51 protein-coding genes and 3 tRNA genes are annotated in these 55987 nt (G+C 61.6%); 26 read left to right on the top strand and 28 right to left on the bottom strand.

What is annotated here, in order from left to right:
• Positions 1–90 precede the first annotated feature (90 nt).
• Both ACF07D_RS13865 and ACF07D_RS13860 read right to left on the bottom strand, forming a co-directional pair.
• Positions 91–2511, bottom strand: coding sequence for an HAD-IC family P-type ATPase (locus ACF07D_RS13865; RefSeq protein WP_391505291.1), 2421 nt, complete (start codon positions 2509–2511; stop codon positions 91–93).
• Positions 2512–2710: 199 nt separating this feature from the next.
• Positions 2711–2794 (bottom strand) — tRNA-Leu (locus ACF07D_RS13860).
• 168 nt (positions 2795–2962) lie between these two features.
• On the opposite strand from ACF07D_RS13860, the gene ACF07D_RS13855 reads away from it, so the two are divergent.
• The 7 genes from ACF07D_RS13855 to pknB are packed head-to-tail and all read left to right on the top strand — an operon-like array spanning position 2963 to position 12044.
• The gene (locus ACF07D_RS13855; RefSeq protein ID WP_119285379.1) at positions 2963–3712 is read left to right on the top strand and encodes a DUF3662 and FHA domain-containing protein; all 750 of its coding nucleotides are present in this window, start codon (positions 2963–2965) and stop codon (positions 3710–3712) included.
• The gene (locus tag ACF07D_RS13850) at positions 3709–4275 is read left to right on the top strand and encodes an FHA domain-containing protein (RefSeq protein WP_119285380.1); all 567 of its coding nucleotides are present in this window, start codon (positions 3709–3711) and stop codon (positions 4273–4275) included. The genes ACF07D_RS13855 and ACF07D_RS13850 overlap by 4 nt, the downstream gene beginning before the upstream one ends.
• A 44-nt stretch (positions 4276–4319) precedes the next feature.
• Positions 4320–5651, top strand: a complete 1332-nt coding sequence (locus ACF07D_RS13845) for a PP2C family protein-serine/threonine phosphatase (RefSeq protein WP_391505290.1) — start codon at positions 4320–4322, stop codon at positions 5649–5651.
• Positions 5644–7050, top strand: a complete 1407-nt coding sequence (locus ACF07D_RS13840) for an FtsW/RodA/SpoVE family cell cycle protein (RefSeq protein ID WP_255808675.1) — start codon at positions 5644–5646, stop codon at positions 7048–7050. Before ACF07D_RS13845 ends, ACF07D_RS13840 begins: the two co-directional genes overlap by 8 nt.
• On the top strand, positions 7047–8534 hold the full coding sequence (locus tag ACF07D_RS13835) for a penicillin-binding protein 2 (protein WP_119285383.1): 1488 nt from the start codon (positions 7047–7049) through the stop codon (positions 8532–8534). Before ACF07D_RS13840 ends, ACF07D_RS13835 begins: the two co-directional genes overlap by 4 nt.
• A complete protein-coding gene (locus ACF07D_RS13830) occupies positions 8531–10261 on the top strand; it encodes a serine/threonine protein kinase (RefSeq protein WP_391505289.1) in 1731 nt (576 codons plus the stop codon). Before ACF07D_RS13835 ends, ACF07D_RS13830 begins: the two co-directional genes overlap by 4 nt.
• 49 nt (positions 10262–10310) lie before the next feature.
• The gene (gene pknB, locus ACF07D_RS13825) at positions 10311–12044 is read left to right on the top strand and encodes a Stk1 family PASTA domain-containing Ser/Thr kinase (RefSeq protein WP_391505288.1); all 1734 of its coding nucleotides are present in this window, start codon (positions 10311–10313) and stop codon (positions 12042–12044) included.
• A 44-nt stretch (positions 12045–12088) separates the two neighbouring features.
• Here pknB and ACF07D_RS13820 read toward each other — a convergent pair whose 3' ends face one another.
• The 3 genes from ACF07D_RS13820 to ACF07D_RS13810 are packed head-to-tail and all read right to left on the bottom strand — an operon-like array spanning position 12089 to position 13646.
• The gene (locus ACF07D_RS13820; RefSeq protein WP_119285385.1) at positions 12089–12727 is read right to left on the bottom strand and encodes an aminodeoxychorismate/anthranilate synthase component II; all 639 of its coding nucleotides are present in this window, start codon (positions 12725–12727) and stop codon (positions 12089–12091) included.
• Positions 12724–12882 carry a hypothetical protein gene (locus ACF07D_RS13815; protein ID WP_162921436.1) on the bottom strand — a complete coding sequence of 53 codons (159 nt, stop codon included), beginning with the start codon at positions 12880–12882 and terminating at the stop codon, positions 12724–12726. The genes ACF07D_RS13820 and ACF07D_RS13815 overlap by 4 nt, the downstream gene beginning before the upstream one ends.
• Positions 12882–13646 carry a class E sortase gene (locus ACF07D_RS13810; RefSeq protein WP_391505287.1) on the bottom strand — a complete coding sequence of 255 codons (765 nt, stop codon included), beginning with the start codon at positions 13644–13646 and terminating at the stop codon, positions 12882–12884. The genes ACF07D_RS13815 and ACF07D_RS13810 overlap by 1 nt, the downstream gene beginning before the upstream one ends.
• Positions 13647–13706: 60 nt before the next feature.
• On the opposite strand from ACF07D_RS13810, the gene ACF07D_RS13805 reads away from it, so the two are divergent.
• A complete protein-coding gene (locus tag ACF07D_RS13805; RefSeq protein ID WP_119285387.1) occupies positions 13707–13982 on the top strand; it encodes a cell division protein CrgA in 276 nt (91 codons plus the stop codon).
• 225 nt (positions 13983–14207) lie between these two features.
• Here the strand turns inward: ACF07D_RS13805 and ACF07D_RS13800 are convergent, their stop codons facing one another.
• Together ACF07D_RS13800 and ACF07D_RS13795 are read right to left on the bottom strand one after the other, a co-directional pair.
• On the bottom strand, positions 14208–15017 hold the full coding sequence (locus ACF07D_RS13800; RefSeq protein WP_391505286.1) for a rhomboid family intramembrane serine protease: 810 nt from the start codon (positions 15015–15017) through the stop codon (positions 14208–14210).
• A gap of 172 nt (positions 15018–15189) precedes the next feature.
• Positions 15190–15699 (bottom strand): peptidylprolyl isomerase, encoded by a 510-nt coding sequence (locus ACF07D_RS13795; RefSeq protein WP_119285389.1) that lies wholly within the window; start codon positions 15697–15699, stop codon positions 15190–15192.
• 70 nt (positions 15700–15769) lie between these two features.
• Between ACF07D_RS13795 and ACF07D_RS13790 the strand changes: the two genes are divergently transcribed.
• Positions 15770–16270 (top strand): DUF5324 family protein, encoded by a 501-nt coding sequence (locus tag ACF07D_RS13790; protein ID WP_119285390.1) that lies wholly within the window; start codon positions 15770–15772, stop codon positions 16268–16270.
• Between the two features lie 27 nt (positions 16271–16297).
• Here ACF07D_RS13790 and ACF07D_RS13785 read toward each other — a convergent pair whose 3' ends face one another.
• Genes ACF07D_RS13785 through ACF07D_RS13775 form a run of 3 tightly spaced genes read right to left on the bottom strand, consistent with a single transcriptional unit; the run spans position 16298 to position 19001 of the window.
• Positions 16298–16972 (bottom strand): NUDIX hydrolase, encoded by a 675-nt coding sequence (locus ACF07D_RS13785; protein WP_391505285.1) that lies wholly within the window; start codon positions 16970–16972, stop codon positions 16298–16300.
• Positions 16973–16993: 21 nt separating this feature from the next.
• Entirely contained in the window at positions 16994–18064 is a 1071-nt protein-coding gene (locus ACF07D_RS13780) for an alpha/beta hydrolase (RefSeq protein ID WP_391505284.1), read from the bottom strand.
• A 40-nt stretch (positions 18065–18104) separates the two neighbouring features.
• Complete coding sequence (locus tag ACF07D_RS13775; protein WP_391505283.1) at positions 18105–19001, bottom strand: DMT family transporter; 897 nt, start codon at positions 18999–19001, stop codon at positions 18105–18107.
• 179 nt (positions 19002–19180) lie between these two features.
• On the opposite strand from ACF07D_RS13775, the gene ACF07D_RS13770 reads away from it, so the two are divergent.
• Positions 19181–19930 carry a LysR family transcriptional regulator gene (locus ACF07D_RS13770; RefSeq protein ID WP_391505346.1) on the top strand — a complete coding sequence of 250 codons (750 nt, stop codon included), beginning with the start codon at positions 19181–19183 and terminating at the stop codon, positions 19928–19930.
• A gap of 13 nt (positions 19931–19943) precedes the next feature.
• Here ACF07D_RS13770 and mmsB read toward each other — a convergent pair whose 3' ends face one another.
• From mmsB to ACF07D_RS13750, 4 genes are all read right to left on the bottom strand, one after another.
• Complete coding sequence (mmsB, locus tag ACF07D_RS13765; protein ID WP_119285394.1) at positions 19944–20846, bottom strand: 3-hydroxyisobutyrate dehydrogenase; 903 nt, start codon at positions 20844–20846, stop codon at positions 19944–19946.
• 36 nt (positions 20847–20882) lie between these two features.
• Complete coding sequence (locus ACF07D_RS13760; protein WP_391505282.1) at positions 20883–22028, bottom strand: acyl-CoA dehydrogenase family protein; 1146 nt, start codon at positions 22026–22028, stop codon at positions 20883–20885.
• Between the two features lie 8 nt (positions 22029–22036).
• Positions 22037–23569, bottom strand: a complete 1533-nt coding sequence (locus ACF07D_RS13755; RefSeq protein WP_255808665.1) for a CoA-acylating methylmalonate-semialdehyde dehydrogenase — start codon at positions 23567–23569, stop codon at positions 22037–22039.
• 206 nt (positions 23570–23775) lie between these two features.
• On the bottom strand, positions 23776–24420 hold the full coding sequence (locus tag ACF07D_RS13750) for a TetR/AcrR family transcriptional regulator (protein ID WP_391505281.1): 645 nt from the start codon (positions 24418–24420) through the stop codon (positions 23776–23778).
• Positions 24421–24524: 104 nt separating this feature from the next.
• On the opposite strand from ACF07D_RS13750, the gene ACF07D_RS13745 reads away from it, so the two are divergent.
• Positions 24525–25082: a VanZ family protein gene (locus tag ACF07D_RS13745; protein WP_391505280.1), complete on the top strand. Its 558-nt coding sequence runs from the start codon at positions 24525–24527 to the stop codon at positions 25080–25082.
• Here the strand turns inward: ACF07D_RS13745 and ACF07D_RS13740 are convergent.
• Together ACF07D_RS13740 and ACF07D_RS13735 are read right to left on the bottom strand one after the other, a co-directional pair.
• Entirely contained in the window at positions 25050–26186 is a 1137-nt protein-coding gene (locus ACF07D_RS13740) for a sensor histidine kinase (protein WP_391505279.1), read from the bottom strand. The two genes, ACF07D_RS13745 and ACF07D_RS13740, sit on opposite strands and share 33 nt — an antisense overlap.
• A complete protein-coding gene (locus ACF07D_RS13735; RefSeq protein ID WP_119285399.1) occupies positions 26167–26856 on the bottom strand; it encodes a response regulator transcription factor in 690 nt (229 codons plus the stop codon). Before ACF07D_RS13735 ends, ACF07D_RS13740 begins: the two co-directional genes overlap by 20 nt.
• A gap of 87 nt (positions 26857–26943) precedes the next feature.
• Between ACF07D_RS13735 and ACF07D_RS13730 the strand changes: the two genes are divergently transcribed.
• The 3 genes from ACF07D_RS13730 (at position 26944) to ACF07D_RS13720 (ending at position 32713) form a co-directional block, all read left to right on the top strand.
• Positions 26944–27627: a M15 family metallopeptidase gene (locus ACF07D_RS13730; protein ID WP_391505278.1), complete on the top strand. Its 684-nt coding sequence runs from the start codon at positions 26944–26946 to the stop codon at positions 27625–27627.
• A 149-nt stretch (positions 27628–27776) separates the two neighbouring features.
• On the top strand, positions 27777–29531 hold the full coding sequence (locus ACF07D_RS13725; RefSeq protein WP_391505277.1) for an AMP-binding protein: 1755 nt from the start codon (positions 27777–27779) through the stop codon (positions 29529–29531).
• Positions 29528–32713 carry a carboxyl transferase domain-containing protein gene (locus ACF07D_RS13720; protein ID WP_391505276.1) on the top strand — a complete coding sequence of 1062 codons (3186 nt, stop codon included), beginning with the start codon at positions 29528–29530 and terminating at the stop codon, positions 32711–32713. Before ACF07D_RS13725 ends, ACF07D_RS13720 begins: the two co-directional genes overlap by 4 nt.
• A 263-nt stretch (positions 32714–32976) precedes the next feature.
• Here the strand turns inward: ACF07D_RS13720 and ACF07D_RS13715 are convergent.
• The 9 genes from ACF07D_RS13715 to dnaA all read right to left on the bottom strand — a co-directional run bounded on the left by ACF07D_RS13715 (position 32977) and on the right by dnaA (position 42934).
• A tRNA-Ala gene (locus ACF07D_RS13715) sits at positions 32977–33049 on the bottom strand.
• A gap of 45 nt (positions 33050–33094) precedes the next feature.
• Positions 33095–33168: transfer RNA gene (locus ACF07D_RS13710), tRNA-Ile, on the bottom strand.
• 63 nt (positions 33169–33231) lie between these two features.
• The gene (locus tag ACF07D_RS13705; protein ID WP_119285402.1) at positions 33232–33639 is read right to left on the bottom strand and encodes a DUF3566 domain-containing protein; all 408 of its coding nucleotides are present in this window, start codon (positions 33637–33639) and stop codon (positions 33232–33234) included.
• Positions 33632–36220: a DNA gyrase subunit A gene (gene gyrA, locus ACF07D_RS13700; RefSeq protein WP_119285403.1), complete on the bottom strand. Its 2589-nt coding sequence runs from the start codon at positions 36218–36220 to the stop codon at positions 33632–33634. The genes ACF07D_RS13705 and gyrA overlap by 8 nt, the downstream gene beginning before the upstream one ends.
• The gene (gene gyrB, locus ACF07D_RS13695; RefSeq protein WP_391505275.1) at positions 36198–38189 is read right to left on the bottom strand and encodes a DNA topoisomerase (ATP-hydrolyzing) subunit B; all 1992 of its coding nucleotides are present in this window, start codon (positions 38187–38189) and stop codon (positions 36198–36200) included. The genes gyrA and gyrB overlap by 23 nt, the downstream gene beginning before the upstream one ends.
• Before the next feature lie 176 nt (positions 38190–38365).
• On the bottom strand, positions 38366–38857 hold the full coding sequence (locus ACF07D_RS13690) for a DUF721 domain-containing protein (RefSeq protein ID WP_391505274.1): 492 nt from the start codon (positions 38855–38857) through the stop codon (positions 38366–38368).
• Complete coding sequence (gene recF, locus ACF07D_RS13685) at positions 38844–40019, bottom strand: DNA replication/repair protein RecF (RefSeq protein WP_391505273.1); 1176 nt, start codon at positions 40017–40019, stop codon at positions 38844–38846. Before recF ends, ACF07D_RS13690 begins: the two co-directional genes overlap by 14 nt.
• 3 nt (positions 40020–40022) lie before the next feature.
• Entirely contained in the window at positions 40023–41165 is a 1143-nt protein-coding gene (gene dnaN / locus ACF07D_RS13680) for a DNA polymerase III subunit beta (RefSeq protein WP_119285407.1), read from the bottom strand.
• Positions 41166–41512: 347 nt separating this feature from the next.
• Positions 41513–42934 (bottom strand): chromosomal replication initiator protein DnaA, encoded by a 1422-nt coding sequence (dnaA, locus tag ACF07D_RS13675; RefSeq protein WP_119285408.1) that lies wholly within the window; start codon positions 42932–42934, stop codon positions 41513–41515.
• A 279-nt stretch (positions 42935–43213) separates the two neighbouring features.
• Between dnaA and rpmH the strand changes: the two genes are divergently transcribed.
• From rpmH to ACF07D_RS13630, 9 genes are all read left to right on the top strand, one after another.
• Positions 43214–43351: a 50S ribosomal protein L34 gene (gene rpmH, locus ACF07D_RS13670; protein ID WP_119285409.1), complete on the top strand. Its 138-nt coding sequence runs from the start codon at positions 43214–43216 to the stop codon at positions 43349–43351.
• A gap of 20 nt (positions 43352–43371) precedes the next feature.
• Positions 43372–43725, top strand: coding sequence for a ribonuclease P protein component (gene rnpA, locus ACF07D_RS13665; protein ID WP_391505272.1), 354 nt, complete (start codon positions 43372–43374; stop codon positions 43723–43725).
• Positions 43722–44033 (top strand): membrane protein insertion efficiency factor YidD, encoded by a 312-nt coding sequence (gene yidD, locus ACF07D_RS13660; protein WP_391505271.1) that lies wholly within the window; start codon positions 43722–43724, stop codon positions 44031–44033. The genes rnpA and yidD overlap by 4 nt, the downstream gene beginning before the upstream one ends.
• 4 nt (positions 44034–44037) lie before the next feature.
• Complete coding sequence (gene yidC / locus ACF07D_RS13655; protein WP_119285412.1) at positions 44038–44979, top strand: membrane protein insertase YidC; 942 nt, start codon at positions 44038–44040, stop codon at positions 44977–44979.
• Between the two features lie 8 nt (positions 44980–44987).
• Positions 44988–45485 (top strand): R3H domain-containing nucleic acid-binding protein, encoded by a 498-nt coding sequence (locus ACF07D_RS13650; RefSeq protein ID WP_119285413.1) that lies wholly within the window; start codon positions 44988–44990, stop codon positions 45483–45485.
• A 74-nt stretch (positions 45486–45559) separates the two neighbouring features.
• Positions 45560–46159 (top strand): 16S rRNA (guanine(527)-N(7))-methyltransferase RsmG, encoded by a 600-nt coding sequence (rsmG, locus tag ACF07D_RS13645; RefSeq protein WP_119285414.1) that lies wholly within the window; start codon positions 45560–45562, stop codon positions 46157–46159.
• Complete coding sequence (locus tag ACF07D_RS13640) at positions 46152–47054, top strand: ParA family protein (protein WP_391505270.1); 903 nt, start codon at positions 46152–46154, stop codon at positions 47052–47054. The genes rsmG and ACF07D_RS13640 overlap by 8 nt, the downstream gene beginning before the upstream one ends.
• Complete coding sequence (locus ACF07D_RS13635) at positions 47051–48034, top strand: ParB/RepB/Spo0J family partition protein (RefSeq protein WP_119285416.1); 984 nt, start codon at positions 47051–47053, stop codon at positions 48032–48034. Before ACF07D_RS13640 ends, ACF07D_RS13635 begins: the two co-directional genes overlap by 4 nt.
• A 62-nt stretch (positions 48035–48096) precedes the next feature.
• Entirely contained in the window at positions 48097–48558 is a 462-nt protein-coding gene (locus ACF07D_RS13630) for an SRPBCC family protein (protein WP_391505269.1), read from the top strand.
• Positions 48559–48642: 84 nt separating this feature from the next.
• Here the strand turns inward: ACF07D_RS13630 and trxA are convergent, their stop codons facing one another.
• The 3 genes from trxA to ACF07D_RS13615 are packed head-to-tail and all read right to left on the bottom strand — an operon-like array spanning position 48643 to position 52265.
• Positions 48643–48966 carry a thioredoxin gene (trxA, locus tag ACF07D_RS13625; RefSeq protein WP_119285418.1) on the bottom strand — a complete coding sequence of 108 codons (324 nt, stop codon included), beginning with the start codon at positions 48964–48966 and terminating at the stop codon, positions 48643–48645.
• Positions 48967–48995: 29 nt separating this feature from the next.
• Positions 48996–49949: a thioredoxin-disulfide reductase gene (gene trxB / locus ACF07D_RS13620; RefSeq protein ID WP_391505268.1), complete on the bottom strand. Its 954-nt coding sequence runs from the start codon at positions 49947–49949 to the stop codon at positions 48996–48998.
• A gap of 48 nt (positions 49950–49997) precedes the next feature.
• Positions 49998–52265 (bottom strand): DUF6049 family protein, encoded by a 2268-nt coding sequence (locus tag ACF07D_RS13615; RefSeq protein WP_391505267.1) that lies wholly within the window; start codon positions 52263–52265, stop codon positions 49998–50000.
• Between the two features lie 64 nt (positions 52266–52329).
• On the opposite strand from ACF07D_RS13615, the gene ACF07D_RS13610 reads away from it, so the two are divergent.
• From ACF07D_RS13610 to ACF07D_RS13600, 3 genes are all read left to right on the top strand, one after another.
• The gene (locus ACF07D_RS13610) at positions 52330–53763 is read left to right on the top strand and encodes a CCA tRNA nucleotidyltransferase (RefSeq protein ID WP_391505345.1); all 1434 of its coding nucleotides are present in this window, start codon (positions 52330–52332) and stop codon (positions 53761–53763) included.
• Between the two features lie 7 nt (positions 53764–53770).
• Entirely contained in the window at positions 53771–54559 is a 789-nt protein-coding gene (locus tag ACF07D_RS13605) for a PIG-L family deacetylase (protein ID WP_391505266.1), read from the top strand.
• Between the two features lie 100 nt (positions 54560–54659).
• On the top strand, positions 54660–55727 hold the full coding sequence (locus ACF07D_RS13600) for an inositol-3-phosphate synthase (RefSeq protein ID WP_391505265.1): 1068 nt from the start codon (positions 54660–54662) through the stop codon (positions 55725–55727).
• Positions 55728–55987: the final 260 nt, after the last annotated feature.

Here is a 55987-nt window from a genome sequence, read left to right as displayed (position 1 = left end):
GCCTGCTCGTGGCAAGGCAGCGTATTTTGTACATACACTATGCGATGGAGACTGCCTGCGTATACCTCAACTACGCATTATTTACATTCTTTATGTGAATGAAACATCACGTATTTCGATGCGCCGTTTATGCCAGAACCGGAGAGCCTCCACGAGGACCACGCCGATCCCGACGATGGCGAGCACGACGAGCCCCAACTGGGCTGGAAGCCACGTGACCGCGAAGAATTCGCGCACAATCGGCACGGCCCAAACGAGCCCAAGGCCCGCATACATCGAGAGGACGATGAGCACGCGGAACGGATGAACTGGGCGGGCGAGGACAGCGAGCACCCACAGCGCGATTCCGGCAAGCGTGAGCGTCGCAGCAGACTGCATTTCGGTGACAGTGAAATCGCCGACTCGTGGAGCGACGAGGTGAAGCGCAAGTATGCCGACAGTGACGATGATCCCGGCAGGCACCGCAAATGTCAGCGATCGCTTCATGAAACCGGGCCGGTACCGTGACGCGTTCGGCATGAGTGCCAGGAAAAACGCGGGAATACCGATCGTCAGCCCGTCGGTGATCGAGAGTTGCCGTGGCAGGAATGGAAATGCCCACGCCAGAAGTCCGAAAATCACGCCTATCGCCAGGGCGTATGTGGTCTTCGTCAAGAAGAGCTTCGACACGCGCTCAATGTTTGCGATCACGCGGCGACCCTCCGCCACGACGCCCGGCATCCTGTCGAACCTGCCGTCGAGGAGCACAAGCCGCGCGACTGCCTTGGTGGCGGGAGTTGCCGTGTCCATCGCAATCCCGAGGTCTGCATCTTTGATTGCGAGCGCGTCGTTCACGCCGTCACCAGTCATGGCGACAACATGGCCGCGGCTCTGCAACGCGTGGACCATCGCCCGCTTTTGCTGGGGGGTGACACGACCGAACACGCGCTCACGCTCGAGGATCTCAGCGAGCTCGTCAGGGTCTTCAGGGAGCGTTCGGGCGTCGACGCCACCAGCATGCTCGATTCCGACTTCTCGGGCGACGGCCGAGACGGTACGTGGATCGTCGCCGGAAATAATGCGCACAACCACGCCCTGCTTGGCAAAGAACGCCATCGTCTCGAGGGCATCTGTGCGCACCTCCTCGCGAAAGCTCAGGATCGCGACAGGCACGAGGCCACCGGGCAGCTCTGGTTGCTCCCCGCCACCGACGGGCTCGTACGAATGGGCGAGGAGGAGCGTGCGAAGGCCAGACTCTGCAATCGCACCTGCCTGCGTCAGCGCGTCCCGCGATTCCTCGGTATCTGTTGTCGCGAGCACGAACTCGGGAGCGCCGAAGATCCAACTGCCGGGCTCGCACCCGTCGGCCTCGTCTGTGAGGAGCGCGCTCCACTTTCGCGCAGAATCGAACGGGATCTCACCACACACACGCGGCGTGCGGAAGTCACCGAATGGATCCGCTAGGCACTGTGCAGTGCCGTTTGCATCGGGCGCAGTGCCAAGCGCGCCAAGCACGGACTCCCATCCGGCTCGCTCGGCGAGCTGTGCGACGTGGTTGAAGACGATCTCGCCTGTCGTGACGGTGCCAGTCTTGTCGAGGCAGAGGGCATCGACTCGCGCCAGTCCTTCCACGGCGGGAAGCTCCTGGATGAGCACGTTGTCTTTCGCGAGTTTCAGGCCACTCACGGCGAAAGCGATGCTCGTGATCAATACGAGCCCAAGGGGAACCATCGCGATTACCGCAGCAACGGCGCCGACGACTGCTTCACGCCACGCGCCCGAAGCGATCGCGGCACCCCAGCCACCGAATGCCTGCATTTGGCCGTTCACCACGATCAGGATCAGTGGGATCAGCGCCCACGAAATCCAGCGCAGGAGCGTATCGATACTCCCGCGAAGCTCGGATCGAACGAGGGAGAAGCGTCGGGCTTCAACCGTGAGTTTCGCTGCGTAGGAGTCTGCCCCGACCTGTACAACCTCGGCGAGCGCGCTTCCGCCCACGACGTTCGAGCCAGACAGCACTTCGTCTCCAGGTGCTTTCCGAATCGGGTCTGATTCTCCAGTGAGCATCGACTCGTCGACTTCAAGGCCGCGTGGACCGCCGTGATCTGTGTGTACGACGTGTGCGTCGGCAGTCACTTGGTCGCCAGGCCTGAGAACGAGGAGGTCTCCGAGGACTACGAGTTCAGGAGATATCTCGCGTGCGACACCGTCGCGGAGCACCCGGGCCGACGGCGCGTTCATCACAGCGAGCCTGTCGAGGGTGCGCTTTGCGTTGAATTCCTGCACAACCCCGATGACAGTGTTAAAGAGTGCTGGGAGCCCGAACAGTGCGTCCTGCCAACGCCCGAGCACCAGCAAGATTCCAAAGCCGGCAAACACGATCCCGTTGAAGACTGTGAAGACGTTCGCTGCAAGGATTTCACCGAGGGACCTGCTCGAACCGTCGGGCGACGCGTTCCCCTGGCCCGCACGCATTCGTGCGTCTGCCTCCGCCTCGGTCAACCCGCGTTTCACGTCAACAGCTGTCATTCGTCGTTCTTTCGGTTCAAGCCTTGGTCATGACCCGCCGTCAGCGCAGCCGTCTCGTCCGACAAATCTATCCTGCGGCCACTGGAGAGAAGCGGGGAATCCTTTGCTTGCCGATAGGCCCTACGCAAGCCATTCACAGGCCAAAACGAACAATGACCGAGAACCCAAAGGATTCTCGGTCATCATGCTTCGATACTCGTGCGCAAGGGGGGACTTGAACCCCCACGCCCTTGCGGGCACTGGCACCTGAAGCCAGCGCGTCTACCAATTCCGCCACTTGCGCGAGTCTGCCGCCCCCGCATGAGCTGCGTGGACAACTCGTACAGCTTAGCAGCACACGGCAATCCAAGACAAAGTGAGTACACTATTGCAGAATTACCCGCGTGGCGGATCATCTCTGCTGCGCGAATTCGCAAGGCTCGTAGTGCGGTTGAATTGAAAGGAGCGGGACATGGGATTTCTCGACAGCGTCGAACGCTCTCTCGAACGCGCCGTGAATGGCGCTTTCGCCCGCACATTCCGTTCGGGCGTGCAGCCCGTTGAGATTGGCTCCGCGCTCAAACGCGAGCTTGATATCGGAGCTGTCGTTGTCGACCGCGATCGCGTACTCGCCCCGAACCGCTTCGTCGTCCGCGTATCTCCGCAGGACGCCGACAGGCTGATCCGTCTCGGCAACACCCTTGAGAACGAGCTCCGCGAGATTGTGCGCAAGCACGCGGCTCGACAGAACTACCAGTTTCTTGGAGATCCAGACGTCGAGATCGTGTCTGACGGATCACTGACTGGTGGCGTGCTGCAGGTCGATGCGACCCAGGTTGAGGGCAGCGTCGACTGGGTCGCGGCAATCGATGTCGATGGCCAGCGCCACGAGCTCCGCCGCGGCACGACAGTCGTTGGCCGTGGTTCCGACTGCGACATTCGCATCACTGACAGCGCAGCTTCTCGCAAGCACCTCGAGATCATTTGGGATGGCGCCAGTGGGCTTGCCCGCGATCTCGGCTCAACGAACGGGTCGAAAATCGAGGGGCAGCGCTTCCGCGAGGCGCGACTGCAAACCGGGTCAGTGATCATGATTGGCCAGACTGCGCTACGCTTCCAACTGGTGCCGGGTCGAAGCCGGGCACCACGGCAGGGCTACTCAGCGGGTTCGTCAACGCGCGGCTCAGCAAGTGTCGACCAAGATTTCTGGGGGGCCAAGTGAGCGAACTCACGTTGCTCATCATGCGCATCGGCTTTCTGCTGTTGCTCTGGTTTTTCATCTTCTCGATCGTCTATGCGCTCAGGAGCGACCTCTTCGGTGCCCCGGCTCGGAAACTCAAGACCGAGGGCCCGACAGTGCAGCCTGCGCCCCCGGCACCGGCGCCGCAGCTCCAGCACGCTGCTGCCGCGCCCGCTCCGAGCCCGCAGTCTGCTAGCCCGTCACCAGTGATTACGCCGTCTGGCGGGGCGCTTCCGTCTGCTGGATCGTCGGGCCCGGCTCGATCACTCGTCATCACATCGGGGGTTGCGACAGGCACCTCGATCCCACTCGACGAAGACTTTGTCTCAATCGGCCGAAGCTCGGACTCGACACTCGTCATCGTCGACGAGTACACCTCCACCTATCACGCGCGCCTTGCCCGCTCTGGCGACAACTGGGTGCTCACTGACCTCGACTCAACAAACGGCACGCTCCTCAATGGCGAGAAAGTGCGCCGCTCTGTCAATGTGCCGACGTTCACTCCGGTTACGATCGGTAAGACAACGTTTGAGCTGAGGCCGTAGGCGTGTCATACGGGTACGCGAGCGCGGTAGCCTCGCACGTTGGTATGGTTCGTGCGAACAACCAGGACTCGGGGTACGCCGGCGATCAGTTGTTCCTCGTCGCCGATGGCATGGGTGGGCACGCGGGCGGCGATGTCGCTTCGGCGCTCGTCACTCGCGACGTCGCGAAGCTCGACGAACCGCAGACTGGGAACCCGGCAGACGCCGCTGAGCGGCTCCGACAGTCGCTGCTCGTTGCGAACACGATGCTCCGGGACACTGTCAAAGAGCATCACGAGCTCGCAGGCCTTGGCACGACCTTCGTCGGGTTTCTCACCGTCGGCGATCAGCTGGCTGCGGCGCACATTGGAGACTCGCGACTCTATCTATTTCGTGACGGCGTTCTCCAGCAGATCACGAAGGATCACACCTTCGTGCAGCGGCTCGTAGACAGCGGGCGGATCACTGAAGAAGAGGCGCAATACCACCCGCGTCGCTCGGTGCTCATGCGTGTGCTCGGAGACGTCGAGTCGGCCCCCGAGGTCGACACGATGGTGCTCGACACCCGCCCGGACGACATCTGGTTGCTCTGTTCTGACGGGCTGTGCGGATACGTCAGTGACGACGACATCGAAAAAGTGCTCCGCCGCCGCCGCTCGTTGCAGAGCGCGGTCGACGATCTCATTGACAAGAGCCTCTCGCACGGTGCGCCAGACAACGTCACCGTCGTGCTCGTGGAGACCACGACACCCGAGGAGGCCGAGGAGCTGGAGGTCGACGCTCCCGCATCGGTGCAGCGCCCAGGAGACACGCTTGAGATCGGCGGCCGGCTGTTCGAGGACGACGACCCGCTGCCAGACCTCACGAACGCGGACGGCGATCCAGTCGGCCCACGAAACCCGCGATTCGTTGGCTCAGCCGCGAACGCGCCACAGCTCCGCGACGGAACGACGAATACGGCTCGCACGCGTCTCGCGAGTCGCAGGCGCATTCGCCGTGTCCCCGCAGTCGAAGAAAGCCACTTTGAGGCAAGGGCCGACGAGTATCTCGCGGAGCTGCTCGCTGAAACGAGAAGAAGTAACCGGCGCCGGCGCGCGATGTGGCTTCTCGGCGTTATCGCAGTGCTCGCCGCAATCGGCGGCGCGCTGCTTGTTGGGTACCAGTGGACGCAAACACGCTATTTCGTTGGCACAGACGGCGACACAGTCATCATCTACCAGGGCGTCAATCAGGATCTGGGTTCGCTGTCGCTCTACTCGGTAGCCGAGGACACCGGGATCCCGCTTGCTGCCCTTGACGGTCTCGAGCGGCGTACGATCGAGCGTACGCTCGCCGCGGGCTCGCTGCAGGATGCGCGCGACATCGTCGACAGGTTGGGAGATCTCCCAGATGCCTAACTCGTCGAAAAAGTCAGAACCACGCAGCTTCGAGAAGAATCGGACGAGCGAGACGGTGCTCCAGCGGATCACAGCGATCCGCGCGCCCCGCAAGCTCCGCACCCTCGAGACCGCGCTCTTGATTTTCGCCCTCGGCATCGGCATTGCCGCCGTCGTGACGATCGACCTCACGCTGAACCAAGAGGTCACCCCGGCGCTCCTTGCAACCGGGATCCCGTTCATTCTCGCGGTGTTCGGGCTGCACTTGCTTGTTCGCCGCATCGCGCCCGACGCTGACCCGCTGATCATGCCAATCGCAGTGATGCTGAACTCAATTGGCGTCGCGATGATCTATCGCATCGATCTCGCGCGCGGCCTGACTGGCTGGGACGCGACAAGCGTTCGTCAGCTGCTCTGGTCGACAATCGCACTCGTGCTCGCCGGTGTGGTGTTGCTCGTCATCAAGAACCACCTGGTGTTGTACCGCTACACCTACCTGTTCGGCCTCGGCGCGCTTGTACTGCTGCTCTTGCCAATGCTGCCCTTTATCGGGCACGAGGAGTGGGGCGCACGCGTTTGGATCAAGGTCGGCTCGTTCTCATTCCAGCCTGGCGAGATCGCGAAGATTTTCCTCGCGATCTTCTTTGCGGGGTACCTCGTGCGCAACCGCGACGCACTGTCGATGGTCGGAAAGAAGTTCGCGGGCATCCGCTTCCCGCGGGGCCGCGACCTTGGGCCGCTGCTCGCTTTCTGGCTCGTTGCCATGTCCGTTCTCGTGTTCCAGCGCGACCTCGGTACCTCACTTTTGTACTTCGGGCTCTTTTTGTCGATGCTCTACCTCGCAACGGGGCGCATCGGCTGGGTCATCTTGGGCGTCGGCCTCTTCCTTGTTGGCGGGATCGCGGCGAGCCAGACGCTGCCCTACGTGCAGCGCCGATTCGCGAACTGGTTGGATCCGTTCGCAGACCCCTACGACGCGGGCCTGCAGATGGTGCAGGGGCTCTTCGGGATGGCCAACGGCGGCATGACCGGAACCGGGCTCGGCCAGGGCTATCCAGCAGATACCCCTGTCGCCGAGAGCGACTACATCTTCCCGAGCCTCGGCGAAGAGCTCGGTCTGATCGGTCTCTTCGTAGTGCTCGCCGCGTACCTGTTGCTCGTTGGCCGCGCGCTGCGCATCGGCTTTGCTGGGCAGGACGACTTCGGCAAACTCCTCGCCTCGGGTCTCGGATTCGCGATCGCGCTCCAGGTGTTCGTCGTCGTTGGCGGCGTCACCCGCGTGATCCCGCTCACTGGTCTGACGGCACCATTCCTCGCAGCCGGCGGCTCCTCGCTCGTATCGAACTGGATCATTGTCGTGCTGCTACTTCTGCTCTCAAACTCGGTGCGCAACCGACCTAAGCTGGTGATCCGCTCATGAACAAGCAGCTGAAGTTTCTCTCCCGCGCGGTATTCGGCATGTTTCTCGTGCTGTTTTTCTCTGTCACGATGATCCAGTTCGTGAACGCCGACGAACTGCGCAATAACCCGCTGAACCAGCGGACAATCAAGAATGGCTACAAGGTTGAGCGCGGCTCAATCATCGTCGACGGTGAGCCAGTCGCCTTTTCAACCCCAACGCAGGACACGTTTCGCTACCTCCGAAACTACGACCCTGGCGTGCTCTACGCGCCGGTCACCGGCTACTACTCCAGGCAGCAGGGCATGACCGGCCTCGAAGCCGCGATGAATAAAGAGCTCACGGGCAACGCCGACGGTCAGTTCTTCACCCGCATCCAGAACACGCTGAACGGTGTGAAGCCGCAGGGAAGCTCGATCGACACCACGATTAGCGGGAAGGTCCAGAAAGCCGCCTACGAGGCGATGCAGGAGTACTCGTTCGAGGGCGCGGTCGTCGCGATCGAGCCGAAGACTGGCCGCATCCTCGCGCTCGTGTCGACGCCAAGCTACGACCCGAATCTGCTCTCTTCAAACGACGACAGCGAGATCATCGCGAACTACGAGGCGCTCAGCGCCGAAGAGATGCAACCCCTCATGAACCGTGCGATTGCCGGGGATCTCTACCATCCGGGCTCTGTCTACAAGCTCGTCACAGCCTCCGCCGCTATCGAAAGCGGAGCGGCGAAGCCGTCGACTGAGTTTGCGAACCCAGCAAGTCTCACGCTCCCCCAGTCAAACGCCGTGATGCGCAACTCCGACCAGCAGACCTGCGGCACGGGCGCGAAAGCCTCCCTCGAAACTGCAATCATGTACTCATGCAATATCCCGATCGCGGAGATGGCGATGGGAATGGACAAAGACGAGGTGCCCAAGATGGCGCGCGCCTTCGGGTTCGAGCACGATCTCACGATTCCGCTTGAGGTGACGCCAAGCGTCGCGCCGACTCCACTCGACAAGGCACAGGTAGCGCTCTCCTCGATCGGCCAGCTCGACGTTCGTACCACCCCGTTGCAGGTGGCGATGGTCTCTGCGGCGATCGCGAACGGTGGCAAGGTGATGACGCCGCAGCTCGTTGATCGGGTTATTGCTCCTGACCTCCGCGTCGAGCAAGAGTTCGATCCTGAGGAGCTGAGCCAACCAATCTCACCAGAGACAGCGCAGGCCGTTGCTGGGATGATGGAAAAGGGCGTCTCCGATTCGACTGGCTTCGCCCACCTCTCGGCGATCGACGGCGTACGCGTCGCGGGTAAGACAGGTACGGCGCAGACAGGTATAGACGCCAACGGGAACGATCTTCCCTATACCCTTTGGTATACGGGCTTTGCGCCAGTCGACGACCCCAAGGTCGCGGTCGCTGTCGTAATCGCTAACGGGGGCGGCGAGAGCTTTGATTTTCAGGGAGGTTCGTACGAACTCCCGACGGCAGTAGGTAAACGAGTGATGGAAGCGGTGTTGAACGGATGAGACCAGCGGCAGGGATCACATTCGGCGGGCGCTACGAGCTGAGTTCCCGTATCGCAGTCGGCGGTATGGGCGAGGTGTGGCGCGCAAGCGACAGCATCATCGGTCGCACCGTCGCCATCAAGATCCTCAAAGACGAGTACATGGGCGACCCCGGCTTCCTCGAGCGCTTCCGCGCGGAGGCCCGCCACGCTGCGCTCGTGAACCACGAGGGCATCGCAAACGTATTCGACTATGGCGAGGAGCAGGGCTCCGCCTACATCGTCATGGAACTCGTGCCGGGAGAGCCGCTCTCGGCGATCGTCGACCGCGAAGGGCGCCTCCCAGCAAACCGCGTGCTCGGCATCGTCGCGCAGACAGCAACGTCGCTACAGGCGGCCCACGACGCGGGTCTCGTGCACCGTGACATCAAGCCTGGCAACCTGCTCATCACGCCTGAGGGTCGCGTGAAGATCACCGACTTCGGCATCGCCAGGATCGCTGATCAGGTGCCCCTGACCGCGACTGGTCAGGTCATGGGCACAGTCCAGTACCTGGCGCCTGAACAGGCGAGCGGCCACGCCGCGACCCCGTCAACCGATATTTACTCGCTCGGCATCGTCGCGTACGAGTGCCTCGCAGGCAAGCGCCCCTTCACCGGCGAGTCACAGGTGGCCATCGCCATGGCGCAGATCAACGACACCCCGCCGGAGCTTCCGGCTGACGTACCGGAGCCCGTGCGCAACCTCGTCATGTCTTGCCTGTCGAAGGATGCCGCAAACCGCCCGGAGTCTGCGGCGAAGCTCGCCCAGGCCGCTGCGGCGCTGCACCGTGGCAACATCGAGCTCGCCGCGAGCTACGTGCCACAGATCCTTGGCGAGAAGGAAGACCCGACGGCGACAGTCGTTATGCAGCAGCCCGGAGGAGACGCTGCGACCACAGTCATGCCAAGCACCCAGGTGCTCGACCCGACGGTCGCACTCACTGAGAGCGGCGAGCCTCTTGGTGAGGAGTCCGAGGAGGAAGAGAAGAAGCGCAGCCGCTGGACGTGGCCGCTCATCACTCTTCTCGCCTTGTTGCTGCTCATCGGCGGCGGCACAGCCATCGCGCTTCTGAACAACGGCGGTGACAAGAAGCCCACCGAGACTTCCCAGACGACGACCAAACCGACGAAGACAACCACGAAGCCAACTGAAACGACTACCCCGCCGCCTGTCACGAGCGCCTCGATCGACTCGAACCAGGTAATCGGTAAGTCGTTCGAGGAGGCCAAGGGGTACCTCGAGGGTCTCGGCTTCACGAATATCGCAAAGAAGGACGGTTCCCCGGTTCCCGACGGCGAGGTCGGCCTGGTGTCCGACATCTCGCCGACAGGCAAGGCCGAGTTCAACGAGCTCATCACTGTCACCGTGAACATCGCGTTCGGCACGATCCAGACGCCCGGCGCGCCCGGCGTCGCGAACTCAACCGTCAAGGTCGGCGATCCGATCGTGCTGCAGAGTTTCGCGTCCGCGTGCCCTGCCGGCCTGCAGCTCGGCGCCTACGAGGTGCAGCTCTCCGACGAGTCGCTCGCGCAGCTGACGAACAACGCCTCAGCGAGTGGAGCAACGCTCCGCGCTACCGCTCCGGGCACGCTCAACGTCACCTACAGCTACCGCTGCGAGGGGCCCCAGCAACGCGTGTCCGAGGTGTCGGCTCCCGTGACTGTCACGATTCAGCCACAAGACAGCAACGAGGATGAAGAAAGCTAGCCATTCGAGCTTTTGATCAGGGGACCAAGCAATAGACTTTGGTTCAGTTATGTCGACGAGTGCGGAAGAGGTGAACATGTCGGAAACCGCGAGCGGGGGAAACTCGCGAGTTCTTGCGGGGCGCTACGCGATCGGCGAGTTCATCGGGCAGGGTGGCATGGCCACCGTCTACCGGGGCACCGATATCAAGCTTGGCCGCCAGGTGGCGATCAAGATAATGAAGTCGGAGCTTTCCGGCGACGAGCAGTTTCGCTCGCGGTTTCGACAGGAGGCCCAGTCTGCCTCCCGGATGGCGCACCCGACGATTGTGCGTGTCTTCGATGCCGGCGACGACCTGATCCAAACCGCCGAGGGCGCGAAGCGGTTGCCGTTCATCGTGATGGAGTACGTCGAGGGAACAAACCTCAGACAGTTCATCGAAGAGAACGACCTGTCGCTCACCGAGGCGTCCCGCATCGTTCAGTCGGTGCTGACCGCGCTCGAGTACTCGCACCGTGCGGGCATCGTCCACCGGGACATCAAGCCCGCGAACATCATGATCACGAAGGCCGGCCAGGTCAAGGTCATGGACTTCGGTATCGCGCGCGCGGTCTCGGACACCTCGTCGACGCTGCAGCAGACCACCGCCATACTCGGCACGGCAGCCTATTTCTCGCCTGAGCAGGCGAAGGGCGAATCAGTCGACGCACGCACCGACCTCTACTCGACCGCAGTGCTGCTGTACGAACTCCTTGCCCGGGATGTCCCGTTCCGCGGCGACACCGCAGTGGCTGTTGCATACCAGCACGTCAGCGAACGGCCACGGCCAGCAAGCGAACGAAACCCCGAGGTCACGCCAGAGCTCGACCGCGTCGTGCTCTACGGCCTTGGAAAGGACCGCGCCCGTCGCTTCCAGACCGCAGCGGAGTTCCGTGAGGCACTCGCTGTCGCGTCGAGCGGCAAGATGCCCGACCTGCCGAGACACGACACCCAGAACACTGTCCTCTTCTCCGCAGGCGAAGAGGTATCCGAGTCTGACCTCGCGATTCGTCAGCTCGCAGAAGGCGGCGGCAGCCGCACTCAGAGCCGCCCACCAGTCATGTGGACGTGGGCCGCGATCCTGACAATCGCGGCAATTGTCATTGCCGTGGTCTTCTGGCTCGTAAACCTCGTGCCGAACGAGATTTCCCCTTCGAACGTGCGTGAAATCCCAGACCTCACGGACCTCACCCGATCTGAGGCTGTCGAAGAGCTTACTGCCCTCGATCTTGAGGTCATTCAGATCGAGCAACCTGACGAGAAGGTCGCGAGCGACCACGTCATTTCAACGGACCCAGAGGCCGGTACGACTGTGAACATCGGTGACGAGGTCACTGTGCTGATCTCGTCTGGTCCGGTTCAGGCCGTGGTGCCCGACTTCGCTGGAAAGTCGCAGGACGACTTCACCAAAGAACTTGCTGACCTCGGCCTTGTCGTCGGAAAGGTCATTACGAAGGACGACCCGGTTGCGCCTGACGGACGAGTCCTCGGCATCTCACCGGAGGCCGGAAGCAAACTTGACTCTGGCGCCGCAGTTGACCTCACAGTGGCTTCGGGCAAGGTTGATGTTCCAGACGTCGTGAATCAGTCGCTTGATACCGCCCAGAACGCGCTGAGTGGACTGGGGCTCGACGTGACAATTGATGCCCAGATGGCGTCTGCGACCGGCTGCACCTACAACCCGCAGCTGCTCATCACTGGTCAGACTGTCGTGGGGTCGAGCCCGCAGGGATCGCAGATCACGCTGAGCTACTGCGCCGGCTAGGCCGGACGGAGCGTGAAGCAGGCGCCAAGCACGCCCCGTCTGGCCTATTCGGTTGCGATGAGTGGTGAGAGCGTTGCCGCGATCTCAGCGGCATTCTCGAGGCCGACAACCCGTAGCCAGTTACCCAGCTGCTGGTAGCCCCCCTCAGTGAGCACCGATTCGGGGTGGTATTGCACGCCGAACATCGGCAGCTCCCGGTGACGAAGCGCCATCACCACGCCTCCGGCAGTCTCAGCGGTCACTGTGAGGCTCTCAGGCACTGTGCTGCGCACAACCGCGAGCGAGTGGTACCTCGTCGCATCAAACTCCGCTGGCACGCCCGCGAAGAACTCATCGTCGGCGTGACGCACTCGCGACACCTTGCCGTGCATGAGTTCCTCGGCGTGAGTCACAGTCGCCCCAAGCGCCTCGGCGATCGCCTGGTGGCCGAGGCAAACGCCAAGCAACGGGATTCCCGTGCGCACAGCGATACCGACCATCGGAATCGAAACGCCAGCGGCTGCCGGGGTGCCAGGGCCTGGCGAGATGAGGACGCCGTCGAAACCCGTGACGAGCTGTTCGAGCTCGCCGACTGACACATCGTCGTTACGTATCACCCTCGTCTCTGCTCCAAGCTGCTGGAGATAACCGTTGAGTGTGTAGACGAAACTGTCGTAGTTATCGATAACGAGTACGCGGGTCATGTTGCAACCGTCGATTCCTGTTCGGGGAGCATTTCGAGTGCCCACGGATAGACGTATGTAATGAGCGCCCACACGAGCGCGACTGCCGCACCGAGAAGCACGATCACACGGAACCAGGCTGGGCCTGGAAAGAATCGCCAGAGTAGTGAGAACACTATGCCCGTCCTTCCATAATCGCGGGGTTGAGCTCGATAAGCTCGGCCGGCGGGCCGTCGGCGCGTGGCTGGAAGCTCTCGAACACCGAATACGCGATCGCTCGCTCGTCTGTGCCCCAATTCTTCGGATGGCACGTCGTCAGCGTCATGATCTGATCGGTCGGCTCAAATCCGTCGATGCGCGGAAACGAGTTGAGCACCTCACCCTCGGTCGGCCACACATACTCAAGCGACCGAAAACGGTAGGTGTACCACCCGTCCTGCGTTTCGAAGAACAGTGGGTCGCCGACGCGGAGATTCATGACTTCCTTGAACGGCGTAATGTAGCCGCCGGAGCGGTGGGCGGCGATCGCAAAGTTTCCTGGCTCGCCAGGCAGTGCACTGTTCGTGTAGTGCCCGATTCCCTTGTCCTCAAGATTCAGCGTCTCCCATGGGTCGGTGCCCTGGGCGACATTGTTCACAAAGGTCGTGCCAAATGCTGGCACGTGGAGCTGGCCGAAGACTTCGCCGGGACCACCGACCTCAGGAACCGGGACCGTGCCGTCGAACGGAGGTTGCTCGGCGGCAGCCTTGTCCCACTCAGCAGAAGTTGCGTGCGAAAGCTCAAGTTGCTTGCCCGTCACAACGAGACCTGTGTGCCATGGCTGCCAGACGATGTAACCGAACACGGCGAGGCCGGCGACGATCAACAGCTCGCCGATCACCGTCAACGGGCTCAGCCGGGCGCGACGGCGACGGCCTCTGCGTGGAGTTACATCGTTCATTTGTAGCCATTCTAAGCCGAGCACACTGGGCAGACACCACGAACTGGGTAGACTGTCACCATGGCAGCAGCTGGTAAAGAAGTAAGCAAGCGCAACGCGGCGGAGGCCGCGGCACGACGTGAGCAAAAGGAAGCCGCGCGACGGGATGCACCGAACCCTGTGTGGTTCAAGCCCGTCATGTTCGGTTTCATGCTGCTCGGGCTCCTCTGGATCGTCCTGTTTTACATCACGAGCTCGAACCTTCAGCTCCCGATTCCGCAGCTGGGTCAGGCAAACATCTTCGTTGGGTTCGGCTTCGTGCTCATCGGGTTTCTGATGACTCCCTGGTGGAAGTAATCCACAGGCTCGTCTGAACTACATCGGTGTAATTCTCCCCAGCTGGGGAGAACCCTGTGGATAACTTTTCACAAGTTTTGAGATTGTGCAGGGCCCGGAGCCCGGGCATATGAGCGCACCGTTGCGTCCATCCGCCTGACACCTCAAGATACGAAAGCGGCACGAGTGGGTATTCCCACTCGCGCCGCTTTCGTACGGTACGCCGTTTTTGGCAGCCCTACTGCCCTACAACGGTGACACCACGAGGAACGCGCAAGAAAGCGCGACGAGCAGCGCACCGACTGCCGAGAGGCCGACGATCTGTCGTGCCTTCAGGCGCGGCCCGCGAGTCTGCACAATGACCCACATAGTGAGCGCGCCGACAACCATTCCGCCGAGGTGCGCCTGCCACGAAATGTTTGCTCCTGGCATGAACCCGATGCCGAAGTTGATCGCGAGCAGCACGATCAACGATGTTACGTTCGCGTTCATTGATTTGAACGCGACAACTGTCGCAGCGAGGACGCCGAAGATGGCTCCCGAGGCACCAACAGTTGGGGTGAACAATCCTGTCGTGTCGGCGTAGCCCCACAGCATGACACCAAGGGAGCCACCGATACCCGCGAACAAGTAGAGCACCAGGAAGCGCCACTTGCCAATGAGCTGCTCGAGGTTCCTGCCAAACATGTACAGGGCAAGCATGTTGAACAGGATGTGCGGGAGAAAACCTACCGAGTGAGTAAACATCACCGTGAGCATGCGCCACGGCTGGAACTCGGCGTTGAGGTACGCTCCGTCGGGATACCCAGGCAATGCCCCCGCGGCAATCTGGTGAGTCCCGTCTGCGAGTGAATACGTCGGCACGTACCAGAGGGCACTCGTCACGCCGTCCTTACCGAAGTAATGACTGAGGAGTTGGAGTGCGAACACAATGACGTTGAGCGCAATGATCGAGGTCGTTACCGGGTAGTCAAGGGCGGCAATACGCCGCCCAGCGACCCGAGCTGAGCGACTGAACCGTGCCGCGCCCTTTGGCGCCGCGCTCGTCTGCTTCACGCATTCCCGGCACAGCACCCCAACGGGCGAGGCGATCTGGCACTCGGGGCAGATCGTTCGTCCGCAGCGCTGACAGAGCGTAAAGCTTTGTCGCCCGGGGTGGCGGTAGCAGACGTCAGATTCTCCGTACTCCGCCCGCTCCCCGTAGCTCGGGCCGCTTGTCGCCAAGGTGTTAGACCGCGGCGATGTCGACGCCGGTCATCACGACGTCCTCGACGGGGCGGTCAGCCGCGCCTGTCTGCACTGCCGAGATCGTGTCGACGACTGCCTTCGACTCATCGTCGGCAACCTCACCAAAGATTGTGTGCTTGCCGTTGAGCCAGTCAGGAGCGATCGTCGTAATGAAGAACTGCGAGCCGTTCGTGCCCGCGAGGCGTCCGGTCATGTCCGGGCGCTTGCCTGCATTCGCCATCGCCAGCTGGTACGGCTTGGTGAAGCCGAGCTCGGGGTGGATTTCGTCATCGAAGTTGTAGCCAGGCCCGCCGGTGCCAGTGCCTGTCGGGTCACCGCCCTGGATCATGAAGTTCGGGATGATGCGGTGGAAGATCACACCGTCGTAGAACCCCTTCTCTGCAAGGTCAACGAAGTTCTTCACCGTCTTCGGTGCATGATCACCAAAAAGGTTGATAACAATGTCGCCGTGGTTGGTGTGGATAGTCGCTACTGCGGTGTGAATGGTCATGTCACAAGTGTACGGTGTAGCGTGGGAAGCCAAGTGGACGCGTCCCGTGCTACTTGAAGGAGGATCCGGAATGAAACTCTCACGCAAGCGTCGTCGCGAGCTCCGCGAACTGCGCTCTGACGCCCAATTACTCCTCGACCAGCAGCTCGAGGTTCTCGGCAACGCGGGTACGGTTGTCAAGCACGCCGGCCACCAGGCTCGCCTGCTCAGCGATGAGCACGTAGCGCCCCGCATCAACCAGGCCGTCGACCGTGTGCGCCCTGTTGTTGATCGAGGAGTCGCATCAGCGCGAAGCGCGGCCCGCACAGTGCGCCGAGCGACTGCTCCCGCCGTCGCGAGTGCGCTCGCCTCGACGATTCGCACACTCGACGAGATCGAGAATCCCAAGGCCGCGGCGCAGGTTCGCGACTTCGGTGTGCGCGCCGGCTATCTTGAGCCTGTGAAGAAGAAGCGCAACGTCTCAGGCATCATCGCACTCACACTCGGGGCCGCAGCAGCGGTCGGTGTCGGGTATGCACTCTGGCAGGCGTTCCGCACCGACGACGAGCTCTGGGTCGCCCCCGAAAGCTAACAGCGCGTTTCGAGTGCCACCGATTGGCTAGCGCCCGCGTGATTTCGAGCGTCCAGCGCTTGGTCGCGCGGCGCTAGCCTTCGTGCTTCCAACCCCCTGCGCCGCAGCAGGTTTAGCGGTACCGCCCTTGGCTCCTGCGTTCTTCGGCGAGCCCTGCTTCGGCGAGCCCTGCTTCGGCGAGCCCTGCTTCGGCGAGCCCTGCTTCGCCGCTCCGGCCCTGCCCCCGCCAGACTTCGTGGCACCGCCACGGCCCTGCCCGCCACGGCCCTGGCCTGTACCGCGGCGGCTGAGACCCGCCATCCGTAGCCCAGTCTGCACGAGCGAGAGCGTCTTGAGCGAGCTCACGTCTTTGAGCGAGACCCACCTGGCTTCGTCGGACGAGCCATCAACCTCGTTGCGAAGCGGACCGTCCTGTACGGTTGCCCGATATACGATCCTGATTGTGTGCATCTCAGGGTCGGTGCCCTCGGGAACTTCCTCGCGCACCATGACCCTGGAGTCGACACCGAGCAGCCGTCCGGGCTTCGCGTGCAGCCCCGTCTCTTCGAAGACCTCGCGTACGACAGCATCCTTCGGATCCTCACCAGGATCGATGCCCCCACCAGGCAGCGTCCATCCGTGTAGGTGCCCCCGACGCCAGTGGGTAAGCAAGATCTTGCCGCGGCGCTCAATGACCGCGTAAGCCGCTACCCGTAGATCCATATAGTGAGCCTACCGCGAGGCTCACTCAACCGCCCGACGCCACCCTTTCGCGAAGCGCTCCATCCGCGTGTACGCGTCGTAGCGCGGCTCCTCTGCCGAGACGAATACGTCGTGTAGCGCCCCTTGGATCCGCTCAATCGTCACGGACGGGCCAAGGCGAAGCGCTGCCCTGGCAACGCCGTCGACGTCGAGCACGCTGTCGGCACGAGTGAGCTCCGGGCTCCAGCGTGCGGGAATCGCGGATCGGGCTGAGAGGAGTACGCACACAGGAACGTCTATGTTGAGGCCGCGATACACAAGATCGTGACCGGCAAGAATAGCCTTGAGCCATCCGGTGTGGACCGGATGGCTCTGTTCGGGCCGCCATTCCTGGTTGATGCGCGCAACATCCGCATCCGGCCCGACCTCACGCACGGCGCGCGCATAGAAGCCGTAGTCAAGTTGCGGAATTCCCTCGAGCGGACTCAGCTTCGCCCCCAAGGTCACGATCGGCGCGATCATCTGTCTGCCGCGCGTCGAGAGCTGCAGTTCAAGCCACGGACTGTTCAGCACAACTGCGTCTGCGACGCCCGGGTGTCGGCTCGCCCACAGGCTGAGCACAAGTCCGCCTGTCGAATGCCCGAGCAGCAGAATCTTCCGTTCGCCTGCATTGCGTTGGCTCGAGGCCCGCATCTCTGCGAGCGCGAAGTCAATCTCTACGTCGTAATCCTCGAGGTCGTCGACGTAACCTGCTGTCTGCCCGGGCCGCAGGCTCCTTCCGTAGCGCCGGAGGTCGAGCGCGAAGAACCTCGCGCCGCGCTCTGTCCAAAACCTCGCAAGATCAGTCTGAAAGAAGTAGTCTGACCAGCCGTGCACGTAGAGCACATCGACGTCTTCGAAATCTCGTGCGCGGCCGATGATGCGCTGCCACAGAGACCGGTTCGTGGGGAGCGACCTGACGAGGGTCGCGACAAGTCGTGGCCGCTGCTGCTCGTCCCCGTCACCAACGTGACTTCCCTTGCCATCAGTAAAGGCTGGATCGTCGTCGGCGCCAAGCTCAAAGGTGAGCTGCTCAAAGCCGTCGCCGAGCACATCGGGTCGCCATTGAATCATGCTGCCAGTCTAGGAGCGGATTGCCCGCAGGCGAAGGAGGCTAGCGGCGAACTCGGACCGCGTTTGTCGAGGTGACAAGCACATTGCTCGCAACAACAAGACCGATACCGATGAGCTCGTGTGCAGTGAGCTGCTGACCGAGCAGCACAAGCCCGACGACCGCTGCCCACAACGGATGCATGCTCTGCAGCGTGCTGAACAGGCTTGCTGGCAGGAGCCTGAGCGCAACCACGTCGATCGAGAACGGCAACACTGACGAGGCAAGCGCACAGATTACCGCCAAGCCGAGCGCCCACAGCGGCGGAGGGTGTGCTGCGAACCACGCGATGGCTAGTGGGATCCAGATGACGCCCGAGATGAGGCTCGCCGTTGCGACTCCCTGCATCCCTGGCAACGTCTGACCGATGCGCCTGTTCAGCAAAATGTAGGCTGCCCACGCAGCCGCGGAGACGAGGCCGACCGCGACGCCGAGCAGGTCCGAAGTCGGGCCCGGGTTCACGAGCACAACCACTCCAACGACTGCAATGAGTCCGCCGAAAAGGTCAATGACTCTGCGCGCACTCAAGATCACGAGCGCGAGCGGCCCAAGGAACTCGAGTGTGATGGCGAGGCCCAGCCCCAGTCGCTCGATAGTGATGTACACCGAGGTATTCATGATGCTGAACACGAGCGCAAGGGCCGTCACCGCAAGCCAGTCCGAGCGCTTCATGGCGCGGAACTTTGGGCGGCCGACGGGCATGAGCACCGCTGCGGCGACGAGTTGCCTGACGGCGACAACGCCCACTGGTCCGATTGCTGGAAATGCGAGGGCGCCGGTTGCCGCGCCGAGTTGATTGCCGAGTGACGCGACCTGTGTCAGCGCCACCCCGCGGCTGAGCGCGGACGGGCCCCGCGGCCTCTGAGAGCCGTCCTGTAGGTGCATGCGCTGGGTCGTCACGGATCAACCATAGGGCGTCGGCTTCAATTCGCATTGTGCAAGTTTTGTTCGTTGCATACGCTTACCGTATGGAATGGTCACTGCGCGAACTTCGCTGCTTCGTCGTCGCCGCGACGTTTGGCACGATCACTGACGCAGCCGTCGAACTACACATCTCGCAAGCCTGAGCCTCCCGCGCAATCGCGGGCCTCGAACGGGCCCTCGGTCAGCGGGTTCTTCGTCGCGGGCGTCACGGCTGCGAGCCAACAGCGTTTGGCGAGGCGCTCCTTCCCCAAGCCCGTCGCCTCCTCGCACAGGTTGACGCTGTCAACACACTCGCCGCCCGCGAGCACGACAGACTGCGGCTTGGCTACGCCTGGTCAGCGCTCGGCAAGCACACAACCACGCTGCTGCGTGAATGGCGCTCAGACCAGCCGAGCATCGAGCTCCACTTCGAGCAACACTTCACGCCAACTTCAGGCCTCACCGAAGGCCGCTGCGACGTGGCCATCATGCGGAGCCCGCCGGATCCCACCAAGTTCTCAAGCGCCGTGATCGGACTCGAACGAAGGCACGCTGTGTTTTCAGCCGACGACCCCATCTGGGCGAAACGTCGCTCGCTCAGAATGCGGGAGTTCGCTGGGCGCACGGTTGCAGCCGAGCCGCGCTCAGGCACGACAAAGCGAGAACTCTGGGATGGCGGGCCCGCACCGGCGTCATTCATCACCGTTGCAGACACCGAAGACTGGCTCAACACACTCTCAGCGGGCGAGGCCGTTGGCGTGTCTGCCGAAGCGACGGCAGTTCATCATGCTCGAGCAGGCGTGCGTTTCATCCCGATCACCGACGCGCCGCGCATCGCAGTGCGGCTGGTCTGGTGGCGCGACGAGTCTCCAAGCGGCATCGAGGCCCTCGTCGAGCACACCACTCGGCTCTACGCGCGCGGATAGTCGCAGAGAGCCATCACTCCTGGCTCTCTGCGCGGATCGTGTTGATGATCCCAGAGAAGTCCTGCAGCGCTCCTGGCCCTGCCGCGAATTCTGCGTAACGCTCGTGTGCAAGCAGGCCGAGCCGCGCGTCGACCCCTGTGAGTGAGATCATCTGCTCAGCAAGCCCGAGGTCTTTCGCCATCAGGGAGCCCGCGAACCCAGGCTCGTAGTCGTTGTTTGCTGGGCTCGCCGGGACCGGGCCCGGCACGGGGCAATTCGTCGTCAGCGCCCAACACTGGCCCGAGGCGTTACTCGCAACATCGAAGAGCGCTTGATGTGACAGTCCGAGCCGCTCGCCGAGCACAAACGCCTCGGCGACAGCGATCTGTGAGATCCCGAGGATCATGTTGTTGCACACCTTGGCCGCCTGGCCAAGACCGGAACCGCCGCAGTGCACGATCCTGCCACCCATCGCCTCAAGTGCGGGGGCCGCTGCCTCAAAGTCAGCTCTCTCACCACCAACCATAAACGCGAGCGTTCCCTTCTCAGCGCCGACGACACCTCCTGAGACCGGCGCGTCGAGCGGGCGATGCCCCGCGGCGACGGCAAGTTCAGCAGCACGACGAGCCTCGTCAACTGCGATTGTTGAACAGTCAAGAAAGAGCGTGCCTGGGCGCGCCGCGCTGAGCAGCCCCGGCTCCTCGGAGCTCCCGTAGGCGGCGAGCACATGCTGTCCAGCTGGCAGCATTGTCAGCACAATATCTGCATCCGTCGCGGCAGCGACGGCAGATTCTGCAATGTCAACACCGGCAGCCCGAGCCGCCTCGCAGAGCTCAGGCACAAGGTCAAAACCGCGGACCGTGAATCCGGCGCCCACGAGGTTTGCCGCCATTGGCCGCCCCATGTGCCCGAGCCCAATAAACGCAATCGTTGTCATGTTCTCTCCTTTTGAACGCCAGTCGGCCCGTGCACGCTAGCGCTTCCCGCCTCGCAGCAGGTCACGTCCGATGATGGTTCGCATGATTTCGTTTGTTCCTTCGAGAATTTGGTGCACCCGTAGGTCCCGCACCACGCGCTCAATCCCGTACTCGTGCAAGTAGCCGTAGCCGCCGTGCAGCTGCAGCGCCTTATTGGCGGCGTCAAAGGCTGCGTCCGTCGCAAACCGCTTCGCGAGTGCGCATGCGACTGCGGTGTCACTCGCACCGCTGTCCATCTTGGCGGCGGCGCGCTCGAGCAGCGCCCTGCCAGCTTGGATGTCAGTCGCGATGTCGGCGAGCGTGAACACGATCGACTGGTTCGCCGCGAGAGGCGCACCGAACGCGTGGCGCTCTTGCACGTAGGCGATCGCCCGGTCGAGCGCCCACTGTGCGCCCCCAATCGAGCAGGCACCAATGTTGACTCGACCACCGTTGAGCCCGCGCATTGCGATGTGAAAGCCGTCACCTTCCTCACTCAGGCGGTTGGCGACTGGCACCCTGACGTCTTCGAAGATCACTTGGCGGGTGGGCTGCGCGTTCCAGCCCATTTTGTGCTCGTTCGGGCCGAAACTCAGGCCAGGAGTGTCTTTCTCGACAACGATCGTGCTGATTCCCGCCGGACCGGGCCCACCTGTCCGAGCCATCACTACGTAGACAGACGCGGCACCCGCACCGGAGATGAACTGCTTCGTTCCGTTCAAGACGTACTCGTCACCCTCGCGGCGAGCACTCGTTGTGATCGCGGCAGCGTCAGAGCCGGCGCCCGGCTCTGTCAGGCAATATGCGCCCAACTGCTGCATCGACACCATGCCGGGGAGCCAGCGTTCGCGCTGTTGCACCGAACCGAACGTGTCAATCATCCAGGCCGTCATGTTGTGGATCGAGATGTACGCAGCGACAGCGACGTCACCTTTCGCGAGTTCCTCGAAAATAGCGACAGCGTCGAGCCGCGAAAGCCCCGAACCGTACTCCTCGCGAACGTAGATGCCTCCGAGCCCGAGCTCCCCCGCAGCCGCCAGCGCCTCGATGGGGAAGATCTTTTGCGCGTCGCGTTCAGCCGCGAACGGTGCGAGCTGGGCGTTCGCGAAGCCGCGCACGGCCTCGACAAGCGCTTCGCGTTCTTCTGCGGCGGTATCCCTCATGGCGGCGCTCACTGCATCGTTGGGATGACGAAGCTTGCGCCCTCTTTTGCGCCCGACGGCCAACGGCTCGTGACTGTTTTCGTCTTCGTGTAGAAGCGGAACGCATCGGGTCCGTGCTGATTCAGGTCGCCAAAGCCAGACCGCTTCCAGCCCCCAAAGGTGTGATAGGCGATTGGCACTGGGATCGGTACATTCACGCCGACCATTCCGACGTTCACGCGGGCTGTGAAATCGCGAGCGGTGTCGCCGTCACGGGTGAAGATCGCAACACCGTTTCCATACTCGTGGTCGCTCGCAAGGGCAAGCGCTTCCTCGTAAGTCTCAGCGCGAGCCATCACCAGCACCGGGCCGAAGATCTCTTCAAGGTAGACCGTCATATCGGGGGTGACGTTGTCAAAGAGTGTCGGTCCGAGGTAGTAGCCGCCCTCATATCCCTCAACAACGTGGCCTCGACCGTCTGCGAGCAGCGTGGCACCCTCGTCGATTCCCAACTGAATGTAGTGTTCGACTCTCGCCTTGGCCTCCGCAGACACAAGCGGGCCGTAGTCAGCGGTCTCGTCGAGCGCCGGGCCGATCTTGAGGTCGCCGAGTCGCTCGACAAGCTTCGCCGCGAGCGCGTCAGCGGTTTCCTTGCCCACAGGAACAGCGACCGAGATCGCCATGCAGCGTTCACCTGCCGACCCGTACCCGGCCCCGATGAGGGCGTCTGCGACCTGGTCGAGGTCAGCGTCTGGCATCACGATCATGTGGTTCTTCGCACCTCCGAAACACTGAGCCCGCTTGCCCTCAGCTGCGGCAGTCTCGTAGATGTACTGCGCAATCGGCGTCGACCCGACAAACCCGATCGCACGCACTCGATCGTCGTGGAGCAGTGCGTCGACTGCTTCCTTGTCGCCATTCACGACGTTGAACACCCCAGGTGGCAGCCCCGCTTCAAGCAGAAGCTCCGCGATGCGCAGCGGCACGGACGGGTCGCGCTCAGAGGGCTTCAGGATGAACGAGTTGCCTGCCGCGAGGGCCGGTCCTGCCTTCCAGAGCGGAATCATCGCCGGGAAGTTGAACGGGGTGATGCCTGCGACGACGCCCAGAGGCTGACGCATCGAATAGACGTCGACGCCAGTGCCGACGCCAGTTGAGTAGTCCCCCTTCAGCAGGTGTGGCCCACCGACGGCAAACTCAATGACCTCGACGCCTCGCTGAATGTCGCCGATCGCGTCGGGTACTGTCTTGCCGTGTTCGCGCGAAAGGAGTTTTGCGAGCTCGGGTGTATCGCGGGCGATGAGGTCGAGAAAGCGCAGAAGCACACGCGCCCGGCGCTGCGGGTTGAGCGCTGCCCACTCGAGCTGCGCCTCAGCGGCATTGTCGATGGCAGCGGTGACTTCTGCCGTGCTTGCGAGCGGCACCCGCCCTTGCACGAGGCCAACGCTCGGATCATAGACGTCGCTGAACCTTCCCGATGTTCCGGCGACGTGCTCTCCATTGATGAAGTGGGTGAGCACTCGCGCTTCACCGGGATGTGGTGGGTGTGCGACAGTGGTCATTGGGCGCTCCTTCGGGCCAGGTGTCATCGACTCCCGGAGGCGCTCTTGTGGATTGCTCCCCGGTTACTGTGAGCGTAAACGAACGATCGTTCAAATACAACACGCACAGATTCACCTACCGTGTGCACGTATGCACACAGGGTCTTCTCACACGCTGCCACACCACACGCACACGCACACGCACGGTGATGGTCGTCGTGGCGCCGTCACCTCCGTGTCGCGAGCGCGCCCACCATGTCGAGCGACATTCGCGCGTACCGCTCAGCAAGGCCGTGGGGGCTGATGTCGCCATCGAGCCGATACCAGGTCGCAACGGCGATTCCCATGTTGATCATCCCGCGCGCGGCTTCTCGCGGGTACGGCGTGGTGAAGACCCCCAGACGAACGCCGTGCTCGACGACCTCGACGAAGAGCCGCTCCTGCTCGTCCCGCAGGGCGATTACTCGCTCGCGTCCTTGCCCCTCCAAGCAGTGAACCTCGGACGCTCCGACCCGAGCCTCCTCCTGGCGTACCGTGTGAAACTCGACCCAGGCGCGCACGAGGGCATCAAGCCTCGCTGCGGGATCATCCGCGGGAGCCGCGGCCACGCGAGCCCGAGTGCTCGCGAGCACGTCCTGCAACGTCATTGTCATGACAGCTTGGAGCAGGTCTTGCTTACTGCCGAAGTGATGGTAGATCCCAGCGAGTCCGATGTTCGCATCGGAGGCGATGTCACGCATCGACGCCCCAAAGTAGCCTTTCGCTGCGAAGCTCTTGAGCGCTGCGGCAATAACCGATGCCCGAGACTGCCCGTTGCGAGCCCTGCCACGCGGCACCCGATTCTCGGGGTTCGGTTCTTCGACACTAGTCACGCCATCACACTATCGCGCGAGCTGTCATGCGCCAGCCCGATGTTTCGTGAGCATATCGAAAACTCTGAACGCTCTCGCAACACCCCACACACTTGACTGGTGTCATGCTCGATACGACTCGCACACTGGGTTCCCCGACGCGACCGCGGAACTCTGCGCGTGCGCCGGGGGCGGCCGAGACCGTGCTCATCGCGGCGTTCAGCGCCTACCTGGCACTGCTCACCTGGGCAATCGTGTGGAAGCTACGGCTACCCCACATGGGCGACACCTTTTCCCCCGTGAAATGGGTTCCGTTCGCGCCCACCACGGTCTTCGGTCCGAGCGCGCCGTACGAGGTAGCGGCGAACTTCCTTGCATTTGTGCCGCTCGGCTTGCTGCTTGGAGCCCTCCGGCCCCGGCGCGCGTTGTGGGTTCGCGTGCTGCTCATTGCGGCGATCAGTGTGACCTACGAGACGCTGCAGTTTGTGCTCGCTGTTGGGGCCGCAGACGTCACCGACGTGCTCGTGAATACCGCTGGTGGCGCCGTGGGCCTCGCCCTTGTCGCGTGCGCTCGGACACACTCGAAGTTTGGCTCCCGTGCAGTACTGCAGCGGGCAAGTGGATTCGCACTACTTGTCGCGCTCGTCGGCTCAGCCTTCGCCGTCGTGTCTCTCGCCCAGTAGTCCTGCCACAGGTGAGGGGGCCAGAGGCAGGGCTATGCTCGCCACCAGGCCTCCGCCCGGCCGGGCACGCAGTGTCAGGGTTCCATCGTGCGCCTGGATGATGCTCTGTACGATCGCGAGCCCCAGCCCAACTCCCGAGTCGTCTGCTCGAGTTCGCTCATTCCCTCGCTGAAACGGCTCGGTGAGCGTCTCAACAAGCCCCTCACTCACGCGCGGACCCGTGTTCTCGACAGACAGCAGCGCACGACCGCCGGCCTCCCACGTCGTGATGGTGGAGTTCCCACTGGCAGGGAGATTATGCAGAATCGAGTTGAGAATGAGGTTGCTTGCGACCTGCAGGAGCAGTGCAGGCGACCCCGAGGCGAGCACCGGGTCGCCTGCGACCTCGATAGTGACCTTCCGGGACTCGGCACGCGGGAGGAGTGTCTCGACAGCCTCCTCAACGAGCAGTGAGAGATCAACTGCTTCATGAGTGAATCCGCGCCTCCCGCTTCGGCCAAGGAGCAGTAGCGCCTCAGTCAGCTCAACCGCCCTGGCGTTCACTGTCCACAGCCTGTCGACGAACTCCGGCGACACCCCGCTCGGATCTTTCCGTGCGACTTCGAGCATCGTCTGTGTGATCGCCAGGGGCGTGCGCAGTTCATGCGATGCATTTGCTGCGAACCGCTCCTGCTCAGCGACGTGAGCCTCGAGTCTGTCAAGCATCGCGTCGAACGCATCGGCGAGTTCGCGAAACTCGTCAGGTGCGCCCTCGAGCCTGATGCGCGCCCCAAGTGTCCCAGCGCTGACCTGCCTCGTGACTTTCGTCATTCGTTCGAGCGGTGCGAGCATCCGCCCTGCAAGAATCCACCCGCCAACGAGCCCGACAAGCAGTAGCAATGCCAGCACCAGGAGTGCGCGCGGCACGAACGCGCGAATGAGGTCGTCACGGCCAGGAAAGAACTCGTGGTTGTTCCAGATCGCATCTGGCGGAACGTAGCGCAGCAGAAACGCCCAGACGACAGCGAGCAGCAGTGCACCTGTCACGAGCAGGAAGCCGGCGTAGCTGAGCGTGAGCCTCAGCCTCGCGCTGGCACCGCGCGCGCTATTCTGCCGCGGCTGCATCTTTCCCCGCACTCTCGTCGATACGATAGCCGACGCCCGGCACTGTCGCGATGATTGCTGGCTCGCCGATCCGCTTGCGCAGAGCCGAGACTGTGATTCGCACCGCGTTTGTAAAAGGATCAGCGTTCTCGTCCCATGCGCGTTCGAGGAGCTCCTCGGCGCTCACCACGCCGCCCTCCGCGGCGACAAGAACCTCGAGCACTGCGAACTGTTTGCGTGTGAGCGCTACATACCGCCCGTCTCGGTACACCTCTCGACGAAACGGGTCAACGCGAAGCCCCGCGATCTCACGCACTGGTGGCCTGTGGTGCGCGCGTCGACGATCGAGCGCCCGGAGGCGAAGCACTAGTTCTTGCAACTCGAAGGGCTTGGTGAGGTAGTCGTCTGCCCCAAGCTCAAAACCGGACGCCTTGTCATCGAGCCTGTCTGCCGCGGTGAGCATCAGAATAGGCATGCCACTGCCCGAGCGTACGATTGTCGCAGCAACATCGTCGCCACTCGGACCGGGAATATCGCGGTCGAGCACCGCGATGTCGTACTCGTTCACGCTCAGTAGCTCAAGCGCCGTGTCGCCGTCGTTCGCGATGTCGGCGGCGATTGCCTCGAGACGGAGACCATCGCGGATCGCCTCGGCCAGGAAGGGCTCGTCTTCGACGATCAGGACACGCATGTCTCTATCGTACGAAGCGCTGCATATGCGCAGCGTATCGAAAACGCAATACGCTCCGACAACCGGCAACCGTGTGGACTAGGTTTCATGCGATACACAGTTGCCGAGCTGAGATTCCGCCGACTGAGGATCCCCGTTCTCGTTGTGGGCGCAGTTGCCGCCACGGTTGCGGCGGGATTCATCATCGTCGAGGGGATCGACGGCGATGGCAGGCCCTTTGGAGCTGAGACACCGGCTCACGCAGACAGCTTGTCTTCTCTCGACGCAGAATCAACTCCACAGCAGCCAGCTGCGGCACAGCATGAAGAAGCGGCCGCAGGGCCGGACGATGTGCCCCCGTCGGGAGACCTGCCGAATGGCACGAGTGTCTTTGCGACTGGCTTTCACGGGATCGAGGGACTCGACCCAGGTCTTCTCGCGACGCTACGGCAAGCGTCCAGCGACTCCGGCATCGAGTTCACAGTTACTAGCGGATGGCGGTCCGCAGCGGACCAACAGCAGCTCCTTTCCGAGGCCATCTCCGAGTACGGCTCCGAAGCGGAGGCAGCGCGCTGGGTAGCCACACCAGAGTCCTCGGCACACGTGCTTGGCGACGCTGTCGATCTCGGCCCGATGGAAGCGACAGCATGGCTTGCCAAATACGGCTCCGAGTACGGCCTGTGCAAGCTCTACGAGAATGAGCCCTGGCACTTCGAGATCGTTGACGGTGCCCAGGCAGCTGGCTGCCCCGCGCCGCTTCCGGATCCAAGCTACGATCCACGACTGAACTAGGGGCAACAGACGCTGATTGCGCGCCTACTGAAGCGGTATCCCTGAGGCAGACATTGAGCAATCCCTTGAGTTTCTCGACACTCGCGGGTAGGAAAGAACCAAGGGGATGCACCCACGGCGGGGAGTTATACGATCCCTGAGGAGTGGCAATGACGCCAAGAACAACGCTTTGGAACGAGGCCGCGATCGCTCTCGCCGCCAGGCGCACCCTGTGGCCAGCAACGGTCGCCAGAGAGTTTATCGACCCAGATCCGGCAGCGGGTCTCAATGACTACCTCCGACGGTGGGCCCGTGAGCGGCCCCAGACCACCGCGATTCACTTCTACGGGACTGATATTTCCTATGCCGACCTTGAGCGCAGCGCAGGCGCGTTCGCAGGTTGGTTGCTCGCGCAGGGCGTTGCTCAGGGTGACAGGGTAGGTGTGTACCTTGGCAACTGCCCACAACTGACCATTGCGATGCTCGGCATCTTGCGCATCGGCGCCGTCTACGTTCCCATCAATCCGATGTTCAAAGCACGCGAACTCGCCTACGAGCTCGCAGATTCGGGCGCATCTGTGCTGCTCGCCGATCCTGCTCTCGTCGGCGTCGTCGAGACAGCTCGAGCGATCCCGTCGGAGGTACTTGCCGGTGCCGCCCACGAAAGAGTACACCCCACGATGCGCGTCGCCTACACGCAGCTTGGTGACATGCTGCTCGCTCCCCCAACACCGCCGCCACCATTCCCCGATGCGCATGGCGGGGTACCGAGCGACTGGTCGTCAATCATGGCTACGAGCCCCGTCGCTCCGATTCGCTGCGACCGTGAAGCACTCGCTGCGCTGAACTATACCGGAGGCACAACTGGGATGCCCAAGGGCTGCGAGCATACGGAAGGTCACATGGTCTACACGGCGCTCAGCACACTCCAAGGCCAGGGGCGGGAACCCGGGACGGTCAGCGCGCAAACTGGCAAGGCGCATGTGTCGCTCGGCTTCCTCCCGATGTTCTGGATAGCGGGTGAGGACATGGGTATGCTGAATCCACTCATCGATGGTTCCACGGTCGTAATAATGACTCGCTGGAATGCCGAGAGTGCACTCGCCCTTATTGAGCGCGAGAAGGTGACCTGGGTCGCAGCGCAGGCTGACAATTACGTCGAGATGCTGGATACGCCTCGCTTCGCGAAGACCGACACCTCGTCGCTCGAGGAGTGTGTGGCAATCTCATTCGTGCGAAAACTCGACTGCGAGCTGCGTGAGCAGTGGCTCACCGCAACCGGTGTTGTGCTTCATGAGGCCTCCTACGGAATGACCGAGACCCACACCGCAGATACGTTCACCTTCGGCCTCCACATCAATAGCCAGGATCTCCGCGCTAAACCGACCTACTGCGGCTACCCGGTGCCCGGGACCGCGATCGTGGTCGTCGACGAAGACCTGGACCCTGTCGATGTCGGCGTCCCTGGCCAGATCCTTGTACGTTCTCCCTCGGTGTTGCGCGCCTACTACAAGAAGCCGGAGGCAACCCGAAACGCCATCGTCGATGGGTGGCTGCTCACGGGTGATGCAGGCCAGTTCGATGATTACGGTGGACTCTCATATCTCGCCCGCAGCAAAGAGATGATCAAAGTGAACGGCATGAGTGCCTTCCCCACGGAGATCGAGTCGCTCATGATGTCGCACCCGCACATTGAGCGGGTCGCCGTTGTACCCCGTGAGGATGCTGACTCGGGCCAGCGCCCTGTCGCATTCGTCCAGCTACGCGCGCAGGTCCAGGTCTCCGCGGGGAGTATCGGCGTGTGGGCGAAGGAACAGATGGCGACCTACAAGGTGCCAGAGATTGTCCTCGTTGATTCGATGCCGATGACCGCGACTGGGAAGATACGCAAGGTCGACCTGATGAAGCAGGTCGCTGCAAAGTGACATCGCTACTTATTGCGAATCGCGGAGAGATCGCAGTGCGCATCATTCGTGCGGCACGCGACCTCGGTCTTTCGACAGTTGCCATCTATTCCCTCGACGACGCAGACAGCATGCACGTTCGGTTCGCAGACACAGCGGTCGAGCTGCCCGGTTCTGGCCCGGCCGCTTATCTTGACGGGCCGGCGATCATTGCTACTGGACGCCGGGCGGGTGCCACACTCGTTCACCCTGGATACGGATTTCTCTCAGAATCTGCTGACTTCGCCCGAGCGTGTGCCGATGCTGGGTTCACGTTCCTCGGTCCCTCCCCTGACGCTCTACTCACCGCCGGCAGCAAGACCGCAACGCGTGACCTCGCCATAGCTCTCGGCATTCCGGTGCCCGAGGCGACGGCCGTACTCACATCGTCAGATGCTGCGCTCGAGCTGCTTTCGCGGTATCCCGAAGGTATAGCGCTCAAGGCCGTAGCCGGCGGGGGCGGACGCGGCATCGCGATTGTCACTGATGCACACGACCTTCCTGCGGCCCTCACCCGCTGCCGGTCAGAGGCACTGCATGGTTTTGGAGACGATCGCGTCTTCGCCGAGCGACTCATTCACGGGGCGCGTCACATCGAGGTCCAGGCCATTGGAGCGGCAGGCGGCGTTCGCACTCTTGGGGATAGAGATTGCTCACTACAGCGCAGGCGTCAGAAGCTCATCGAGATCGCTCCCGCACCGCGACTCGACGAGTCGGTTCGCGAGGCCATTCATGACGCCGCCTGGCGGCTACTGACCGCGATTGACTTCACCTCGCTTGCAACAGTCGAGTTCCTCGTGAACGGCTCAGAGTGGGTACTTCTCGAGGTCAACCCCCGCATCCAAGTTGAACATCCAGTTACTGAAGCCACCACCGGTGTGGATCTTGTCGCGTGCCAGATCGAGATAGGCCTGGGGAGTTCGCTCGACGAGCTTGAACTCCCTCCTGCTAGCCTGGACGCCGCAGCCGGAGGTTACGCCGTCGAGCTCCGGGTTGCGGCGGAGACAATGGATGGCGAAGGAACACCGCAGCCCGCCGCCGGTGTCGTTCGCCACCTCGGCCTTCCCACTGGGCTGGGCATCCGGATTGACACGTGGGTGCGGCCGGGCAGTCGGGTCAGCACGAGATACGACACCCTACTTGCGAAGGTCATCGTTTCTGGCCGTGACGTTGCGACGCTGAAGCGACGGGCGCAAGCGGCGCTCTCGGAGTTCGAATGCACCGGTGTCGCGACAAACGCCGCGTTCCTCATGGCCGTGCTTTCGCGCGCGACTCTCGGTGAGAGCACGACCCGGTGGGTCGATGATCACTTGCCGGAGTTGCTCGATTCGGCGTCGGGAGAGAAGATTCCCCCGCTCGATACTCGCGATGATTCCCGCGACCGGAAGGAACCCTGGAGCTCTCGGTATGCACAGCAGGCTGAGCCCCCCGTTGTGCTCGAAGCTGGCGAACAAGTCGTCGTGTCTCCAGTCACTGGAACGGTGGTCTCCCTCGAGGAGACTCCTGGCGAGCTTGGGCTCATTGAAGCAATGAAGATGCATCACGCCATCTCCTCGCCGCCCTATGACGCCGCACGGGCTCTTGTCGAGGTCGGCGATCAGGTAGCCAGCGGCCAGGCGGTGTTCGCAATCGTTCCTGCGGAGAAGGAGCATCTCCCCCAAACGAACCAGACAAGTACACCCCATCCGGGCATCACAGAGGTGCTCGAGCGCCATGCGAACGCCATCGACGACGCGCGCCCTGAGGCCATTGCGGCCGTCCACGCGCGGGGTCGCCGCACAGCCCGAGAGAATCTTGGCGATCTCCTCCTTCCCGGATCGTTCGTTGAGTACGGGCCCTTGGCAATCGCGGCCCAGACCGCACGTCGAGAGGTCTCAGAGCTCATCAAGAACACGAGTGGCGACGGAATCGTCGGGGGCATTGGCCACGTCAAGACGCCGGTGGGCTCGCGTCAAGCGGTCGTGATGAGCTACGACTACATGGTTATGGCAGGCACACAGGGTGCCCGGGGCCACGCCAAGACTGATCGACTCCTGCAAGTTGCCGCAGCCAAACGGCTCCCCGTGATTCTGTTTGCCGAGGGCGGCGGAGGGCGCCCCGGTGACACCGACATTGCGCCAGGATCGCATCTTGGCGTGCAGACTTTCGCCGCATTCGCTTCGCTCAAGGGAAAAGTCCCCATCGTGACGATCGTCTCTGGCCGGTGCTTCGCTGGGAATGCCGCACTTGCCGGTCTGGGCGACCTCATTATCGCCACTGAGGACGCAAACATCGGGATGGGTGGGCCCGCAATGATTGCAGGCGGAGGGCTTGGCGAATGGTCCGCCGAGGACATTGGACCTGCCTCGCAGCACGCGCGCACCGGAGCAATAGATCTCTTAGTCCCGGACGACGCTGCTGCTGTTCAAGCTGCGCAATCGTTTCTGGCGTACTTAGGCGATCGAAGCGATTCATTCTCCGAACCTGATCCAACCGCTGCTGCCTTAGCTGTGCCTCACGATAGGCTCCGCGCCTTCAGTATGCGTGCAACCATTGAAAGCGTCGTTGACATCGGCTCCTTCTTTGAGGTTCGCGAAATTGCTGCGCCTGGCGCAATTACAGCTCTTGCGAGAGTCGAGGGACGTGCCGTTGCGATTATCGCAAACAACAATCAGCACCTGGGTGGCGCGATTGACGTCGAGGCAGCGCGTTCGTTTGTCGAGCATCTGACCTTTGCCGAAGCGCACGGCATTCCTGTCGTGTCATTCATCGATACACCGGGCTTCATGGTGGGACCTGCGGCGGAGGAAGAGCCAGGAGTGAAGGTATTTGGTGGATTGTTCGCTGCCGGGGCGCGGCTCAGTGTGCCAGTAGGAGTGATCATCATTCGAAAGAGTTATGGCCTTGGAGCTATGGCCATGGCGACGGGATCCCTTCGCGAGAGCCAATTCACGGTGGCCTGGCCGAGCGGAGAGCTTGGGGCGATGGGTCTCGAGGGCGCAGTCAGGCTGGGATACGCCAAAGAACTCGCCACGGCTTCGAGCTCGCAGGATCGCGACAGGCGCTTCTCAGAGCTATTGGCAGATCTCTACGAGGAGGGACGCGCGTTGAGTGCTGCAATGGTCTTCGACATCGACGACGTCATCGACCCTGGCGACACCAGGCGATGGATTGCAACGCTCTAGGAGCTGCGAGACGTCATTCCCCGGCGAGCCTTCCCCAGTCGAATATGCACGACTGTTGAAGGCCCGGGCGTGTCGAATGCACAGTTTGTGCATTGAACTGCTGCGGGGTTCCTCTCGGGCACTTCAGAAGAAGTTTTGGAAAATGGCCGCTGAAATCCACGCTTCGGCGTGTCGCGTAGATCGGGGAAACCAGGCAAAACTCGGGCCCTCTCACACAACAAGAAATGCCCCGCCGTAAGGCGAGGCATTTCTTGTATTTGTTGTGGATCCTGGGAGAATCGAACTCCCGACATCCTGCTTGCAAAGCAGGCACTCTACCAACTGAGTTAAGGACCCGTTGTGAATAACACTACCGGTTTTCGCCGATTTTGTGAAATTCAGTGGGGCTACCAGGACTTGAACCTGGGACCTCTTCATTATCAGTGAAGCGCTCTAACCACCTGAGCTATAGCCCCTTGACCAAGAGACAACATTACCGGTTCCGGACGAGAATGCGAAATCGAGTTGCCTCTTTTGGCCTAATTACTCGAAAAACCGAGCTGGAATCCGCCGAGAACACGCACGAGCAGGTTGTACACGAGCGATCCGATGGCTCCAAGCGCCGTACCGACGATCGTGTTGAGCACGCCTACGACGACAGAGAAGAACGCGACCTGCGGGAAACCGATGAAGTTCATCAAACTGTTCTCTTCGCCAACGATATCCATGAAGAGCGCATCAATGCGCCCGAAGACTCCGGTCGTCTGCAGCACAACGTAGACCAGAATCGCAGTCACGATCCCGACAATGGCAAGACAAATGGATACGAGGAAAGAGAACTTCACCGCCGACCAGAAGTCGACGTAGACGAGCTTCAAGCGAACCTGCTTCGCGGGTGCTTTCTTGCGAGTCTTCTTCGCAAGCCGGTCTGCGACTGTGTTACTCATTCACGTCTTCCTTCTCTACGGAGTTCTCCGCGTCGGACTCCTCCGAGTCCCCATCGTCGATACCGCGTTCGGCGTTTCGGGCGATCCCAATAATACGATCCCCTTCTGGGAAGCGAGCGAACACCACTCCCATGGTGTTGCGTCCCTTCGCCGGCACCTCTGCGACGCCGGATCGAACAACCTTACCGCTCGCCAGTACGACGAGCACTTCGTCGCCTTCGTCCACGATGAAGCCGCCCGCAAGATCTCCACGCGTCTCGTCAAGCTTCGCGACCTTAATGCCGTAACCGCCGCGCTGCTGGACCCTGTATTCGCTGACTGCTGTGCGCTTCGCGTAGCCGCCCTCGGTGACGACGAAGACGTAGCCCTCGTCGTCGCTGAGCCGAGATGCTGCAAGCAGTGCGTCCCCGTCACGGAAGTTCATGCCTCGTACGCCGCTCGTCGACCGACCCATTGGGCGAAGTGCCTGATCAGTTGCGGTAAATCGCACCGACATGCCCTGTCGTGAGATCAGCAGAATGTCGTCATCTGCACCCGCGATGAGAGCCTGGACGAGCTCGTCCCCTTCACGGAGCTTGATCGCGATGATGCCGCCAGTACGGTTTGTGTCGTACTCGGTAAGCGGTGTCTTCTTGACAAGACCATCGCGTGTCGCGAGCAGCAGGTAGCTCGCGTCGTCATACTGCCGCAGGTCGAGGATTTGTGTGACCTGCTCGTCGGGAGCGAGGGCCAACAGGTTCGCAAGGTGCTGGCCCTTCGCGTCACGGCCACCCTCTGCAACCTCGTACGCCTTCGCGCGATAGACCCGGCCGGTGTTCGTGAAGAACAGTAGCCAGTGATGGGTTGTCGTGACAAAGAAGTGTTCGACGATGTCGTCAGCGCGCAGCTGTGCGCCGCGGACGCCCTTGCCGCCGCGGTGTTGCGACCTGTAGTTGTCGATTCGCGTTCGTTTGACGTATCCGCCGCGAGTGACGGTAATGACCATCTCTTCTTCGGGAATGAGGTCTTCCATCGACATGTCACCGTCGTAACCGTGCAGAATCGTCGTTCGGCGGTCATCACCGTACCGAGTCACGAGCTCGTCGAGCTCCTCAACGATAATTCCACGCTGCTGCTCAGGCGATGCGAGGATGCCCTCGTACTCCTTGATCTGAGCTTCGAGCTTGGCGGCGAGGTCGAGAATCTTTTGTCGTTCAAGCGCTGCCAGTCGGCGGAGCTGCATCGCGAGGATCGCGTCGGCCTGAATCTGGTCGACACCGAGCAGGCTCATGAGCCCCTCCCGCGCGTCATCAACCGTCGAAGAACGCCTGATCAGAGCGATAACTTCGTCGAGCGCGTCGAGTGCCTTGAGGTAGCCGCGCTGAATGTGAGCTTCAGCCTCGGCCTTCTGCAGACGGAACTGGGTGCGCCGAACGATGATCTCAATCTGGTGCTTCACCCAGTAGGTGATGAAGCCATCGATGGCGAGAGTTCGAGGGACACCGTCCACAATGGCAAGCATGTTCGCGCCAAAGTTCTCTTGCAACTGCGTGTGCTTGTAGAGATTGTTCAGCACAACCTTCGGGATCGCGTCACGCTTCATCACGATGACAAGACGCTGGCCGGTGCGGCCACTTGTCTCATCACGAATGTCTGCGATGCCCTGGACTTTGCCTTCCTTCACAAGGTCGGCAATCTTCACGGCAAGGTTGTCTGGGTTGACCTGATACGGCAACTCAGTCACAACGAGGCATGTGCGCCCCTGGATTTCCTCGATGTTCACAACCGCGCGCATCTTGATGGAGCCGCGCCCCGTGCGATAGGCGTCGCGGATGCCGCTGGTTCCAAGAATTTGTGCGCCAGTTGGGAAGTCGGGGCCGCTGATGCGCTCCATGAGCGCCTCAAACAGCTCTTCGCGAGTCGCCTCGGGGTGCTCGAGATGCCACTTTGCCCCCGCTGCAACCTCTCGAAGGTTGTGCGGGGGAATATTTGTCGCCATGCCGACTGCAATACCGACAGAGCCGTTCACGAGCAGGTTTGGAAAACGCGCTGTGAGCACCGTCGGCTCTTGCGTGCGGCCGTCGTAGTTGTCCTGGAAATTGACTGTATCTTCGTCAATATCCCGCACCATCTCCATGGCAAGTGGAGACATTTTGGTCTCGGTGTAACGGTGCGCAGCTGCACCATCGTTGCCCGGCGAACCAAAGTTGCCCTGACCAAGCGCGAGCGGGTATCGCAGTGACCACGGTTGCACGAGGCGAACGAGTGAGTCGTACACTGCCGTGTCGCCGTGCGGGTGGAACTGGCCCATGACGTCACCGATGACACGGGTGCACTTCGAGAATGCCTTGTCTGGGCGGTATCCACCGTCGTACATCGTGTAAATCACACGGCGGTGCACGGGCTTGAGCCCGTCACGCACGTCTGGCAGGGCCCGCCCGACGATAACGCTCATCGCGTAATCGAGGTACGAGCGCTGCATCTCGACGTTGAGTTCCACCTGGTCGATGCGACCGTGATTCGGCTCGACCTGTGGCTCGGCCTGGGCCTCGTCGGCCACGTCTTCTGGTGTGGTGTTTTCAGATGTCAAGGAAGCGCACATCCTTCGCGTTCTGCTGAATAAAGCTGCGGCGTGCCTCTACGTCTTCACCCATCAGCGTGGAGAAGACCTCATCAGCAATAGCCGCATCGTCCATGGTGACCTGCAGTAGCGTGCGGGTCTCCGGGTTCATCGTGGTATCCCACAACTCTTCGTGGTTCATCTCGCCAAGGCCCTTGTATCGCTGGACACCGCTCTCCTTCTGGAGGCGGCGGCCAGAGGCCGCGCCAGCCTCGAGCCGTTCGTCGCGCTCGGCGTCGCTGTAGACATACTCATGTTCTGCGTTCGTCCATTTGATGCGGTAGAGCGGAGGCTGAGCGAGGAAGACATAGCCGAGGTCGATGAGCGGGCGCATGTACCTGAAGAGGAGAGTGAGGAGGAGCGTCGTGATGTGCTGGCCGTCGACGTCAGCGTCGGCCATCAGGACGATCTTGTGGTACCTGACTTTCTCAGGATCAAACTCCTCGGCGATGCCCGCACCGAAGGCAGTAATCATCGCTTGTACCTCGGCGTTCCCAAGCGCACGGTCAAGACGGGCCTTCTCGACGTTCAGGATCTTGCCTCTGAGTGGGAGAATTGCCTGCGTTTCTGGGTTTCGGCCGGTCTTGGCCGAGCCACCGGCGGAGTCGCCCTCCACAATAAAGATCTCGGAGACAGTGGGGTCCTTGCTCGTGCAATCTGAGAGCTTGCCTGGCATTCCACCTGACTCAAGCAGGCCCTTTCGACGGGCTGTCTCGCGCGCCTTTCGCGCTGCAAGGCGGGCGGAGGCGGCCTGAATGGACTTACGGATAATGTCTTTCGCAGGGCCTGGGTTGCGTTCGAACCAGTCTCCGAGCTGATCGCCGACGACCTTCTGGACGAACGCCTTGGCTTCGGTGTTTCCGAGCTTGGTTTTTGTCTGCCCCTCGAACTGGGGCTCGCCAAGCTTCACCGAGACCACCGCGGTGAGTCCCTCTCGAACATCCTCCCCCGACAGATTGTCATCCTTCTCCCGAAGGATGTTCTTCTCTCGAGCGTATCGATTCACAAGCGTTGTGAGCGCCGCTCTGAATCCTTCTTCGTGAGTGCCACCCTCGTGAGTGTTGATCGTGTTCGCGTAGGTGTGGACGCTCTCGGAGTAGGAAGTCGTCCACTGCATCGCGACCTCAGCAGAGATCTTGCGCTCCGGATCCTCGAGTTCAAACGAAATAATTTCTTCGTTCACAAGCTCGGCACGTTTGGCTGTGTTGAGGTGCTGCACGTAATCTTCGATGCCACGTTCATACATGAACTCGTCAGAAGGTGCCTTGGGCTCAACGAGCTCGCCGCTTTCGTTCTCGACGGGTTCCTGTGGCCGCTCATCTGTGAGCGTGATCTTCAGGCCCTTGTTCAGGAAGGCCATTTGCTGGAACCGGGTCCGAAGCGTCTGGTAGTCGAACTCAATGGTCTCGAAAATCTCAGCGCTCGGCCAGAACGAGATCGACGTGCCCGTCTGCTCTGTAGGTTCTCCCTGCGCGAGAGGCGCGTCTGGGACCGAATTGGTGAAGGACATGTTCCACGTGAAACCTTGTCGCATAACCGAGACGTCAAATCGTGTGGAGAGCGCGTTCACAACTGACGAGCCAACGCCGTGAAGTCCACCGGAGACCGCGTAGCCCCCGCCGCCAAACTTTCCGCCCGCGTGGAGTACCGTAAGTACAACCTCCACAGTCGATCGTCCCTCAGTGGGGTGCATGTCGACGGGGATACCGCGACCGTTATCAACAACACGCACTCCCCCGTCGTTCAGGATCGTGACGTTGATCGTATCGCAATGCCCAGCCAGCGCCTCATCCACTGAGTTGTCTACGATCTCGTAGACAAGGTGATGAAGACCACGTGGACCGGTCGAGCCGATATACATACCGGGCCGCTTGCGGACGGCTTCGAGTCCCTCAAGGACCTGGATCTCTCCAGCGCCGTATTCTTCAGCCGCAGTTTGTTCTAAAGTCATTTTCTAATGCACACTCTCCCGGATAACCACGGGCCATTTTTGGCCTGAGGCACACTTCACCCCAACTCTATCAAGAATCGCCCCGCAAAACGGCTTTCTGGGGCGTCTGGTGGCCGTTTTTTTGGAAGGATCGTCCCCGAAAAAACTCAACACTCGTCGGAATGGCGTTGAATGCGCTATCCGTACGTGTCTCGCGGCCCTCGCCCTGGTACAACACGTGGTCCGTGACGCCACGATGGCGCCCCGGGAGCCTTGAAACGAAGATCACGAATATCTGAATCCGGATACTCGGTGAGTAGTCGAGTGAGCATCTCGGCTCGAAGTCTGCGAAGTTCCGTCGCCCACGTCGTCGAATCGCACTGAATCTCGAGCACTCCATCGCGGATGCCAGTTACCGTCGTGTGCTCAGCTGTGGCAATGCCGACGAATGTCGGCCATTCTTCCATGATTCGGGCCTGTTCAAGCTCGCTTGACCAGCCCATGTCTACTACAACAGACTCAAGCACAAGGCTGAGAGACCGCGGGTCTCGGCCGCTGCCGAACGGCCGGGAGAGTGGATCGTCTCCTGCTCTTCTCGGGCGCTTTCGTTGAATCTTCCCGCGCCACACGCTCTTTGCCCGCAGATATGCGGAGGTCGAGAACGAATCAATTGGGCTACTCAACGGCATCTCGCTCGAGAAGCGTACCTGCAGATACCTCAATGCGGTGCCATGGAAGCCCCTCGGGCACATCCCCCTCGACTGCTGCTGTTACGACGACTTGCTCGAAGTCACCAACGACGGCCATCAGTCGCTGACGCCGGCCTCTGTCGAGTTCAGCAAAGACATCATCGAGGATAATCACTGGGTCGCCGGCCGGTGACTCTGCTCGAATCACTGTGGCAAGGGCGATCTTCAAGGAGAGCGCGAACGACCAAGACTCTCCGTGGCTCGCGTAACCACGGACAGGCAGTGCGTTCAGGGCCAACACCATGTCATCTCGATGAGGCCCGACGAGAGTCACACCCCGCTCAATCTCCCGCGACCGAACGGCACTCAGTGCGCTGCGAAAATCCGACGCGAGTGTTTCACGTGAAACCTGATCGCCGGTGGCTAGTCCCGTCGTTCCACGTGAAACATCATCTACGCTGTCGTAGACGGACTCGCTCAGAGCTAAGCCCGGCGCATGATCCGCGTCAACGAGGTTTGAGTAGGCGTCAATGAGTGGTTGACGCAGGTCGGCAACGAGCTCACGTCGCGCAAGCATGATCTTTACCCCGTGCTCAATCAGCTGCTCGTCCCAGACTTCAAGCGTCGCTTGCAGTGCCGCGGTCCCCCGCGACGCGGATCGCGCTGATTTGAGGAGTGATGTTCGCTGTCGAACCACACGCTCGTAGTCAGCAATCACCCCTGCGGCAACGGGCAAGCGCGCGATGAGCGCGTCGTCCATGAAGCGTCGTCTCACCGCGGGCTCACCTCGAACAATGCTGAGGTCTTCAGGCGCAAACATAATCGACGTAAACCACCGCGTTAACTCACGCGAGCGCACCATGTTGCCGTTTACCTGGGCACGATTCGCTCCAACCCGGTTGAGCTGTGTTTCAAGCAGCACATCCCGGTCGCCAGCCACGACCCTCATCCGCAAGATTGCGGCCGGCCTTTCGGCACGAATCATCGCAGAGTCAGTAGAGACGCGATGCGATCTCAGCATCGCAAAGTAAGAAATTGCCTCGACGAGGTTTGTCTTCCCCTGGCCGTTCTTACCAATGATGAGGTTCGGGCCCTCATGCAGTGTCAGCTCGGCAGCCGCGTAATTCCGAAAGTCGCCGAGTGAAAGGTGAGCGACCCTCATTGTCTAGCGGAGCAGTAGGTTCGGCTGCAGCAGGTACCGGAAACTAGCGTCGTCGGCTTCGTCCTTGCTGCGCTGGCTCGTGATGAGCACCGGCCCGGGCTTGCCAGGGTTATCGGTTCGCGTGAATGCGATCCGTGCGAACTCCGAATGAGTCGAACGAAGTCCGTCAAGCAAGAACTGAGGCTTGAGGGAGACGATCATCTCGTCACCCTGCAGGTGGACGTCAACACTTTCAACTGCCTGAGCTGACTCAGTGCCGGCTGCCTCAAGCATCACCGCGCCTTCAGCAAAGGAAAAGCGAAGCGCTGCTTCGCGTTCGAGGACCAGACCAACACGACCAACGGCTTCAATGAGCTCGGCGGTATTTACGACTGCGTAGTTATCGACGTTCTCAGGGAACAAGCGCCCAACCGGCGGGTAGTTACCCTTAATGAGCAGCGACGTAACCGTCTTGCTTCCGCCAGTGAAAGCGATGAGTTCGCGCTCGCCATCTTTGACGATCGTGATGCGCACTTCGCCGTCGTTTGAGAAAGTCTTGCCGACCTCCGTGACAATCTTCGACGGAACCAAAGCGCTGAGATGCTCGCCTGCACCGCGATCTTCCCAGTCGAGGCCACGAGTTGCAACACGGTAGCGATCAGTTGCGGTGAGCGTGAGTGAGTTTTCAGAAACTTCGAACTGGACACCCGTAATGACGGGCGTTACGTCGTCCTTTGAGGCCGCAAGAGACACCTGCGCCACTGCGTCAGCAAAGTCCTGCGCTGGAACTGCGCCTGAGACTGAATCAACGACAGGAACCTGCGGATACTCTTCGACAGGCATAGCCGGAAGACTGAAGGATGCACTTCCGCAGCGTACTTCTACACGGCTTTCAAGAAGGGAAACTTGAACGTCGGCGTGCGGCAGTCGTTGCGCGATTTCACCAAGAAGGCGGCCAGAGACAAGTGCCCTACCTGCCTCAGCGACATCGGCGACAACACCCGTGCGGGCCGACACTTCGTAATCGAAAGACGAAATAGTGAGCTCAGCGTCCTCGGCGTGAAGAAGCACTCCACTCAGCAGCGGCTGTGTCGGGCGCTGAGGAAGCAACTTCACCGCGAACGACACTGCGTCGCTGAACACGTCACGGTTGACGGTGAATCGCATGTGTTTTCCCTTCATAGGCGCACGGGGCGCCAGCCCCACAATCTTTGCACACCTTGGTGTTTGGTGAAACCGGCCGGTGCGAAGCGGAGCGTGATTGAGTCGCTTACAAGAATTAGAAAACTTGTAATAGTAATAAGGGCTGTGGAGACTGTGGATAACTTGGGTGTTCCCTTGTCCTGCCTTGGAACTACACCCATGTGACTTGTTTGCAAGGGGTGGATAGCCGCAGATCCGCATGAAGACGGCAAACTCACAAAAATCCTGTAATTCACAGCCGAACCCGAACCCTCCACATTTTTGCGAAGTTATCCACAGTTATCCACAGGGGGCCTGTGGGTTGTGGAGTGTCACCGCCCGTTCTGCCTTACTCTCGTGGTGAGTTCAGACACCTGGTTGTACACGGAGCGCCGCTCGGTAATGAGCTGGGCAATCTTCTTGTGGGCATACATCACCGTTGTGTGATCACGTCCACCGAAGAGCTGGCCAATCTTCGGAAGTGACAGCTGGGTCAGCTCGCGGCAGAGATACATTGCGATCTGCCTGGCCAACGCAATCTGCTGAGCGCGTGACGGGCCATAGAGCTCGTCGACTGAAAGATCGAAGTACTCGGCGGTTCGACTAATGATGTCTGTGGGCTGCACCTCGTTGTCGCTATCGATCGAGATGAGGTCTTTCAAGACTGTTTTCACCAGGGGCATGTCGATGCGCTGCCGGTTGAGGTTGGCATACGCCGTCACGCGAATGAGGGTTCCCTCGAGCTCACGAATGTTTGACGAGAATTTCGAGGCGATGAACTCGAGAATGGCGTCATCGACGTCAAGGTGCTCGCGCTGAGCCTTCTTGCGGAGAATTGCGATTCGCGTTTCGAGGTCGGGCGCCTGGATGTCAGTCAACAACCCCCACTCAAAACGAGACGTGATCCGCTCCTCGAAGCCTCGCAGCTGCTTCGGTTGCACGTCGCTCGTGATGACCACCTGCTTGTTATGGCTGTGCAACGTGTTGAAAGTATGGAAAAACGCTTCTTGTGTCTCCGCTTTACCCTCAAGGAACTGAATATCGTCGACGAGTAAGACATCGACGTTGCGATAGCGATCTTGGAACTGGGCACCCTGGTTGTTCGCGATCGAATTGATGAAATCGTTGGTGAAGTCCTCAGAACTCACATAACGAACTCGGATCTCAGGGAACAGCTCTCGGGAGTAATGGCCGATAGCGTGAAGCAAGTGAGTCTTGCCGAGCCCTGAGTCGCCATAAATGAACAGTGGGTTGTATGACTGAGCCGGAGATTCAGATACCGCCAGCGCTGCCGCATGCGCAAGCCTGTTGGACTGGCCGATCACGAACGAATCAAAGTCGTACTTCTCGTTCAGGTGCGGATCCTCATATGGAACTGCCGCGGCGTGCCTGCTTCGCGGCTCCTGAATTGGTCGGTCGACGCGTACCTGGGCCGGCGGCGAAACAAACTCGCTCCGCTCAAACGCCTCCGGCTCGGGGGCCGGCACCGCGTCTTCATCAACAATCACAACGAAATTGTCGATACTCTCTGCCGTCGTGAGGCCGGCGAGAGCGCCCATGATCGGCGGGCGAAGGCGGCCGTCGAGCAGCTTCAAGGTGAAATCAGTTTGGACCGCAAGGTAGAGCGTGCCCGCTGCAACACCCCGCGGAGTGGCGAGCAACAACTGTGCCCCATAGACGGGTCCAACGGAGAGATCAGCGTTTACATGACGCTTAATCTCTTCCCAGAGTTCGGTGAGTTCTTCGTCAGACATCTACTTCTTCTTGGTGATTCACGGGTACGGCAGGGGTGAGGTTATCCACAGCTAAGTGTACCCATTGGCGCGAAATCTACGCGCTCAACCGCACATTATCCACAGGCAAGGGTTGGCCTGTAAGTAACTTCCGAGATGCCAGACTTTGACGAGTCACGAATATGGGCGTAAAGTAAGTACCTTGTATGGGCAGCAGCTCGTTTCTCGCTTGCCCAAAACCGACTTTCCCTGGGTCGTAACCCTGGGGATTCATACCATAAAGTCACGGAGTCCTGAACTATGAGCAAGCGTACCTTCCAGCCCAACAACCGCCGTCGCGCAAAGGTCCACGGTTTCCGTGCACGCATGCGCACCCGTGCAGGCCGTGCGATCATCACTGCGCGCCGTGGCAAGGGCCGCGCGAAGCTTTCCGCGTAGTTTCTGGCCGCTGAGTCATCATGCCTGCTAGGCATAATCGAGTGACTCGTGGCGAGGACTATCGCCGAATTGTCAGAACAGGGAACCGCGTAGGTGGTGCATTGTGCATTACCTACGCGGTTCCTCGTTCTATCGGCGACAATCCAACGGATACCTCCGCTAGATTCGGCTTCATCATCTCGAAAGCAGTGGGAAACGCTGTGATGCGCAACCTCCTTCGGCGAAGGATGAAGTCAGTCACAGAAGAGTTCATCCGTGACGGGGTTAGCGGTGTCGACATCGTCTTCAGAGCACTGCCGAAATCTGCTTCAGCCTCGTTTGATGAGCTGAGACACGAGATGCGACGATCGGTCCGCAGGATCCAGTCCGAATGAGGAAGCGTCTCTTGCTCGAACTCTGGCTACTGCCTCGGAATGGCGCGATAGCCATCATGAAGCTGTACCGACGCGTGATTTCGCCACTCTATGGTGAAGTCTGCAGGTATTATCCATCGTGTTCCCGGTACTCTATGGAGGCGTATCAGCAGCGCGGATTCCTCACCGGACTCGCGTTGACGATCTGGCGGTTACTCCGCTGCAACCCGTTCAGCGCTGGTGGTATCGACGATGTACCTCAGCGCAGGGCCATGTACTTTGACATAAATTCAAGCGGATTCGTCCGCCCCCGCATCCGAAAGGCCTGATCCAGTGAACTTCTTTGAGACAATTCTCTGGCCACTGAGGTGGCTTGTTGAGGTCGTCCTCGTACTCTGGCATCAACTCTTCACCACTCTTGGCATGAGTGCCGAGAGCGGCCTGACGTGGGTGCTTTCGATCATCGGCCTCGTGGTCGTCGTCCGTTCTGCGCTCATCCCAGTTACCGTGCGCCAGATCAAGTCGCAGCGCAGGATGATGGACATCCAGCCTGAGATGAAGAAGATCCAGGCAAAGTACAAGGGCAAGAACGACCAGTTCTCGCGCGAGGCGATGAGTCGCGAGACCATGGCGCTCTACAAGAAGCACGGCACCAATCCGTTCTCGTCGTGCCTCCCGATCCTGATCCAGATGCCAGTCTTCTTCTCGCTCTTCTACGTGCTCCGTAAGGCATCAGAAAACACTGTCGGCATCGGCCTGATGGACCGCGAGCTCACTGACAGCTTTAACCAGGCTTCGATCTTCGGCGCTCCCCTGAAAATGAACTTTACCCAGGGCTGGGAATCTCAAAACTGGGTTGTCGTTGGCCTGCTTGGCTCCATCGTTGTCCTTATGATCGCGTCGCAGTTCTTCACACAACTGCAGATCATGTCGAAGAACGTCTCTGATGAGACCAAGAACTCGCCGATGTACCGCCAGCAGAAGATCCTGCTCTACATCATCCCGTTCGCGTTCCTGTTCTCGGGCGTCACCTTCCCGCTCGCACTCAACATCTACTGGATGACATCGAACATCTGGACGATGGCACAGCAGGGCATCGTTATCAACACCATGCCGAACCCCGGCTCCGAGGCGTGGCGTGCACGCCAGGCCCGACTCAAGGCAAAGGGTAAGCTGACTGAGGACGCACCTGAGGCAAGCAATGAGGCATCGCCGCAGCAACAAGGCCAGCGTCAGCAGCCCATCAGCGCAAAGCGCGCCAAGAAGAAGAAGTGAGGACGGCCGTGACTGAAGAGCGCGAAGTCGTGGAGACCGAGGAGCTGAGCCTCGAAACCCTCGAGGCCGACGGCGATCTCGCCGCCGACTACCTCGAAGGTCTGCTTGATATCGCAGACCTTGACGGAGATCTCGACATCACCGTGGAGAACGGCCGCGCCTACGTTTCGGTCACTGGCGGTGGTGTGAGCATCGATCGCATTGCCGCGCCTGACACCGTTCAGGCCCTGCAAGACCTGACCCGCCTCGCGGTTCAGGCGAAGACAGGTCGATTCTCACGCCTCATCATCGACGTGGCCGGATCGCGGGTTGCTCGAGAAGAGCAGCTGACGGGCATGGTCGACGCGGCGATTGCGCAGATTGCGGCTGGCCGCGATGAGGTGCGTCTTGAACCGATGTCCTCCTACGAGCGTAAGCTCGTGCACGACCAGGTCGCTGAGCGCGGATACCACTCAGAGTCGCAGGGCGAAGGCAAAGGCCGGCGTCTCGTTATCCGCGCAGCCTAGATAGGTTTCACGTGAAACAGGACGACGGGGGCCAGAGCGCTCTGCTTGAGACCGAGCCTGCAGCCGCCGCTGAAATGGCTGGCAAGCAGATCGAAACGCTGCGCGCATTCGCTACTGATCTCGCCGCTCGAGGTGAGGAGCTTGGACTCATCGGTCCACTCGAGCTGCCCCGATTGTGGACGCGTCACATTCTCAACAGTGCGGTTCTCGCACCCCTCCTGCGCGAGGGCGGTCGCGTCGCCGACATCGGAACGGGCGGCGGCATGCCTGGCCTTGTCCTTGGCATCATTCGGCCGGACGTCGAAGTGTTTCTTGTTGAACCGATGGAACGTCGGTGTGTGTGGCTGAATGAACAGATCGAGCGCCTCGAGCTTGCGAACACCCATGTGAAGCGCGGACGGGCAGAAGAGTTCCATGGCGCGTTTGAAGCCGACCAGATCACAGCACGGGCAGTGACGGCGCTCAAGAAGCTCGTGCCACTGACAGTCCCACTCCTCCGGGAAGGGGGCGAGCTGCTATTCCTCAAGGGTGCTGCGATCCATGACGAGATTGAAGCAGCCCAAAAGGTGTTGCGGCGGCACAAGGTACGCGATATTGAGGTGCTCGAACTTGGCGCAGAGCAACTCGCTGAGAGCACCCGGGTCTTCCGCGCTAAAGTAGGTACTCATGGCTGAGAAACCACTCGTCGCCGACCATCTGGAAGACAAGATCAAGCGCCGCAAGCGACTTGCGAGCACGCCGTCTCCGCTGCCTTCTGAGACTCGAATCATTACGGTCTCAAACCAAAAGGGTGGCGTCGGCAAGACGACAACGACCGTGAATCTCGCCTCTGCCCTCGCGCGGCGCGGGGCGAACGTGCTCGTCATTGATCTTGACCCGCAAGGAAACGCGTCGACGGCCCTCGGCGTTCCCCACCGCCCCGAGATCACGAGCGTGTATGAGGTTCTTCTCGGCGACGCGTCGATTGAAGAGGCAATTCAAGTCTCGAGCGATCATGACAACCTGATGTGTGTCCCATCGACAATCAATCTTGCCGGGGCTGAGATCGAGCTCGTCTCCCTTGTCGCTCGGGAGCAGCGCCTGCGCACGGCACTCGACGCTTTTTTGAAGGGCTCAACACGCGAGTACCACTATGTCTTCATTGACTGCCCTCCCTCGCTGGGGCTCTTGACAGTGAACGCCTTCGTCGCAGGTGGAGAAGTGTTGATCCCGATCCAGTGCGAATACTACGCACTTGAGGGCCTCAGCCAGCTCCTCGGAAACATTCAGTTGATCCAGAAACACCTGAACCCTGAACTTCGGGTCTCCACGATCCTGCTCACGATGTACGACGCCCGCACGAATCTTGCTCAGGAAGTGGCGAACGAGGTACGTCAGCACTTCCCCAAGGAAGTGCTCGATGCAGTAATTCCCAGATCAGTGCGGATCTCGGAGGCACCAAGCTACGGCCAGACTGTCCACGAGTACGACAGCGGCTCCATCGGAGCCCTCGCGTATCTCGAAGCAGCTGCCGAGGTCGCCGAACGCGGCGCGCCCACGACGACTACTGACAAGGGAGACCAGGGATGACAGCGAAGAAGCGGAGTGGTCTTGGCCGCGGCATTGGCGCTCTGATTCCGCAGTCCCCCAGCGAGGGCGAGCGTCCGGTCGACGTGTTCTTCCCAGCCGCCGGTGCAGCGGCGGCGGCCGCGGCAAACGCTGAGGCAGCTGAGCAGGAGGCGGAGCTCCTCGAAGTTCCCGGAGCGGAGCTGCGTTCGCTGAGCGTCACAGATATCGTTCCGAACAAGCTTCAGCCGCGCACCGAGTTCGACGAAGAGGCACTCGAGGAGCTCACTCACTCTGTGCGTGAATTCGGCGTGTTCCAGCCCATCGTTGTCCGCGAGATTTCGCCGAAGCCGCGCTCGGGCGCGAAGTATGAGCTCATCATGGGCGAGCGCCGTCTTCGCGCGTCAAAGCGTGCCGGCCGCGACACTATTCCCGCAATCGTTCGGTCGACAGCTGACGAACACATGCTGCGGGACGCGCTCCTTGAGAACCTGCACCGCGCTCAACTGAACCCACTTGAGGAAGCCTCTGCGTACCAGCAACTGTTGGCCGACTTTGGCATCACCCAAGAGCAGCTTGCCGAGCGTATCGGCCGGTCCCGCCCCCAGATCTCAAATACGATCCGACTCTTGAAGCTGCCAGAACCCGTGCAGACCCGAGTCGCTGCTGGCGTGTTGACTGCCGGGCACGCCCGCGCGATCCTCGCTCTCGACGGAAACGTTCACGCGATGCAGTCGCTGTCGGATCGCATCGTGAATGAGGGGCTCTCGGTGCGCGCAGCCGAAGCCATCGCAAGCGAGACGCCCAAGCAAAAGACGCCGAAGGCGCGTCCAGGCGCCGTGCAGGCGCAGTTGAGCGAGATCGCCGACAGGCTTGGCGATCGGTTTGACACAAGAGTGTCAGTCAAACTTGGCGCCAAGAAGGGGCAGATCGCGATCGAATTCGCGACGATCGCTGACCTCAAGCGCATTCTTGACGAACTCGGAGATCCGGGCTTTAACTAACAGGTTTCGACGGCGAGGGTTCTCCTGAAAACTCACGCAGGTGAAGGTGTTTGACTGGGGCGATGGAAGACTCAGAACGACAGATTTCAGCGACACGGTTCATTGCTGCGTCGCCCGAGGCGCTCTTTGAGCTCATCGCCGACCCAGCCGCGCAGCCCAGATGGGACGGGAACAACAACCTCTCGAGCGCTGCCCCCGGCCAGCGTGTCCGTGCGGTCGGCGACGTGTTCGTGATGACGAATATCGGTGATCGCGTGCGAGAAAACCACGTCGTAGAATTCATCGAGGGACGACTCATCGCGTGGCGGCCCTCCCCCGTCGGTGAATCGGCGCCAGGACATCTCTGGCGGTGGGAACTCGAGCCGACAACTGGTGGAACCCTGGTGCGCCACAGTTACGACTGGTCAGAGCTCACTGATCCGGCCAGATTCGAACGAGCGCGCGCGAACACGCCGGAGACGCTTCGTGCTTCGATCGACAGACTCGCTGAACTCGCCGAGGACACGGCAGCTGCCCACGACTAGGTCGAAACTACTCCCGCAGGCAACAACAAAGGAGGCCCCGGACAGCCGTTAAGCTGTCCGGGGCCTCCCCCGTTGTCACCGTGCTCAGATGATGCCGGTGAGCTCGTTCTCGATCATCTGCTTGGGCATTGCGCCGATGATCTCGTGGACCTCGCTGCCGCCTTTGAAGACCTTCATCGCGGGGATGGAGGTGATGCGGTACTGCGCGGCGAGTGCTGGGTTCTCGTCGACATTAAGCTTGGCGATGAGGATCTTGCCCTCCTGCTCCTGAGCGATCTCAGCGAGTACGGGTGCCACAGCCCGGCAGGGCCCGCACCACGCGGCCCAAAAATCGACGAGAACTGGGATCTCGCTCTGCAGCACGACCTTCTCGAAGGTCTGCTCGTCAACGTTGATTGGCTCGTTCATAGTGAAACTCCTTCTGCTCTGACTGCTGGTTAGCCTGCGACTGGTACGGCGACGCTGGCGTCTTCGACTGCAGCGAGGTACCGCTCGGCGTCGAGCGCCGCGACGGTGCCAGATGCTGCAGCCGTGATTGCCTGGCGGTAGCTCGGATCGATGACGTCACCCGCAGCGAAAACGCCAGGGACCGAAGTGAGCGATGTCCGCCCCTCGACGGCAATGGTGCCTTCGTCGGTGAGGTCGAGCTTGCCGTGCACAAGGTGTGTACGTGGATCGTTTCCGACCGCGATGAACAGTCCCTCGATGGGAAGCTCGCTGACTGAGCCGTCTACAGTGTTGCGCAGGCTGAGTCGGTCTGCCGAACCCTCGCCGTGGATTTCGGTGACCTCGGAGTTCCAGATGAACTCGATCTTCTCGTTGTCGAATGCGCGCTGCTGCATGATCTTCGACGCCTTGAGCGAATCGCGGCGGTGAATGACGTAGACCTTCTTCGCGAATCGAGTGAGGAAGGTTGCCTCCTCCATAGCTGAGTCGCCGCCGCCGACAACCGCGATTGTCTTGTCGCGGAAGAAGAATCCGTCGCAGGTTGCGCACCAGGAGACCCCGTGACCGGAGAGACGCTCCTCGCCCTCAACGCCAAGCTTGCGGTAGGCAGAACCCGTCGCGAAGATGATGGAGCGGGCTTCATGCACGGTACCGGTTGTATCGGTCACGCGCTTGATCTCGCCGGAGAAGTCGACCTCCGCAATATCGTCGTAGATGACCTCCGTGCCAAAACGCTCGGCCTGCTCCTGCATCTTCTGCATGAGATCGGGGCCCTGGATCCCCTCCGGGAAGCCGGGGAAGTTCTCGACCTCAGTCGTGTTCATGAGCTCGCCGCCCATGCTCACCTGGCTCGCGAAAAGCTGCGGCGAGAGTTCAGCTCGCGCAGCGTAGATTGCTGCAGTAAACCCGGCAGGGCCCGAGCCGATAATGATGACCTCGCGCATGATTCTCCTTATGCTGTGCCGTGTGGCTGATAGGCGGTACAACCCATCCTAAAGGCGCACTATTCCCCCCGCGCTGAGTGTGCGTCGTCTGCGGATGCTTCGCCAGATCCCGAACCCGAACAGCAGTGCAGCCGCGGAGCCGAGTAGCGCGATCGCGACAGTCTCAACGGCACTGCTGATTGTCACCTCGAGCCGCCCGGTTGACGCGGTGTATTCGCCATCGGTGCTCGTTACCGAGAGCAGCAGCGCGGAGTCACCGGATGAGACCCGACTTGTTGCCGGAACGAGCACCCGTTCGCTCGAGTCCTCGGGCAGCTGAATGTCGCGAAAGGTGCGTTCGGGAAGGCTGAGCGCAGCGGAAGTGGGCGAGACCTCGAGAGTGACAACGGCGTCGAACGGGAGGGAGTTGCGAAGCTGGATCGGGATCTTGGTTGACCCGCCGACGAGCTGCGCCCGCTTCGTCCCGACGAGCCTGACACCATCGTGGAGTTCTGCGTCGCGCTTCGCGAACTGCCTGGCGACCTCCGGGAAGTCAGCTTCAGGGGCCGAATAGCCTGTTGAGAACAACGTGAGGAGACGCATTCTCTGGTAACTGTCGAGATACTCGGGATTCACGAGAGTGGCGCGCGCTTCGAGCACGCTGGCCTCGTTGTCGACAGCCTCGGCAAGCAGCTCCACCCTCTCTTCGGTTGGAGCCTGAGCCCTCAGCGTTGCGGTGCCCTCGCTCTGAGCGGTGTGCGCGATTGACTTGACCCACCGCTGGGTCGTGAGGTCTGCGAGCACACGTTCGGGGTGTTCGTGTGCCGCAGAGCCGCCCCGGTCGACACCGAGGACAATCCCCTTCACCTCTGAATCAGCTGCGAGCGTCAGGCGCGCAGCTGCCTGGGCCGCGCCAAGCGCCCGCTCGGCATCGGTCGCACCCGCAAGCGCGAGCTGAACGCCGGCGTCAAGCTCGGCGTCGGTGACGAGCGCACTCCCACCTTCCCCGAGGCCAGCGCGTGGTCCGCCAGTCAGAGCGACGTTATCTGAGCGCAGAACTGTGAAATCGATCCCTGAGTTGCGCAGCAGATTCAAGGTGCCGGAGCCGACCTGGCCCGGGCCTGGCCAAGCACCTGCGAGACCATTCGACCATTCGGCAAGCGCCTCGTCAGACGGAACCTCTGCGCTCTCGTCGGGGCTGCCTGGCTCTCCCTCGCCCTCCGCGTCTTCTACGCTCGGTGTCGCCGCAGGATTCGCAGCTGCGTCGCTGTCCGTTGCATCGGGCGCGCCATCAAGGTTCGCTGCATCGACAGCGGGCTCCCACGCGCCGAAGCGCGTGACGAACTCGAAGCCTTCGGGCTGGAGCAGCTCAGTCGCACCAAGAGCCGACTGCGCAGCAGGATCCGCATCGCCGAATTGCAGCATGAATGTCGACAGCGAGGTCGACTCGAGCCGCGCGACAAGATCTCGAGCAGGCTGCGGTGCCTCAGTTCCGTAAGCGCGGACTGCGGCGACGTACCGCGGGTCGATCGCGAGCACGGCCTGCGTGCGCGTCGCGAAATCGACGAGCGCATCGAGGCGAGGCGTTTCGCTGGCGAGCTGGGCCCGGGTCGGCAGCGACTGCACTTTCGTGGACAGAGTGAGTGGAACAACCGACGTCAGGTCGACCGCGGCGTCTGCCTGGTGCGGGCCGCTCCACACAATCGGGGAAAATGCAGACAGGCTCGCAGCCGACCCCGAATCGCTCGCGCGGTATGTCGCGTAGACGGGATAGACGCCATGCCCCGTTGAAGTGAATGAGGGAATATCTGTGAGCGAAACTGTGACCGTCGCGGTCTGCTCCTTTCCGCCGGCGATCGCGTCGATCGCGGCGGTCGCGAGCACCGTGCGCTGCGGGGCTGCGCGTTCGGCGTCGGCGTCGGGGCCTTGCCCCTTTGCGTCGCCGGCCCCGTCTGCCGCGCTCGCCTCCGAGTCGAGCGGCGGCGCATCCGCAGTTGCAGCGAGCTCCTCAGGGCGAGGGATCGCCGAGCTCCCGGTCAGGCGGTCGCCGATGGCTAACTCAACTGACCCCTCAGGGACGCTCAGCTCGCCCGAGTTTTGCAGCAGCACGGTGAACTTCACCTCGGTCGCGGTGCTCTCAACGATCGGTGTTTCTGGTGCGACGATGAGCCGCAGCTCTGGTTGCTCGACCTCATCACTGTCGACAGCCCCGCCCCCGGGCGGGGTTTCTGCCGCGCGTTCACCAACCGCGGCAAGGGCGGCGGGAGTGCCGCCAGCGAGCAGTGCGGCAACGATCAACGCAGCCGCTACTGCCCTCGGTCGCCGGAGAAGTCGCATGAGTGTAAGTGTAGAGATGTCTTGGCACCGGTACCCTGAGTGGGTGCTTTCTCTTGCCGAATCAATGATCGAACTTCGCCGAATCGCCGAGTCGCGGCCCGTTGCCACCCTTGCGACGGCGTTCGCGGAGGCCGGGTTTGAATTCGCGCTGGTTGGCGGTCCAGTGCGCGACGCGATGTTAGGTCGCCGCGTTACAGACCTCGACTTCACGACTTCGGCGCGACCGGAGCAGACGCGTGCGATCTTGGAGACGCTTACCAACAACATATGGGACATCGGCCGAGACTTTGGCACGATTGCTGCGCAGATCTTCGGCGAACAGGTGGAGATCACCACCTATCGTGCCGAGACCTACCGCGACGACTCGCGCAAGCCCGAGGTGAGCTTCGGCGACTCCATTGATGGCGACCTTGTTCGACGCGACTTTACAATCAACGCGCTTGCCCTCATGCTTCCTGAGCTTCGGCTTGTCGATGTGTCGGGCGGTGTCGAGGACCTCGTGGCCGGACGCATCGTCACCCCTGCCTCGGCGGAAGCATCTTTTACCGACGATCCGCTCCGAATGCTGCGTGCGGCGAGGTTTGCCGCGCAGCTTGGGTTCGAGGTTGCCGAAGAGACCGAAGCCGCGATGGTGCGGTTTGCTGACAGGCTCGACATCATCTCCGCGGAGCGGGTGCGCGATGAATTCACGAAGCTCCTGCTCACGACCGATCCGGTTCCTGGCATCCGGCTCCTTGTTGACACGGGGCTCGCCGAGCGGTTCCTGCCCGAGCTTGTCGCTCTCGTCACGACGCAGGACGACCATGGCAGGCACAAAGACGTGTATGAGCACAGCTTGACGGTGCTGACTCAGGCCATTGAGCTCGAGCACTCTCGGCACGCGGGTGACTCAGGTCAACCGTTTGTGCCCGACCTCGTTGTGCGTCTTGCAGCGCTATTGCACGACATCGGCAAGCCAGCGACGAGGCGATTTGAGCACGGCGGTGTCACTTTTCACCACCACGATATTGTCGGCGCGAAGCTGACACGCAAACGCCTGCGTGAGCTGCGTTTCGATAACACGACGATCAAGCGGGTAGCGCGGCTCGTGGAACTTCACCTTCGATTCTTCGGCTACAGCGATCAGCAGTGGACCGACTCGGCGGTGCGCCGCTACGTCAGGGACGCGGGCGGAGAACTCGAACAGCTGCACATCCTCACCCGCGCGGATGTGACGACGCGTAACCGGCGCAAGGCCGAGCGTCTTGAACATGCGTACGACGACATTGAACGTCGTATCGCGGCGCTTGCCGAAGAGGAGCAGCTCGCCGCCGTGCGCCCGGAGCTTGATGGCGCCGCGATCATGCGACTGCTCGAGATTCCGCCTGGCCCCCTCGTGGGCCGCGCGTACTCTTTCCTCCTTGAACTCCGCCTCGACGAGGGGGTCATCGGGGAGGAAGCTGCGGCAGAGAGACTTTTGTCTTGGTATCGGGAACAGACCGAGGGCGCAGAGGGTTAGAGCTAGCGTGACTACAGATCCTGCACAGTGGTTTTCGGGCGCGACACGCGTGATGTTCGTGCACGCTCATCCCGACGACGAGACGATTACGACTGGCGGCACGCTCGCCGCGCTGTCTGAAGCCGGGCGCGAGCCACTCGTTGTCACGCTCACCAGGGGCGAGCGCGGCGAAGTTGTTGACGGCCCACTCGCCCACCTGGCAGGGACGGACGGCCTCGCCCCGCACAGGCAAGCCGAGCTTTCTGCCGCGCTCGCGATGCTCGGGGTCGAACGTCATGCGTTTCTTGGAGTTGCGCCGGCGCGGGCCGAGGGGCTCCAGCCGACGATCTACGAGGATTCAGGGATGGAGTGGCTTGCCTCCGGGCAAGCCGGGCCCAGCGCCGACGCAACCGTTGACGCGCTCACGGTTGTGCCTGCGGTCGAGTCTTTGAACGACCTCTTCGCCGCGGCGAACGAGGCCGGTGCAGGGGCGATTGTGAGCTACGACGACGGGGGTGGCTACGGTCATCCGGACCACGTCCATGCGCACCGGATCGCGCGCGCCGTCGCGATCGCGCTTGATCTTCCGTTCTGGGAGATCGTGACTGACATTGACACGGTCGACGAGCCCGATACTGGGACCGACGGAGGAAAAACCGAGGCACACGACGTGGCGCCGTGGCTTGGGAGAAAAGTCGTCGCGCTGCGGGCGTACGCGACTCAGCTGACGGTCGAAGGCGACGAGATCGTCCATGTTGGCGGGCAGCGCCAGGCGATCTCGCCTGTTGAAGCATTCCGGCTCCGGCATCCCGGGTAGCCATGTTCGCCGATCGCGGCGCAGGATCAACGCCCAGCCTGGGCGATTACACTAGACGGTTGGGCCTATTGGCCGCCGGAGAGAGAAATATGGGGTTTCGATGAGTGTGAAGGTTGCCCTCGCGGGAATTGGAAACTGCGTGAGTTCGCTCGTGCAGGGTGTCGAGTACTACCGCGACGCCGCAGATGACGCCGAGGTTCCCGGGCTCATGCACGTTCGCCTCGGCGGGTACCACGTGTCTGATCTTGAGTTCGTTGCGGCATTCGACGTCGACGCAGAGAAGGTCGGAAAAGACCTCTCTGAGGCTATTTGGGCCGGGCGCAACAACACGATCAAGTTCTCGGATGTGCCCCACATTGGCCTCGAGGTGCTCCGCGCTCCGACGTACGACGGCCTTGGCATGTACTACCGCGACGAGGTTGTCGAGTCGACCGCAACACCCGTCGATGTCGCGCAGGCACTGCGCGACTCTGGCGCTGAGGTGCTCGCATGCTATCTGCCAGTCGGCAGCGAGGAAGCAGTGAAGTTTTACGCGCAGGCAGCACTTGAAGCTGGTGTTGCGTTCGTCAACGCCATTCCTGTGTTCGTCGCAAGCGACCCCGAGTGGGCGGCAAAGTTCACCGAGGCAGGGCTGCCAATCGTTGGAGACGATATTAAGAGCCAGGTTGGGGCGACGATCACCCACCGTGTGCTCGCCCGTCTGCTCGAAAGCCGTGGCATCTCGCTTGACCACACCTATCAGCTGAATGTCGGCGGCAACATGGACTTCAAGAACATGCTTGAGCGCAGCCGCCTGCACTCGAAGAAGATCTCGAAGACGCAGGCAGTTACCTCGAACATCTCGGCAGATCTTCCGGCAGAGGACGTGCACGTCGGGCCGAGCGACCATGTGCCGTGGCTTGAGGATCGCAAGTTCGCGTTCGTACGTCTCGAAGGCCGCGGGTTCGGCGATGTGCCGATGATGCTCGAATACAAGCTTGAGGTGTGGGACTCCCCCAACTCGGCAGGCACGATGATCGACGCGATCCGCACCGCGAAGGTCGCACTCGACCGCGGGCACGGCGGACCGGTCGAGGCCGCGTCGGCGTACTTTATGAAGTCCCCGCCGGTGCAGAAGCCTGACGAGGAGGCCCGAGCCGAGCTCGAGGCATTTATCGCCGGCGCCTAGGCAGTATTGGCAGGCTCGGCGCGTACGCCGGCTCGCCCGCTTACCCGGCTGGCCCCACTTACCGCGTCCGGCCGCCCCGCCCCGCCGCCCCGTCGTCCGGCCGCCCCGCCGTCCGGCCGCCCGGGCGTCCGCCCTGGCGAGCTTCTAGAGTTGGCAGTTGTGGGGCCACTGGAGACTGCCCCAGCAACCCAACAAGCAAACCAACATGCGGGACGGGGGCGCGTGGTGGTGACGGTGGGGGGGAGTGGCGGAGGGACGGG

This window comes from Leucobacter sp. NPDC015123, assembly GCF_043080205.1.
GTDB lineage: Bacteria > Actinomycetota > Actinomycetes > Actinomycetales > Microbacteriaceae > Leucobacter > Leucobacter aridicollis_A.
The sequence above is the reverse complement of the archived record's forward strand: the minus strand, read 5'-3'. Positions and strand labels throughout refer to the sequence as shown.

What these genes read in the sequence shown, in the direction of transcription:
- rsmG (WP_119285414.1), top strand. Translation starts at nt 45,560, where the DNA reads ATGGCTGGCAAGCAGATCGAAACGCTGCGCGCATTCGCTACTGATCTC.
- trxA (WP_119285418.1), bottom strand. Translation starts at nt 48,966, where the DNA reads ATGAACGAGCCAATCAACGTTGACGAGCAGACCTTCGAGAAGGTCGTG.
- ACF07D_RS13790 (WP_119285390.1), top strand. Translation starts at nt 15,770, where the DNA reads ATGAAACTCTCACGCAAGCGTCGTCGCGAGCTCCGCGAACTGCGCTCT.
- ACF07D_RS13865 (WP_391505291.1), bottom strand. Translation starts at nt 2,511, where the DNA reads ATGACAGCTGTTGACGTGAAACGCGGGTTGACCGAGGCGGAGGCAGAC.
- ACF07D_RS13785 (WP_391505285.1), bottom strand. Translation starts at nt 16,972, where the DNA reads ATGGATCTACGGGTAGCGGCTTACGCGGTCATTGAGCGCCGCGGCAAG.
- ACF07D_RS13805 (WP_119285387.1), top strand. Translation starts at nt 13,707, where the DNA reads ATGGCAGCAGCTGGTAAAGAAGTAAGCAAGCGCAACGCGGCGGAGGCC.
- ACF07D_RS13845 (WP_391505290.1), top strand. Translation starts at nt 4,320, where the DNA reads ATGGTTCGTGCGAACAACCAGGACTCGGGGTACGCCGGCGATCAGTTG.
- ACF07D_RS13690 (WP_391505274.1), bottom strand. Translation starts at nt 38,857, where the DNA reads ATGCCGTTGAGTAGCCCAATTGATTCGTTCTCGACCTCCGCATATCTG.
- ACF07D_RS13810 (WP_391505287.1), bottom strand. Translation starts at nt 13,646, where the DNA reads ATGAACGATGTAACTCCACGCAGAGGCCGTCGCCGTCGCGCCCGGCTG.
- ACF07D_RS13735 (WP_119285399.1), bottom strand. Translation starts at nt 26,856, where the DNA reads ATGCGTGTCCTGATCGTCGAAGACGAGCCCTTCCTGGCCGAGGCGATC.
- trxB (WP_391505268.1), bottom strand. Translation starts at nt 49,949, where the DNA reads ATGCGCGAGGTCATCATTATCGGCTCGGGCCCTGCCGGGTTTACTGCA.
- ACF07D_RS13820 (WP_119285385.1), bottom strand. Translation starts at nt 12,727, where the DNA reads ATGACCCGCGTACTCGTTATCGATAACTACGACAGTTTCGTCTACACA.
- ACF07D_RS13855 (WP_119285379.1), top strand. Translation starts at nt 2,963, where the DNA reads ATGGGATTTCTCGACAGCGTCGAACGCTCTCTCGAACGCGCCGTGAAT.
- gyrB (WP_391505275.1), bottom strand. Translation starts at nt 38,189, where the DNA reads ATGACTTTAGAACAAACTGCGGCTGAAGAATACGGCGCTGGAGAGATC.
- ACF07D_RS13610 (WP_391505345.1), top strand. Translation starts at nt 52,330, where the DNA reads ATGATCGAACTTCGCCGAATCGCCGAGTCGCGGCCCGTTGCCACCCTT.
- ACF07D_RS13640 (WP_391505270.1), top strand. Translation starts at nt 46,152, where the DNA reads ATGGCTGAGAAACCACTCGTCGCCGACCATCTGGAAGACAAGATCAAG.
- ACF07D_RS13630 (WP_391505269.1), top strand. Translation starts at nt 48,097, where the DNA reads ATGGAAGACTCAGAACGACAGATTTCAGCGACACGGTTCATTGCTGCG.
- mmsB (WP_119285394.1), bottom strand. Translation starts at nt 20,846, where the DNA reads ATGACAACGATTGCGTTTATTGGGCTCGGGCACATGGGGCGGCCAATG.
- rnpA (WP_391505272.1), top strand. Translation starts at nt 43,372, where the DNA reads ATGCCTGCTAGGCATAATCGAGTGACTCGTGGCGAGGACTATCGCCGA.
- ACF07D_RS13725 (WP_391505277.1), top strand. Translation starts at nt 27,777, where the DNA reads ATGACGCCAAGAACAACGCTTTGGAACGAGGCCGCGATCGCTCTCGCC.
- rpmH (WP_119285409.1), top strand. Translation starts at nt 43,214, where the DNA reads ATGAGCAAGCGTACCTTCCAGCCCAACAACCGCCGTCGCGCAAAGGTC.
- ACF07D_RS13635 (WP_119285416.1), top strand. Translation starts at nt 47,051, where the DNA reads ATGACAGCGAAGAAGCGGAGTGGTCTTGGCCGCGGCATTGGCGCTCTG.
- ACF07D_RS13795 (WP_119285389.1), bottom strand. Translation starts at nt 15,699, where the DNA reads ATGACCATTCACACCGCAGTAGCGACTATCCACACCAACCACGGCGAC.
- yidD (WP_391505271.1), top strand. Translation starts at nt 43,722, where the DNA reads ATGAGGAAGCGTCTCTTGCTCGAACTCTGGCTACTGCCTCGGAATGGC.
- dnaA (WP_119285408.1), bottom strand. Translation starts at nt 42,934, where the DNA reads ATGTCTGACGAAGAACTCACCGAACTCTGGGAAGAGATTAAGCGTCAT.
- ACF07D_RS13760 (WP_391505282.1), bottom strand. Translation starts at nt 22,028, where the DNA reads ATGAGGGATACCGCCGCAGAAGAACGCGAAGCGCTTGTCGAGGCCGTG.
- ACF07D_RS13600 (WP_391505265.1), top strand. Translation starts at nt 54,660, where the DNA reads ATGAGTGTGAAGGTTGCCCTCGCGGGAATTGGAAACTGCGTGAGTTCG.
- ACF07D_RS13780 (WP_391505284.1), bottom strand. Translation starts at nt 18,064, where the DNA reads ATGATTCAATGGCGACCCGATGTGCTCGGCGACGGCTTTGAGCAGCTC.
- ACF07D_RS13615 (WP_391505267.1), bottom strand. Translation starts at nt 52,265, where the DNA reads ATGCGACTTCTCCGGCGACCGAGGGCAGTAGCGGCTGCGTTGATCGTT.
- recF (WP_391505273.1), bottom strand. Translation starts at nt 40,019, where the DNA reads ATGAGGGTCGCTCACCTTTCACTCGGCGACTTTCGGAATTACGCGGCT.
- ACF07D_RS13830 (WP_391505289.1), top strand. Translation starts at nt 8,531, where the DNA reads ATGAGACCAGCGGCAGGGATCACATTCGGCGGGCGCTACGAGCTGAGT.
- gyrA (WP_119285403.1), bottom strand. Translation starts at nt 36,220, where the DNA reads ATGTGCGCTTCCTTGACATCTGAAAACACCACACCAGAAGACGTGGCC.
- ACF07D_RS13705 (WP_119285402.1), bottom strand. Translation starts at nt 33,639, where the DNA reads ATGAGTAACACAGTCGCAGACCGGCTTGCGAAGAAGACTCGCAAGAAA.
- ACF07D_RS13730 (WP_391505278.1), top strand. Translation starts at nt 26,944, where the DNA reads ATGCGATACACAGTTGCCGAGCTGAGATTCCGCCGACTGAGGATCCCC.
- pknB (WP_391505288.1), top strand. Translation starts at nt 10,311, where the DNA reads ATGTCGACGAGTGCGGAAGAGGTGAACATGTCGGAAACCGCGAGCGGG.
- ACF07D_RS13740 (WP_391505279.1), bottom strand. Translation starts at nt 26,186, where the DNA reads ATGCAGCCGCGGCAGAATAGCGCGCGCGGTGCCAGCGCGAGGCTGAGG.
- ACF07D_RS13835 (WP_119285383.1), top strand. Translation starts at nt 7,047, where the DNA reads ATGAACAAGCAGCTGAAGTTTCTCTCCCGCGCGGTATTCGGCATGTTT.
- ACF07D_RS13840 (WP_255808675.1), top strand. Translation starts at nt 5,644, where the DNA reads ATGCCTAACTCGTCGAAAAAGTCAGAACCACGCAGCTTCGAGAAGAAT.
- ACF07D_RS13755 (WP_255808665.1), bottom strand. Translation starts at nt 23,569, where the DNA reads ATGACCACTGTCGCACACCCACCACATCCCGGTGAAGCGCGAGTGCTC.
- ACF07D_RS13745 (WP_391505280.1), top strand. Translation starts at nt 24,525, where the DNA reads ATGCTCGATACGACTCGCACACTGGGTTCCCCGACGCGACCGCGGAAC.
- dnaN (WP_119285407.1), bottom strand. Translation starts at nt 41,165, where the DNA reads ATGCGATTCACCGTCAACCGTGACGTGTTCAGCGACGCAGTGTCGTTC.